This is a genomic window from Nocardia sp. 852002-20019_SCH5090214 (assembly GCF_001665865.1).
Classification (GTDB): Bacteria; Actinomycetota; Actinomycetes; order Mycobacteriales; family Mycobacteriaceae; genus Nocardia; species Nocardia nova.
Genome location: NZ_LZMK01000324.1, coordinates 1 through 43730 on the forward strand (window position 1 = coordinate 1; position 43730 = coordinate 43730).

Sequence of the window (43730 nt, forward strand, 5' to 3'; positions counted from 1 at the left end):
CGCTGTCGCGTTCTGGCAACGAGCACGAAAACACTTCGCCGCCAACGGGATCACTGTCAAACGAGTCCTCACCGACATTCAAACTCGGTGATGGCCTCGAAGCTCTCACCGGATACGGCCGGTTGGGTGAGAATTCGAGGCTCCGGCGCCTGCTTGCTACCGCTCAATGACCGAGTGGGGTTGTGCTCCTTGCCTGTTGATCGCGGAGTGAGCAGGGCCATCGCCGGGTGAGATGCGTCCTGTTAGGAACCCGGCGACTTCGGCATCCGCCGCCACGCGGCGCGTTGCGGAGATCCCTGTTGGTGAATGTCTGGTACTGCATCGACTCCCGCGACGGCAACGCTCACGCCGGATCTGGGTGAAGCATTGTCGAGCAGACGGGAGTTGGATCGTTGGAGTTGCGGCTGGGTATCGATGTCGCTTGCCGGGCAGCGCACCAGGCCAGCTGGCCGATGAGCAAGGCAAATTTCTATGGTCAGGTCGCAAGTTCCGCACCACGACCAGTGATCTGCAGCGGCTGTGGTCGATGCTGCCGGCCGGGACCGCCCCCTCGTCGGTCACCGTCATCATGGAGCCCACGCGCAACGCCTGGGTGCCGTTAGCGGCCTGGTTCCGTCGGCAGGGCGCCACCGTGATTCTGGTGCCACCCGAACAATCTGCCGACCTGCGTGATTACTACTGCAAGCACACCAAGTCCGACCGCTTGGACTCGAAAGTCCTTGCCCGGATCCCACTTCTGCATCCCGAGGGCATGCACCCCGCGACCGGGCTCGGCCCCGGTGACACGATGCGCAGGGCGGTCAAGCTGCGCTCCAATCTGGTCAAACGCCGCACCGGCATCCTCGCGCGATTGGATGCACTGCTCGAACTCCTCGGGCCCGGCTGGCATGCCGCGCTCGGCGCGGACCTGGCCAACAAGACGCCCTTGCGGTTCCTGGCGCATTACGCCGACCCACACATCGTGATCCGGTTGGGCCGGGCCCGGCTGACACGATTCCTCGCCCGGCATTCTCGCGGCAGCTGGCGCGAGGAGAAGGCCGACCAACTCCTCGCCGCGGCCCGTGAAACGCTCGATCTCTGGTCTGATGAATTGGACTTCCCGGAGTTGGCCGATGACATCGCGATCGAGGCCCGGCTGGCCTTGCAGCTCACCGAGGAGATCAAGGAACTCGAAACCCGCATCGCGGCACTGCTGGACAAGGCCGACCCGGATGGCATCGTCAGCTCGACGCCCGGGGTAGGCCCGATTCTCGCAGCCCAGATCCTGGGCCGCTTGGGCGATCCCAACCGCTTCGACTCCCTGGCCGCGATCCGTTCCTTCAGCGGCCTGGTGCCCAAACTCGAATCTTCTGGATTGAGCGGAAGGCACGGTGGACCAACGAAATCCGGAGACGCGTGCCTGCGCGAAGCGCTGTTCATGGCCGCTGAGCAGGCACGGCGCAGCGATCCCTCGCTGGCCGCGAAATACCACCGACTCATGACCGACAGCGGCAAACACCACAACTCCGCGGTCTGCCACCTCTCCACGACCCTGCTCACACGCATCGCCGCCTGCTGGCGCCGCGGCGAGCACTACGTGATCCGCGATGTCGACGGCAGCCCGCTCACCTCGGAACAGGGCCGCAGGATCGTCGCCGACCGATACACAGTCCCCGCCGACATCCGCGCCGCGCGACGCACCACCGGTGCGAGGACGGGCCGACGACACCAGGAGTCGCACAGCGCTCCACCGATCGGCCCGTCAACAACCAAGGCTACGAGCCTTCCAGCGAGTTGACATCCGTTAGGAACTCAACGGCGCCTGCTACATCTCCCAGCTGTGGCGATCCGAGCTGGCCGGCAACGGGATCACGCATAAACGAACCCGGCCCTACCGGCCACAGACCAACGGCAAGGTCGAACGGTTCAACCGCACCCTGCTCGAGGAATGGGCCTACGCCCGCCCCTACCGGTCCGAAACCGAACGCCGCGCCGCGTTCACCACCTGGCTCCACACCTACAATCACCACCGCGGCCACACAGCACTCGGTGGACACCCACCAGCCAGCCGCGTTCCTAACCTCTCAGGTCAGTACACCTAGTGGCCCACAACAATGCAACGGCGACCCGAGGGTTGCCTGTGACCTGCGGTCTGACGGCTTTAGCCCACGTTGAATTCGTAGACCGCGCGGCTACGACCCGGCCCCTTGTAATCGGTGGTGACCGAAACACCGTCGATCTCGTGGTCGCCGGGGACGTTGACATAGCCGAGGGTGATCCAAGTAGCGTGCGCCGCTCGATTTCCCGGTTCAGATGTCAGGTAAATCCGTTCGCAACCCCATTTTTCGGCTTGAGCGTGCACGCTTTTCAGCAACGCGCGAGCGATGCCTTGCTGCCGATGGTCCGGATGGATCATGACGTCTTGGATATACACCTCTGCTGGGTTGTCCTGGCTGCGGAACGCGATCACCACGCCGGTGAGGGTGTTGGTTTCGTCGATCATGATGGGGCAGGTTGAGGAGAACAGTTCGGCGTACAGCCAGTAGTCGGACATCCCGCGGGCGCGAATGAAGGGTTCGCCGAGTTCCATGAGGTCGTGAACTTCGTTGATGTACTCGACGCTGAGGGAAGTGACGTTCATGGACGCTCCTGCGTGTGAATCTTTCGTACGATGCTGGTCAGTTGATATGTGAGGTCGGCCGGGGCGACTGCATCGGCGATACTTCGGCCGATGATCGCGATATCCCAGTCGGGGCTGCTGGTGAGTTCGTCGTCGGTGGCGCTGAATCCGCCGGAGACGGCGACGGGAAGTTGGCTGCGGCTGCGAATTGTTCGGGCTGTGTCGAGGGGGTGGTTGCTTCCAACACCGAGATCGATGTTGGTGGTGACGACGAAGCCATCGATCCCGGTGCGTTCCATATCACGGAGCCATGTGGCATCGACATGCGAACGCTGGGTATCAAGGACGAGCGCTACTCCGAGCCGACGTCCAGCGGCTACGGCGGCGGAAACGCTTGCGATGGACGCCGGCCCGATGAGGGCCACGATGTCCGCGCCAGCTTCTGCGGCGAGTTCGACTTGGTCGCGCCCCCAGTCGGCGGACATCATTTCGGCGACGACTGCTGCCTGTGGTGCTGTGCGCTTGATCGTGGCGATGGCTTCCACGCCCGAGCGTTTGATCAACGGGTCGCCGACTTCGATGAAGTCGGCTCCGGCGTCGACCGCCGCTGTAGCGATGTCGACGGCACGATCAAGCGAATGAACATCGAGGGCAATTTGGAGCGATCGCTGGCCGCGAGTCCGCCGATAGCGTTCGCGGATGCTGACTACAGCAGGTGAGCGTTCGTTCCGTCCGCGAGTTGCTCGCGCTTCTCTGGCGGTGAGCCAGCGTTGCGACGATTCGGCCAGTGCGACAATAGATTTTTCGAGTTCGGCTGGTAGTTGGACCCAGCCGGTTTGCACTTCACGAAGCAATCCGAACAAAGCTTCGTCCATCGCCGGGGACGGTTCGAGGCAGCTGTCCGAACTCAGCAGACGGATTCTCGTCAGGAGTTTCGCTGTCGAGGCCGGTGGCGCAGCCCAGGTGGTGTCTGCTGCGACGGTGGCGATCACTGAGTCAGCGACCATGAGGTCTGGAAGTGGTGCAGGCCCGCCGGGGAGAACTCCCTGAAGCGCGAGTTCACGGACGTGCCAGTTGCGGTCACTGAGCAGTGTTTCGAGACAACTGAGCCCTGCTGCGTGATCGAGTGTTCCGACGACGCGAGCTATTGCTGCGCGGACCTTGTAGTCGTCGTCGCGGACGAGGTGGTGGACGATCCTGTCGGTATGCTGCCGCGCAATTGTGCGACGTTCGAGCAATGCGTCGGCGAGTCCGGCGCGCACTCGCCAATCGAGATGCAGCAGCAGCTGCGCGAGCAAGTCTCCCCCATTGTGGTCGTATGCGGTGAAAAGGTCGAAGTAGCGGGCGACAAAGACGGCTTCGGCCGTGTTGTCGAGATCTATGCCGTCGAGGACGCGTGTGCTAACTCGGACGTCAAAAGCGTGTTCGATGTGGCCCGCGATATCGGCCCAAATCTGTGAACCATGGATCCGCAGTTGCTTGACCACCCAGGGTGCGTAATGCTCAGCCAGGCTGTCCGGCAGAGCCGGAGTCGCGAGTAGCGCGCGGGCGAGTTGGCGACCAGAAGTCTGGGTACAGCGGTTCGCGCACGATCGTAGGACCTCGACGGACAGGGTTATGCCTTGAACCGCGGCTGTTTCGATCAGCATGGGCAGTGCGGTATCCGTGCTGGTCGACGGCGCCAGAGCGATCATGTCGATCAGGCTCGGCGCGGAGGTACTGAGGGCGCACACGGCAAAATCGAAAACCCCGTGCACCGTTGCAGCACGGGAAGCGAAGGCGGCGAGTTCATTGAACGCGCTGACCGTTGCCATGGACCGGCCCCGGATCGTCATCTCCTCGACAATCCGGATAGCCAGGAAGTACTCACGAAAGACGTCGTGACTGAACCGAATTCCGTCTCCGGATGTCTGCTCGATGATCAGCCCTGCGGCCAGCGCGGCATTGCTGACGGAATCGGCCCATGATTCTGACTCTGCCTTGGTCAGGAATGAGGGAATGACATCGGGCATCAACGTAGAGGCGAGCTGTGCCATCTGCCCTATCACCATGTCGGTCGACGGGCCACCGCGCGCTAGAAGTGTTCGTACACAACGGTCGACGAGATGGAAAGCGCCATTCTCTTGAAGACTTCGGGCGTCGGAACCGTCTGCGCTACAGAGCATCTGCATGTACAGAGGAAGTGTGGCAAGCGATTGCAGGGATTCCGGTAGAGCAGTGAACGGAGCGCGGCTACTGTTGCGATGCGCCTCCCAGATCTCGCGAGCTTCGGTGCGCGTCCACGCCGACAACGAGCACGACTCAGTATGTGTGGTGCCGGGCGGTGCGTAGGCGGTGGCAGCGAGGACGGGGTAAGCCGAAAGGTCGAGTTCCGGTGGGGTGCGCACAGCGAGGATGAAGCGGAGATCCTTCGAGTTCGCTTGCCGCAGGATGCTGTCGACCTGTCGACCGACGAGGGCAAGCCGATCGTCCGTGTCGACGTCGTCGATGATGACGACCAGCGGTCGATTCAGCAGATTCGAGGCTTGCTCCACACTGAGTAATGCGTCGTTGCCGCTGGGCAGAGATGCGTACCTGAGTATCTCGGTCGCTACGTCGGTGCTGGTTGAGATCCAGTTCGCGCAGGAGTGGAGTTGGAAGTCCACTCGGGTCGCCCATTGTTGGGCCAGGTGCCGTGTGAGCCGGGTCTTTCCCGTGCCAGCGCGCCCAGCGAGGACGAAGGTTCTGGCCGGCGAGTCGAGGAACTGTTGGAAACGGTGGACCGCCGTCTGATCTGGCCGGTAATCCACATCTGCGAGGCTTGGGCCGACGGTGTCGAGTAGGACCATGGTCCGCGATCCAGACGCGCTGGCAAGGTTCGCTTGTGGTCCGTCGGTTCGGGCCTTCGCATGCGATGGGTCAGACCGCAGGATGAGTTCGAATCGGTCGCTGACCTCGGCGCCGGACCGCGTGAGGTCGCTATCGAGGATTTGCTGCGTCTCGTAGCGCAGTCGCGCCGCGATGCCTCGCTGTTCCCAATTCGAGACGGCTGCGTCGTTGACTCCGAGGTGGGCAGCGAACTCTCGAACGCTCATACGCTTCGCCTCACGGAGAGCCCGTGCCTCTCGCCCGGTCCACCGGGCCACGACCGAACCCATGAGCGGATCAACCCCCATCCCGTGTTCGCTGCGCTGGCCCAACACTAGCCAATCGGCCGTGAGCCTAGGGCAAGACTAGGGCAGCACCGGGTGTCCGTGGTTGGCGCAGCGTGACAGCGTAAATCTGGTCGCTTCGAACGGCCGGTGTGTTCGACCGTTCGGAGCTAGATGCCCAAGGTGGCGCGAATGACGGTGGGACACAGGTCGTCCTGAAGGAAGGTGGGTTGGGTTGTTAGCGCGCGATGCTGCGATGGAATTTTTACCGAATCAGCTGACGGATAACGAAACTGGTTGGAACACAGAGCGTTTGATGGAATGACGATGTACCTACGGCTGCAACTTCCGCGTTCGGCTGGAGGTTAGACTGCCTCGCCGGCACCCGCTCTATCCATCGTTTGTGGGTTCCCCAGTACCGGCAACTCATTCGCTTCACGCGGTTTGGATTCGATAAATCCCAGGAAGGGTCGCGCCTAATGCCTCAGAAGGTCGTCAAGGAGAAGGTGCTGGTCTACGTCGTACGCGACGACAAACTGCTGGTATTCCGCCACACCGATTATTCGTATGAGCAGGTCGGTATCCAGGTCCCGGCCGGAAGTATCCGTCCCGGAGAGTCCCCGCAGGACGCAGCGCTGAGGGAGGCGCGCGAGGAGACGGGGCTGAACGAGTTCAAGGTCGTCCGTAAGTTGGGCGAATTCAGTTACGACATCTCGCCGTATCGGTGGGAGGTGCAACAGCGTCACGTGTTCGAACTGGAGCTGTGCGAACCTGCGCCGGAGCGGTGGGCCAGTCAGGAAGACCACGACGGCCAGGGGGAGCCGACCCGCTTCGAGTGCTTCTGGATTCCGTTGGAGGCCGCCCACATCCTTCAATCCGGCCAAGGTGCGCTGCTGGGCCGACTTTACGACTGAGCTGGTGAGACCGGTTCGATAGGAGGGGTTCTCCATGGAGGCCGCAACACCTGCTGCTGATCTGTCACGTCGGGTGTACCTGACGTTGCCTGATACCGAGGATACGGCCGCGGTGTCGGTGATCTTGAAACTTCGTGGGGAGACCTGCGATATCGACTGCGTCTTCTGTTATGAGAAACGCAAGGAAGCTCCCGGCGGGGCGAGGATCGGCGCGGATGACATCGGTCGCCTCGCCGAGCTGTTCGGCGACCGGCCGGTGGCGATCGAGTTGCATGGCGGTGAACCGCTCACAGTAGGGAAACGCCAGATGCGCGAGATCCTCGCTGCGCTGGCCGCGCAGGAGTCGGTGACGCGGGTGACGATGCAAACCAACGGGATCCGCTTGGACGGTGAGTGGTTGGACCTCTTCGACGAGGTCTACCCGGATCTGCATATCGGCATCTCGCTCGATGGCGATCCAGAAGGCAACTCGTGGCGTGTTGGCTATGACGGTCGCGAAACCTACACCAAGGTCGCGCAGTCCCTGAGACTGCTCGAACGTCGGGGCCGCAGGACTGGAATCATCACGGTGGTTACCCCGCGGGTACTTGGGCGGGCCGCAGAGGTGCTCGATCACCTTGCCGGATTCGCCGCCGTCAACGCGATCAGCCTCGTCCCCTGCTTCGACTCGAGCGTGATAGCGCCGACTGCGGCAAGCACCTCGCGAGTCTCAGCTTCGCGCCTGTTACAACGCGACGCATTGAGCGGAGGCAGTCCAGCCTGGTCTATCACCGGCGACGAGTACGCACAGTTCGTTCTGGCCGCGGCCGTTCATTGGGTTACGGCTGGCTTGTTCTCCCGGATCAAGCTGGAGCCGGTCGTATCCACGATCCGGGCCCTTAAGGGTTTGGAGGTCGGGTTCTGTCACTTCTCCAACCTCAAATGCGACCACGTGTTCACCCTCTACCCGGACAGCAGGTTCGGCAGCTGCGACGAACTGCCCTGGCCCGCAGCGCAACTCGGCCACCTAAGTGAACTGAGCGACGCGAATGGGATCGCTGAGGCACAATACCGGCTACCGCTGCTGGCCGAGGGCCGGTCCTTGGCGGCAAAATGTGCGGCGTGCCGCTACCGCGACACCTGCGGCGGGGGCTGTATCGCCACCCGGCTGCGCGCGGCACAGGCTGCCGGATCCGACGACGACTACTGCCGCTATCGGTCCCGGTTGATCGATGGGCTCGCCGCGCTCACCATCCAACCAGAGATTCCCTCTGCAGTCTGGTGCCATCGCGTCAAAGCCCGCCCGCACCAGCCGAATTTGATGGCAGATGTGCCAGGGTTCATGCGTCGCTGGCGAGACCCGGAAGCTGCTAGGGGTTCGGTCCGGCTCGAGGTCAGCGACCACGGCAATATAAACACCCTCGGCCGGCCAGGCATTCACGAGGCCGACGACCTCGACCCGCTACACCCGTTGTGGCGGGATGCGATCGAACCGGGCGTCTGGCCTCTGGTCGACCCGATCACGCGCGAGTGGGGATTGGTGACATATGACAGCTGCCAAGGCCACCACTACGGCGGCTTGGAATTGGCACCGGTCGAACGACGCGTGGGAATTTTGCCCCGCGACCGCCGCGAGTACGCCTCCACTGCCGCCGCGCTGTGCCGGCTTGTCGCCGCAGTGGAAGCCGAATTACCTCCGTCGATCCGGATCGTCGTCGGCCGTGCGGAGCTGACCTGCTCTACTACGGGTAGCCGATTCCCCGTCCTTGACCTGCGATTTGAATGTCCCGAAAAACAGGCCTGGGAAGCCTATTTCGCCGACCTCGACACCGCCACGGCCATCCTCGCGGGGCAGTTCGATGCGCCGAGTCCCGCCGGGAGAACTACGTGCGGGTGTTCTGAGCCTTATACATCGGGTAGGCACGATGAACAACACGTCTGACACCCTCGCGGTCAACCAGCTACTGGGAAGACTGGTCTACTTTCACGTCCTGTTCATCGAGCCATCTTGGCAGCCGCGACACACGATGCAGGCGCAGCGGAGCCTCTGCTGTCGCCACATCGACCTGGGTGCTACCCACGTCTCGAGGCTCTACACGAACACGACACCTTGGACGGCGCTGATACAGATAGCCGCAGATCTCGGCGCCTGGACGACTTGGTGCGAAGACAGCCAAAGGTGTTGTCCGGCATGCCGTATTCGATCTTGCGCCGTGGTCATCGTCGACTGCTGGGCCACCACTGAACAACGCGCCTTTGGGGGCGACCTGCCTGTGCCCGACGATACGCGGCGGCGGTGGTCGACCGCCATCGCCGAGCTGATGGTCAGGGCGTTCGCGCATCAGCACGGCCTCCAATGCGCCGTTCGGTCGAACGTCGACACCACGAGCACACCACCGCCCGACAGGTTTCCACTGACGTTTGAGCTGGCCCGATTGTGGCGAGATCCGACCTGCCCGGACCCAGTGGTCAGCTGGCTCAACCACTGCACTCGACTCGATGACATAGCCGAGCGTCTTTGCCAAGGGAGAAAAACATGACCGGGCGCCGTCCGATCGGGTTCAACGAGACATTGACGGTGGGCAGCATCGAGGAGTTCCTCAGTGCCTCCGAGATCGCCATTCTAGAAGGCTGTATGGACCAGTTCCTGCGTGACATCGATGGCGAAGATATCCGCAGCACCTACGACCAGCGTCGCACCACCTCCATCCACGAAATCCCCGGCCACGACACCGCCGTTGCGATGGCAACCTACGAGCCCGCCGGTCGAGTTGAGATCACCAACATCCCCGGCGCCGCGGAAGACATTCTCCAACAAGCGTTTACCCGCTCCCGACGCGCTCTGCAGCGGTCGCTGCCCTCGGTGAGTTCGTGTCGCCCGTGGACCTACGTGGAATACGGTCCTGGCCAGCACATCACCCCGCACTTGGACGGCATAGCTCCGGACCCGCATGACTGGCCTCGCCAGATCGCAGGGATCAGCGTCGTCATCGGGACACGTTGTCAGGGAGGGGATTTCTTTGTCGAGACCACCTCGGCCGAACAACTGTGGAAGTCCGGTGGTGTCGGCCAAGTACCCGGCTACGACCCTGGGATGGCCTTCGCACGCGACGGTGCTGACAACTCCTCGCCCTGGTTCGCCGCCACGGCGCGCACACGCTGGAGTGCCGCCCCCGCACCGGGCACAGCGCTGCTGTACGGATCACAACTCGCACACGGCACCACCCCGGTCCAGGTGGGTCGCGCGCGCAAATTCATCTCCTGGCTCTTCGCCGACAAACATTGACCGGCCGAGGGACTACGCGCACATGTTGATCGCTCTTGAAGGCATCGCAGGATCGGGCAAGACCACCCTGCGCGACCGGATTCTCCACCTGGCCGAACACTCCGGCATCCCGGTCCGCCATATCGGCCAGTTCTCCTGGCTTTCGCCAGCTGCGACCCGCACCTTGGTCGCGATGCGCACCGGCAGGGCGATTGTCGACGAGCTGGATGCAGTGGCTGCCGTGCTCGACGACCTCACCCTGCACGCGCACCACAACATCGCAGCGGCAGCTCGCGATGGACACGTCCTCGCCGATCGGCTAATCCTGTCATCGGCATGCCTGCTCGGACTTAACTACCCCGGCACAGTCGCACGTCACCTCGAACCGTTGGTTCGCGTCACCAACGCACTTCCCGACTTGACCGTGCTGGTGACCACCCCTGTGGAGGTTTGCGCAGCCCGTCTCGCGGCCCGCCCAACTGCGCAGCGCGTCGGCGACGACTCCGGCACAGCGACCCGATTGCATGAGCTCTACCAGCGATGCGCTGACCTCTGGCCACACGGCACTGGAAGACCGCTCCTCCGACAACCCCTCAACACCTTCGAAGACACGGAGCAGCTGGCGCGGCAGCTTCTCGATGAACTCGAAAAGGTAGGCACCCAGTGAATCTGCATCCGCTGCACCCGGCCACCTCAGTGACGGACGGACTCGCTGACTCCGGCTGGAGAATCATCGAACTTCTGGCATTCACCCGTTCCAGCACTTTGATTCTCGCGTCCCAGGATGACAACGAGCCGGTCGTGATCAAGGCCGGGTTCGGCAGTAACCATGTGCTGGCCGAAATGGACGAGCAGGACCGACCGGCGGCATACGGATTCTATTGGTACCAGCAAATGACGCCAGCCGAGCGAGTTCTTTCACGCGAGGACTTCCGCCACGAACGCGAGTTGGCCCGCGACTGTCGCGGAGCCACCCGAGTTGTTTACCTCATCGACGAAGGCGAGTGCGGCGGATTCGACTGGTACACCATGCCGCACTACCCAGACGGCAACCTACGCGCCTTCACCACCCAAAACGCCTCACCCGCCGGACTCGGAGCGAGCATGACGATCCTTGCCGATGTCGCCGCCGGCCTGGACGAGCTGCACCGACGGGGCATCGTGCACCGTGACCTCTACCAGGAGAACGTACTCCTGAAAAACGGGCGCGGAGTGATCACCGACCTTGGAGCCGCCTGCCGGATCGGCGAGGCCCGCGGTCCACGCCGCCGCGGACCAGAAGTCCACTGGCCACCCGAATACGCCCACTCCTATGCCGAGGCGACCCCAGGAGCGGACGTATACAGCCTCGCCGTGCTCGCCTATCGGATCCTCTTCGCTGACCTACCACGACTCGACGGGCCACGACATCTCGACGGCCTACCCACCACGGTGACTGATCACATCACCGCTGCACTGGCCAACAATCCCGATGCTCGCCCCACTATGACGGAGTTGCACACGAGTTTCCTCGAGGGTGCGACCGCCACTCCATGAATCACTCGACAGGAGGGAACGCAACCACACCACGCACACATCAGATTCGAGATGAATAGCGAACGTAATTACACGAGAAGGGTTTCCATGATGATCGGCACAACCGAAGAGATCACCGACTTCCTTGCCGCGGTCGAGAAGTTGCGCGACGACGAGGGTGCTGTCCGCACGACAGCACACACGTCGAGCATCATCGCTGCGGGCTGGCCGAGCTCCGACCTGTAGTCGCCAGCGTGGGCTGTGCCGATGCCGTCGCAGCCCACCTCAGCCCTACCGTCAAACGCACGAAAGGCGCCGTTGTGGACCCACTCACCGGATTATTTCGATTCCACCGGACGACCGACCTCTACCGGCATCGGACACGCTCGATCTACACGGTCCTGTCCGGCGATGAGTTGCCTAATGGGTGTGAAACGAGTCCTAGTGCAATGGACTACGCGCTGGCCCACCATTACCTCGAAGGGGCGGAACTAGCCGCTCGCAGCGGTGATCGAGACACCTTGAGCTGGTACCGCACCCATTCGAGAACCTTTCCCCCTCACTGGTTCACCACGACTCCTATCGGCCCCACGATCGTGCAATGTCCCGATCCTCGGACACTGCGTCAGTCCCCCATTGCCGATACGCCCTACCACTTGCTCGGCCCTAACACTGAGCCCGCGCCGCCCTTGGCAACCGAGCTGGTTGCCGCAGCCTTCGACATCGGGGCCGAATACGGGTTCGGCGATCTGATCGCCGATCACGCGCCGATCGTCTGCCTGCTCATCGAGCGAAAACTCGGTGAGCCCCTCAACAGCTGGGCCATCACACGGCTACCCGGCACGGTGTTCCTCGACCACGTCGGCGATCCGACGATCCTCGCGCGTGACCTGATCCACGAAGCAGCCCACAATTGGCTCAACACCGCCCTCGCTGCGGCCGACGTCGAGCTCGATGACGGAAAAACGTGGAATTCTCCCTGGAAGAACACGCGCAGGCCCACTTTTGGATTCCTCCACTCCTGCTGGGCATTTCCTCTCACCATGTTGTTCGCCGCCCGCGCGGTCCGTCGAGTCCCCCAGGTCCTGGCGACTTACCTCGCCCAGCACCGTCGAAAGCTGGCATCGACCGCTGCGGACCATCAGCACGCGCTCGCCGCAGTCACCGACACAGATCTTCGCGAGCGACTCCGTACAGTTCACGCACTGGCTCTCCGTGCATGCCCCGATCAACCGCCTCTGGTCACATAAGTGATGGGAAGTAATGAATGACCACGGCACCGAACGCCGTAGCCGGCCATGGTTGGGCGGGCGCCCTCCGTGCTTTTCGTCGTGGGCTTGGGTTGAACCAACAGCAGTTTGCCGAGACGCTTAACGAAGCAGGCGCTGCCTTGGGCCTAAAACTATCCTGCGATCAGCAGCATGTGTCCCGTTGGGAACGCGAGGTCATCCGACGGCCGGACGCCGAGTACGTTCTGGCCCTGCAACGGATCGGTGGCCCCGTTCCGAATGCCCCGGCTGCCGACGACCGAGCCCTGCCTCCCAGCGACGTCTCGCCGTATTCCTCGCAGGTCGCAGGTGCTACGACCGGAGTCGTGGAGCGTCGCAGATTTCTCGCCGCCGTAGCTGCTGCGGCGACCGCCGGATCTGTCGCCGAACTCGCGCCTTGGCTTCCATCGTTTTATCCTCAGCCCGGCCCGACCCCCGGGCGGGCAGGTCCGGCCGATGTGCAATGCGTCCGTGAGGTGACGGCTGGATTGCGCGGGCTCGACCAACGGCATGGCGGATTCGCTGTGCTTGATTCAGCAACAGGTCTGTTGCGGTGGAGCAGCGAGCTATTGCACCGGTGTGGTGATCATGAAACGACGACGGCGATGTCGGTTGCGCTGGCCGATCTCTCCCGGTTGACCGGCTGGGCGTACTACGACACCGGCGACCAGGCTCGTGCACGAAGCTATCTGACGTTGGCGTTGACCTACGCACGTAGCGCGGGTGCTGACAGTCTGGCCGCATCCATCCTGTACGTACTCGGCCGCATCAGTCTGATCGAATGCCAGCCACGTGAGGCACTTCGAATGTTCCAACTCGGACAAATGAGCGCCCAAGACGCCTCCAACATCGGCGAGTCGGCCCGCTTATATTCGAACGAGGCGTGGGCCCACGCAATGATGGGCAATCGTCGGCAAATGCACGACGCTCTCGGTCGTGCCGAACACGAGATCTCCCGCGTGAACGCCGATCCAGATCCGTGGACCGAGGTCTTCTTCGCGGCCGGCGAACATGCCGGGCTGACGTCTGTGATCTACAACGAGTTCGCCTTGACAGCCGACCGGAACTTGCGCGAGCAGTACACTGCGCTGGCCTTGGATCGGGCAGTGGAATCGCTGTCTAGGTCTACGAGCGCTCGTCCTACCCGAAGCGTGCTCTTCGACCAGACAACTATCGCGGCTTGCCGGTTCCGACTGGGAGACACTGATTCAGCGGTTGCCGCCGCAGGCGCCGCGCTGGACCTCACCCAGGAGGTGATCAGCGCTCGAGCCCTCTCTCGTCTTAGCTCTATGGCCGGTGCGGCTGATCCGTTCCGGAAGAAGTCCCACGTCAGCGAAATTGTGCACCAGATAAGGCAACTCGCCCCGCCTGCGCCGAAAACGTTGTTCTAGCCCGTGCTGTCACGCTCCGGGTTCGGAACTTAAGATGACGGGGTGGCGACGAGCATATCGCCGGACCGTGCTGCGGAACTGCACGCTGCGGTAGTCGAGGCATGTAATCACATAGACGTCGATCCCTCCGGGGCCGAGCTGATCAAATACACCGTTAATGCCGTCTACGCCCTTGGCGCGCCGATCGTCGTCAGAGTCGGCTCCGGTGATGTCGGTCATTACCGTGGGACGCGGCTGATCGAGACCGCCAACTGGTTGACACGACATGACGCACCGACGATCCGCCTGGTCGACGCGCAGCAGCCAGTGTTCATCGGCGACTTCACAATAACGTTCTGGCACAAAGCCCATCATCGTGAGCGGTGGACCGCCTCCGACCTCGCCCACCCGCTGCGCGCCCTCCATCTCCTCCCCACCGACGACGCCGACCTACCTCACTGGGATCCGTTCGAGACTGCGCGACATCGCCTGGCCGCAGCCGACGATGGACTTTCGGCGGACGACCTCCAGTGGCTTCAAGATGCATGGCTGGAAGTCGAGCAGAATTATCGGACCGCTGAGTTCTCGATGCCCTTCGTCCTCCTCCATGGTGACCCACACGTCGGCAATCTACTGATAGACCACCGCGACCGGATAGTGCTTTGTGACCTCGATGAGTCGGCGGTCGGGCCAATGGCATGGGATCTGGTGCCGCAGGCAGTCGGAGCCACGCGCTTCAATCGTGCCAACTTCTACCGGGATTTTGCAGCGGAATACGGCGTCGATGTTCGCGACCTCCCGGAATGGCCTGTCCTGGCCAGAATTCGCGAGCTGATCATGGTCACCAGCGTCCTGCCGGACCTCGGGCAGCGCCCCGGTATCGCAGCCGAACAAGCGCACCGGCTGGCCTCGCTCCGCTCCGGTGACGCCGCAGCCGTTTGGCATCCGTACCAGTAGAGAGTTTCTGCTCCCAGGGATTCCGCACCGGTGGCGCCCTGGTACTTACGCGCCGTATTCGAGGCCGCATTAGCGCGCTGTATCCGACGTATTTCCGCGCCGTTGAGTATCAGTGGTTCCCGGGCTTGACTCGAAGTATGGCAACGCGCAACGCAACAGGGCTTAGCGGCATGGAACTTCGCCCACCAAACCCCTCGGCCGCGCGCTGTGGATTCGAATGTTGGCTGATAGCCGCCCAGAGGAGATGAAATGTACGGGGTGATGAATCACGAGCGCGTTCCGGTGATGACTGTGGATTTCGCGCACGCGATTATGCAGGTGCATATCGACTGTGCGTTGTCGATCTGTCCGGTCAAGCAACAGGCGAAACAGCGGCTGATCGAGGCTAATCGCCTTGTCCCGGACAGTAATCGGATGTGATCCGGTTGATCGAACAGGTTCGAAGTCCTGCCCTCCTCCGGCCGTCTAGAAATTCGTGCCCTCGTCTATGCGCGCGGAACCCCGCGACGCGTCTCTCATTCGCCATACTTCCGGATCGAGGACCTCATCATGTCTACCGTTCTCACCGACCCGAGCACTCTGCCGGTGCAGCCTTCTCCCAGTGGTTTTCGAACGACGCGGGAGTACGAGAGATGCCTGTATGAGGGGTTGTTCGGTGGTTGCTTCTACGAGCCGCGTACTCGCGCCCTGACGATCCGTACCCACAGGGTGCGGGCGATCATGGCCCCAGAAGATCTCGCGGAGGTCGCGGCGGGGCGGATGCACGGGTATCTGCCGATCGTCACCCTGGTCCACCGCTCCGGCCCCGGGGTGTGGGTGCTGCTCACGCGCCCGCCGGCCTCCGGAGACGACCTGCTCGCGTTGGCCAGGCGTGCCAAGACCAGGTCGATCGTCATGGTCGGGCCAGGAGCCGAGCTTGCGTTGCCGACCGCTGGAGTATCGCGGCGCCGGTGGCGCGGGCCCGTGCCGACCGCCGCCACCATTGTCGGTGACTTCCCGGCCTACGCCGAGGTGATCGAAGCGCTCACCCATGACGTGTAACCCCACCTGGCCGCCACTACCTGCGTCCCTGGACACGCCGAGTGTGGTGTTCACCGATATCGGTGGTGACGTCGACGACGCCGCAGCGCTGGTGTTGATGGCGATCACCGACCCGCAGCTGGCTCTGGTGGACACCGTCGACGAGTACCCGGATCACCGGCGTGCACGGTCGGCTCGTCATCTGCTGGACGTACTGGCCCGCAGTGATGTTCGCGTGGTCGCGGGGCTCTCGCTCGGCGCGTCGGGATATTGGGCCGCTGATGGCCTGGTCCCTGCTGATATCGAGGTCCCGCCCGGCGACCTTTACGACGTCATGAGCGAACTGTGCGAGGCCGGTTCGAAATCGGTGCGCTGCCTCAGTCTGGGGCCGCTGACCGATATCGCGCGATTGCTGGTCACCGACGCCCATCGGTCCGCGCCGCTGGACTCCGAACGCCTGCTGCGCGTCACGGCGATGGGCGGCGCACTCAACTACCGGAATCCTGAACGGGCCGGACATAACTGGCGGATGAACCCGGCTTCGGTGCAGACGGTTCTGGCAGAGACCGAGCATGTCGCATTGGTGCTGTCGGACCATACACCGTCGACGAGATCGCGGTATCTGCGTCCTCGCCGCTGTATCGGCTGCTGGACTCGTTGCCGGGAGCGTCGGCGCAGCTGCTGCGGCAGCATTACGACCAGTTCTTCGGTCGCTTCTACGATTCGAGCAAGCTCCACGACGCCGTCGCCGCGAGCCTCGTGCTGGGGCAGGGGTTCGTGCCGAGGCGTGGGTGAGTTCGAACTGCGGCGTGACGGCCGTATGCGCGAAGGCCCCGGCACACGGGCGTGGCTGTCCGACGGGGTCGACTACACACTCTTCATGGCGTGGATGGAGCAGATCTTCCGGGACGTGCCCCAATGACCGAGGGCGGCGCAGGTCATCGGACATCCTTCACCCGAATATGCCGAAAGCCTGTTGTGATAGCGCCCCTGCCGATCACCAGCTCGCAAGCAACCGAATAGCCAGCCGCGACGAGCAGTCCTCGCTCAGCGCGAGCAGGTCGGCCGGGCGAGCGGTACAAGGTGCATCTCATCGGGTCGCGGAAGGCGCAAGCTCCATACGTTGCACGGCACTGCGTGCAGAAGGAACCCGGTCGAGGGCGTGGATTTCACCGAGCCGGACGGCAACGAAATCAACTCTGTCACAAGTCAACTCATCACCATCATGACGGTCGGCGGCGGATCTTGATCAGCACCATCGTCCAGTCATGATGAACAGGGAGCAGGAACTGCCGATGTCAGCTTGGGATCATTTGGTCATCGCGCAGCGCGAGCTGCGAAGGTCCGGTGCGCCGATATTGGTCTCGATCGGCCTGCCATACAAGGAGGGCCCGCGCACGTGGGCCGTGTCCTTCCGGATCGAGGGCATCGAAGAGGAGCCGCTCGAGGAGACTGTGAGGGGTGCCGACTCCGCCGAGGCATTGATTTCCGCCCTGAGGACGATCGCGGCGGTGATCGACTCGTGGAACGCCGACCACTCGATCACGTGGAACGGCCGGACCGACCTGGGGTTCTCGCCATAGCGATAGTCACCGTTGCCGATTCCGGGCTGCCGCCGAGCCTCGAGCCACGGCTTCATTCCAAGCGCCGAGGTCGATCGCCTCCGTCACGTTTACCTGCGGTCTTGAAACTGTTCATTCGCAACGCTATTGGAGGAAATCATGCCAGTCGGTGCAGCGCCCTCTCGCTCTGAGTGCGTCACGCGGCGGGGCCACCACGACACCAGCATCAGCGATTGGGGGGCGAGGTTCGACGCCCTCACCAGGCAGGCAACGCCTGGTGTGGACGCCGCAATGTTTGCCCGGCAAGCCCTCGCGGCATCCCGCTAGAAGTTACCGGCGACCGTGATGGAACATTTCTCGACTTCCAAGGGCCCCGCCGTTGATTCACAGTCCGGCGAGGTGCGGTCCAGCCGCGAATGCCGGCACACCAGTGTCGATGGGATCGAAGTGTCGTGGCGAGTGGTCGATCATGGCGTGCGCGTTCGGTCCATCCGTGAGGTGGCCGGCCGGATATTGATGTCCTATCGAGGCCCGGACTACCCGGATTTGGGGCAGGCCGAAGAACTGTGGCCGCGGTTGTCAGCGCTGTGGAATGCGGTGCGTGAGGAACTGCGGCTGACGAATCCGGAAGAAACGTCACAAGAGCCTCCCGCGCCCGGCCATGCTGGTCCGGTCGAAGCCCGCCCGGGAGAGGGCATCTCCAACACGACAATCCGACGACCCACCGGAGGTAGCGTCACATGAAACGTGCCGACAAACCCGCACGGAGGTCGGCGCGAGTGAGCTGGGTGTTGTGCACTCCGATCCTGGCGCGGCTGGCGGGCCGGGAGCTGGCGGGGCGGTGGCCGACTACATCGTTCACCGTGAGTCGGCTTCGGCCTCGATCGGTGACACGACGCTCGTCTGTGCTGGTGCAATGGTCCGACGGCCCGAGCGAGGAGGCGGTCAGCAGTTGGCTGGCCTGCGATGCCACCGAACGACGCGCCAGCAGAGCCGCGGATCGATCGCAGCCCGCTGCGTGGATGCGACCGCTGCTGGCCATGTGTGTAGTCACCACCGAGCGCACGATCACTCCCGCTGGCATGGACATGATCGCGGCGGCGCTCGAACGCGACTGCGGGGTGAGCGTGCCACGGACCGACGAGGGTATCGACTGGGAGCGGGCTGCTGATGTATGGGTCATGGCGCCGATTCAACTGAGCGGCAGCGCTTTCGAGTCACTGGCTGGCACGGCGGCAACGACGATGCAGGGCCCGGTCCCCGTCGCTCTCGCGCTGCGCCTGGTGTCGGAGTTCGTCGACCTGACCGGCGGTACAGCGCAGTAGGAGGCGCGGTAGGGACTCGCGGGTGCGGACGCGCTCGGTGTTGTCGAGATAGAGGCCGCTGATCCCGTGTGTACCGGTCGGAGCAAGAGCACGCGCGGGGGCCGTACGGGTCATCCGGCGGATTGCCGCTGTCGTTGCGCGGCATCACGTGCTCGGGACCAGGGAGATGTTCAGGTGTCGTGCTGGTGCTCGCCACGGGGTAGAAACGGTGAGGGCAATCGGTGTGGCCTGGGACGAGTGGGTCGGGTCGGCGATGGTGGTGTGCAGCGGGAACAGCTGACCGTCGATCCGCGCGGTCCACATCCGCGGGAACTCCGGCTGTGTCGACAATTCCGCGATCAGTGCCGCACGGGCCTGCTCGGGCACAGTGCCGCGCGACAGGTAGTGCAGAGCGTAGGTGAACACCGTCGTCACCTCGTGCCAAGCACTGCCCGCGAACACCAGTCGTGCCATCGGATCATAGACCAGCCACCGGAGGAAGTTTCCGGCCTCGAGTAGCCGCGGAAGTTTTTGCACGGCAGCATCATTGGCGGCTGCGATGTCGAAGAGCCCGGCAGTGAGCAGTATCGCGGGGAACCGCGTGGCGGTGAGCTGTTGTTTCATGTCGGCCGGGGCGGGGCCCGGCTCGGGCGCGGCCCGTGCGGAGGTTTCGTTGCGCAGGATCAGTTCGGCCAGGTGGTCGCGGACCTCGTGGGGAAGCCCGAGTGGGGCGGCGAAAGTCTGTAGCGTGCGCACATTCACGCGCCGTTGCCCGCGCAGTATTTTGCCGATGTGCTCCTTGGACAGCGATGTCTGCTCCGCCAGCTCCGAGTGCGTGATCTGACGTCCCACGGTCGCGAAACCCTCGAACACCCTGTGCTCCTCGAGTTCGGCGGCGATGATTCGATCCAGTTCGGCCTCCTCGGGCCGGCTGCTCGTGCCCTCGTCTCTGCTCTCCGGCGTCGGCGGGCCGCCGGATACGGGAGGCTGGTGCGGTGAGATCTGCAAGCCACTGCTGGGGAGATAGGGGTTGATGCCGTCCCGTGTCGGTGGTTGCCCTCTGCCCCGCCACGGCCCATCGTCCGCCCACGGCGACCGGGCTCGTGCCGTGGGGCCGCCCTCGTCGCTGTCGTCGTCGGCGGTGACGAGGCTCTGGTAGACCGCCATGCCCCGGTCGGGACCCGTCTGTGGGCGGTGTGGATGGATGCGTGGATCGGCCGAGTGTGCCCTTGTTCTGGCCATCGCCAGACTCCTCGTGTTTTCGTTCGGCTCCATGTGCGGAGTCACGCCGGGATCTCCCTCCTTGGCAGCGGTGGGAGTTGTTGTGCTGCTGGCGATGTCGAACGGTTCGGCGAACTGGGTGGCTCGCAACAGCTCCAGTTGTCCGTACCGGATTCTCACCAGCATGCGTACGAGCGCGGCCCGGCCCGCGCCCGCACGGACACAGACGACACCAGGAGCAAGGACCGGCTCGATCCCGGCGACCCGAACGCCACCCTGCCGACCACCGCTGCGTGTTGAGCAGTGGCCGACAGGGGCCGGATGTGGTTCTCACAGCACCGCACCTGCCGATAGCGGTGCACCTTCGGCAGTGCGGGGCCACAGCCGTGTCGGGGATAGCGTGACGACGGCACAGACCGTGCGCACGATTTCGAGGCAGTCGCGTCCCCACCGGTCGGTGAGGTAGGTGCGGGCGGGGACCATGACCGCGTCGGCGCGCCACTTGCGCACCCGGTGCAGGAGGTAGTCGACGGGATCGGTGGTTGTGTCGTCGCCCTCCGGTGGGAAGTGCGCGATGTCGGCGACTCGCCACCGGTGGCGGGCAGCGGTCGTGCGGATCGCGTGGTCTTCGGCTGGCGTGATCGCGCTGGCGATCGCTTGAGTCCGGCAGGAGTGCAGATCGGGACGGATCAGCCCGACGACGACGGCTTGTGGACCGCGTCCGACGAGAGCGTCTGGCGGCAGCGGGTGCTCTGCCGCGCAGGGGATCGGGTCGGCCGCTCGCGGGTAGGGTGCGCTCGCGCTCAGAACCGGGGTGAATGTGGTCATGTCAGGACGGTTTCTTTGAGTGCGGTGTGGAGTGTGCCGGGGTCGGCGGGAATCCGCAGCGCGATGTGCCCGTCGGGGCGGACCAGGCACGCGGTGTCGTCGGTGGGCTGACCGTAGAGGTCGTGCACGCGGGCGTCGTGGGCGACGAGTGCCCCGGTGGGCGCGTCGGCCGGGATGTCGGGTGAGGTGATCACGACGGTTCGCACGAGGTCGTGGTAGGGCGCGGTGATTTCGGCGAGGCCGCCGGCCACGGGTGAGTGCGCTTGCCGATGCAGCATCAGCAGCGTGTAGTACGGATGAGACAACAGATCATGCACGCCGGTTGTCGAGGTGACGGGGATGTCAGGGGCGCGGTCGCCGACGGTGAGGCCGTCGAGTCGCGGCAGCCCCGGTGGCTGGGTGAGGACGTCGCGGTAGTGGTGCGTCAGGCCCGCGATCCTGGCAGCTGCCTGATAGGGGAAGTCGGGCTGCTGACGGATGATGTCGAGCCGGTCCTGGATCGAGGAGCCGTGCGCCATCATGATCTGATGCAGCATGCTGCTCGCGTCGCCGACTTGGACCGCGATCGGCAACCGCTCGGCCTGGTAGGTGTCGAGGAGTCCCTCGGGTGCGCGGCCGGTAGCGGCCGCGGCGAGTTTCCATCCGAGGTTGTGCGCGTCCTGGATGCAGTTGTTCATGCCGAGTCCAGCGGCGGGGCTGCCCACATGGACCGCGTCGCCAGCCAGCAGCAGACGCCCGCGCCGGTACTGGGTGGCCTGGCGGCGCCAGATCGGGAACTCGGTGGTCCACTGCGGAACGCTGAGCCGCGCACCGGGTAGCCAGTCGTCGACGACGGGCTGGAACGCGTTTCGCGCCGCGTGAGGGTCGGGGGCCGGGTTGGCCACGGGAGTGGCGCGCATATCGCTGATCAGCACACGGTGACCGGTGGCCAGGGTCGTGGTGAGCAGCATGTGGTCGGCGTCGATGAAGTAGTGGATCTCGTCGGTGCTGACCGGATACCGAGCGATGCGCGCGTCCATCATCCGGAATTGCAGGCCGGCGTACTCGTCGCCGGGAAAGTCGATTCCCATGTGGGCGCGCACTGTGCTGTGGAGTCCGTCGCAACCCACCAGCCAGTCCGGATGCATCCGGGTCCGGCCACGACCACCCCGGCTGGTGTGGTCGAGAACGGCGGTGATCCGGCCGTCGCTGTCGGTGGTGACCGAATCCAGCCGGGTATTCCACTCGATCGAGCCGCCCAGGGACGCCAGGTGCTCGCGCAGCGCGGCCTCGGTGTCCTGCTGCTCGATGACGAGGATGTAGGGGTACGGGGTGTCGAGCACCGTGAAGTCCAAGCGCTCGACAGCGCCGCCACGGAAGTGGAAGGCCATCCCTCGATGGCGCAGACCGCGCTCGAGGAACCGGTCGACACACCCTGCCCTGGCGAACCCCTCCAGCGTGCGCGCATGCAGCGTGAACGCCCGCGACGTGACCAGCGGACCGGGCCGCTTGTCGATGACACGGCAGTCCACCCCACGAGCCAACAATTCAGCGGCGATCGTCAGGCCCGTGGGACCGGCCCCCACGACGAGAACCGGATCACGCGAATGATGTGCAGACATGGGAATCCCTTCGTCCGATGCCGGGATCTCGGCAATGGTGCGAGTAGGCGGGAGAGCGAATGTGGTTTTGGTGAGGCGTTTACTGGGGCGCAGGGCAGTGGAGGTCGATAAGGCGAGCGTCACATGTCCGCGAGGAATTCGAATCGGTAAATACCCATGCTGCGCCTGGAAAGCTATCTACTCACGAACCTGGGGGGTGCCATAAAAATGTGTGTTCATCAGGCGTTATGTCTCGCCGACGGTACGGTGCTTCGCCCGAGGAGTAATCCGTCTGACCGGCTCGCCGGGTCGTCATGTGGCCAGTGGCGTACGGGGCCTGAAGACGGCGCGTAGGTGCGCCGGATACTCCTGAATGGGTTTTCCGGCGGGAGCTTCGCCTGTTAGTGGTGGTTCTCGGGGACGTGTTTCGCGATGTGGTGGCGGTTCGGAATGCCGAGTTTTGCCAGGGTGGCGGCAATCTGTCCGTCGACGGTTTTGGTGGAGGTGCCGCGACGGCGGGCTATCGCTGAATTCGAGAGTCCCGCTGCGGCCAGGCGAGCGACCGCTTTCTCCGATTCACTGAGTCTGTCCCATGGTGTTGCCGCGAACTTGAGGGGTGTGTTTTGAGTCGTGCGCCCGCCTCGCTGGGCGAATTCCTCCGGCGTGGGGGCGACGGAGAGGGTGAGTTCTCCGAGCGCGAGGCGATGGACGTCGTTGTTGTGTGGATTCAGTTGCTTGCCGCGGGCCGTTTCGGCTGCGAAGTGTTCGTCGCCGAGGATGCCTCGCGCTGTTACCTGGGCCTTGCGGCACATCTTGGCGAACGATCCCATGACGGTGATGTCGACGCCGAGGTGGGCTTGCAGGGTTTCGGCCCCGCCCAGGGTTTGGGCGATCTCGTGGGCGAGTTGCCAGTCGCGGTCGCGATCGTTGCCGGTGATCATGCGTTCGAGTGCCCAGGTGCGTAGCACGACGCTCCACATCGCCCCCCACTGGTCATCGAAAGCCATTTGGTAGGACAGTGTTTCGCGCAGGACGCGGGTGGCTTCGTGTGGGTCGCCGTGCATGGTCAAGGTGACGGCCCAGCTCAGTTTCACCCAGCTGGTGGCCCAGCTCGCTCCGGAGGCTTCGGCGATGCCCACGGCGCGGCGGGCGATGGTGTGGGCCTGCGGGGCCGACCCGAGCAATGCGGCGGCCAGCGCTCCGAACATGTGGGCGAACACCTCGGCCGGGTTGTCGGCGGCGTGGTACTTCTCGCGCGCTCGCTCGATGATCGCAATGGCGCGGGCGTCCTCGGCGCCCAGGAACAGGGCGGTACCCACCGTGATCTCGATGACGGCGGGCAGGCCGAAATCCCGGTCAGGGTGCTCGGCCCATTCGGCGCGGTCGGGCTCCGACAGATAGCACGGGATCACTTCGTCGAGGAAACGCCGGGCCTCGTGGCTTTGACCCGATCGGATCGCCAGCCACGCCAGCGCTGCTCGCAGCTCGAGCTGAAGGTCGACCGGTTGCGGCGACACGGTTTCGCTAGCGTCGAGGCACCTTTCGGCCAAGCCGCGGATTTCGCGTATCGACCCGCGTACGAAGGGCACGCGCAAGGTGATCAGTCCACCGCAGATCTGCAGGCCGGCCTCGGCTTCACCGCGCATGGTGATGCTGGTCTCGATCGCGGCGACGATATTGCTCCACGACGACCGTGCCCACATGACCAGCGCCCGCTCGCGCGGACTGAACCAATTGCGCGCGTCGTCGACCACCCGGTCGCGGTAGTAGGCGAGGTGACGTTTGGCCAACCGTGCGGGTTCGCCAGGGTCGTTGTCGCGCAACCGGTCCCATGCATACACCCGCAGGGACTCGAGCATCGAGTACCGCGACCCGCAAGGGGTGATGTGGATCGAGACCAGCGACTTGTCGGCAAGGCTTTCCAGCAGCCCTGCGATCTCGTGTGGAGACACACTCACCTGATCCGGGTCAGTGCTGGCGTGTTCGTCGCTGCATACGGCGATGATCGCGTCGAGGTCCGCGCCCACATCTGCCGTGTCACCGGTGTCGTCGGGATTTCTGCCGCCGGGTGCGAAGGCAGACAGCCTGGTGAACAGCAGTTTTTCCTTGTCGCTGCACAGTTGGTAGCTCCACGCGATGACGTTGGTGATCGCGAGGTGTCGCGGATCGGCGCCCGAGCGGGCTCCGGTCGACCATCCGAGCCGTTTGTCGTCCGCGCGGCCGGTCAGCTCGGCACACAGGTCCGCCAGACCTTGGTAGCGCAACCGGCCGACCGCGAGCCGGATGTGGAGGGGGTGGTGGGTGATGTGCTCGCAGATTTCGGTCGCGGCAGCGATGTCGTCGGCGTTCCATTCCAGCGAGCGTCCGATCAGGGTGCAGCGCTGCCGGAACAAGGTCAGCGATTCGGCGGGCGAAAGCACGGGAACCGGGATCAGGCGTTCGTCGACCCACGCGATCGGGCTGCGGCTGGTGGCCAGGATGGTCAGATTCGGCAGTGTGTTGAGCAGCTGGGCGATCAGATGCCGCAGAGCGGGCAGAACATGCTCCCCGTTATCGAGAACCAGGACCGCACGGCGACTCGGGCCCGCCGAGTCGGTGCCGCGCAGGGCGGCTTCCAAGGCTTCGCCCGCGCGCCTGTTGGAGAAGTCCGCGGAGATCACTGCCGAGGCGGTGGCCTGCTCCACCTGTTTGAACTCCGCATCCACCGGTAGCCGTGCCAGCGGCACCCAATACACCCGCACCCCTTGAGCCTTCGCGCTGCGGGCGGCTTCGTCGGCAAGCCGGGTCTTGCCGATACCCCCCGGCCCGATCAAGGTGATCAGTCGATCCGGCCCCGATATCAGCAGGGCGCTGATGAGCGACAGTTCGTCCTTGCGGCCCACGAAGCCATGAGTCGGTGCCGGAACCGCACCGCGAGCATTCCCCCCAGGGTTGGTCATGCCGACGACTATATCCCGGAAAAGGGCCGCACGGTCTCCATGAGCGAGCCGCGCGCACTATGGGTAGGTAGGTTTTTAGGTATATACCCATACCGACGAAAACGCTGAGAGCGCAACGGAATACGGGCCACGCCGCACAGCATCGTTTCGCTGCACTGCGATTCGGAGGCTGAAGCTCGAAAAGCCTCGCCATGCTGCATCTTTCGCGGTAGCCAACGATTCGATACCGGGTCCGGTCCGTCTCTGTCAGTGCCGCCGAATAGGTGTATTCCGGACGTGTTGTCGTTATGGGTAGGTGGGTTTTTGGGTATGCGTATCCATTTCGATGACGCTGATAAGGGTGGCACCGTATTGATTGGCTGCCGGGTAATTCGAGCAATTCCTCGCAGGCGATGAGATTGATTCCAGACCACTTTTCCAATGGAGTGACGTTGACCTGTCCTGTTGTCCATGGCTCTCCCATCGATACCGGCGAGGCCCGCGTGGCGATCCACGGGGAGAGCTTCCGCCGCGATCCGCACGCGGTGTATCGGGCGCTGCGGCGGCGGTATGGGACGTTGGCGCCGGTGGAGCTGGCGCCGGGCGTCCCGGCTACGCTGGTGCTCGGCTATTACACGGCCGTGCGGATCCTGCACGATCCGGAGCACTTTCCCGCCGATCCGAGGCCGTGGCAGCAGAGCATTGCCGGTGACTGCTCGCTGCGGCCGATGATGGAATGGCGTCCGGCCGCGCGGTACTCCAGCGGAGCCGAGCACGCTCGCTACCGGGCACCGTCGGTCGCCGCCATCGAGGGTGTCGACCTGCACGCGATGCACGCGCGCGTCGAACGGATCGCGACCGCGCTGGTCGACGCTATCCTCCCCGCGGGCCGAGCCGACCTGGCATCCCAGTACGCCTTCCCTCTGGTGCTGGCCGTGCTCACAGAGGTATACGGTGGCTCCGAGGACATCGTGGGCCAGGTCGCGGCCGGCACGAAGGAGCGCTTCGACAGCGACGGCACCGCGGCACCCGGCATGGACACCCTCACCGCCGCGTTGACCGACCTCGTCCCGTTCAAGCGCGCTCACCCAGGCGACGACATCACCACACGGCTGATCCAGCATCCCGCCCGGCTCGATGACCGGGAAGTGGCCGCCCAGCTGATGAGCTTCGCCGGAGCGGGCTTGCAAGCGGTGCCCGACCTCGTCTGCAACGCGCTGCGTTTGATGCTCAGCGACGATCGATTCGGCGGCAGCCTGCTCAGCGGCAGCCTGCACACCCGCGACGCCCTCGACGCGGTGCTGTTCAACGACCCGCCCATGGCCAACTTCTGCACCACCTACCCACGCCAGCCGATCCTGGTCGGCAACATGTGGCTGCCCGCGGTCCAGCCGGTCGTCATCAGCATCGCCGCCTGCAACAACGACCCCGAAATAGCCAGCAATGACACAGCCCGGTCGGGCAATCGATCGCATTTGGCGTTCAGCACCGGCCCGCATGCCTGCCCCGCTCGGACCGTGGCGTATCAGATCGCGCAGGACGCGATCGACTACCTCCTCGACCTCATCCCCGACATCGTCCTGGCCGTGCCCGCCGACCGGCTCGAGTACCGGCCGGGCCCGTTCCACCGCGCACTCACCGCGCTTCCCGTCGTGTTCCCCCGCGCCCAGCGATCAGGCGCACCCACCCCACACCGGACCGACCCCCGACATCTCCCACCGAAGAAAGGGTGAACACACATGCACACCGGACGCCCCAGCGACACCGCCGCCGCCATCGCGCACATCAGAGCCAAGTACTCCAAACTCCATCCAGAGATACTCGCCGATCCGCTCGCCGACCGAATCCTCTGCGAGCCGGTCCTCGACCACACAGTGCTCGATCGAGGGCTGGCACCGGACGTGGCGCACCGCCGGGGCCAATACATCCTCGCGCGCTCCCGATTCGCCGACGACCGCCTCGCCGCGGCTGTCGCCAGAGGAGTCGACCAAATCGTCATCCTCGGCGCCGGACTCGACACCACCGCCTACCGCAGCAGCCACCACGTGCGATTTTTCGAAGTCGACCACCCCGACACCCAGACCTGGAAACAGCGCCTGCTCGCCGAGGCCACCATCCCCGTCCCCGACACCGTGACCTTCGTACCGATCGACTTCGAACACACCACGCTGGCAGCAGAACTGGCGACAGCAGGTCTGGACCGCAGCCGCCCGGCGGTCTACATCGCGCTCGGTGTCACCGTGTACCTCACCCGGCCAGCGCTCGAGGACATGCTCGGCTACATCCTCGACCACCACGGCGGCGAAGGCGTCCTCGACTACTTCTACCCACCCCACCACGCCAGCGCCGACCACCTCCACACGCGCGCCGAAAGCACCGCACGACTGGGAGAGCCATGGCGCTCCTGCTTCACCGCCGACGAATTCCACCACCTCATCCAGTCTTTCGGGGGCCAGCTCCTCGAAGACCACTGCGCGTCCGAGCTTGTGGCCGCCTATGCCGGCCGGACAGAGATACCCTCCACGGCGGCGGGAACGCATGTCGTCCACTGCTCGGGCCGCTGACACCGGTCCAGGGCCAGGGCGCGCCCGCGACCTCTGGTTCTATCGGCGATCTGTGACGTCGCCGATCTGTGAACTCTGACGTCGCCTTCCGAACCGGTGATGTTCATATCGGGAATTTTGACGTCGTGATCTTGATGGTGGTGGAAAGGGGGCGTGTGCTTCGCCCTCGACGCACCCGTTGCAGGGATACCGTGCGCACCACCGTGCCTCGGACGAGGCTGCGGAGGTGCACCGCGGACCCGGCCTGCTCTACGAGAGAAGTGGCTCGAGCGCCGAGATAAGGGTAGTCGTAGCATTCGCCGAAAATCGGGCGGTTATGGCGTAGCTCGTGTCGATGTGCGAATCGACTTCTCACCTGAACTCGAAGTCGGCTTCCGCGCACTGCGGGTTCGCACTGGGGATCCGGGTGTGCCATGGAGGTTGTCGCTCGGGAGTTGGTGGCAGATCGGTGGCTGCTGCCTCTTGCTTCGCCGCTTCTGAAAGTGCAGACTTACGAAAGTGAGCGCTTTCAGAGATGTGGATCTGGCGATTCTGGGCGACCCGATGCGCAAGGCGATCTTCGAGCGGCTGGCGCGCCGGCCGTGTTCGGTGGGTGAGCTGGCGCAGGAGTTGCCGATCACTCGTCAGGCGGTCTCGCAGCATTTGCAGGTCCTCAAGCAGGGCGGTCTGGTGGTGGTCTCTCCGCAGGGCACGCGGCGGATCTATCGGATCAATCCGGAAGGGCTGGAGGCGATTCAGGCGTATTTCCAGCAGATCTGGGACAACGCGCTCGCTGCTTTTCAGAAGGCCGCCGAGGCGGCGGCCGACGATTTCGGACAGGAGAAACCGTTATGAGCACGACCCCGGATGTTGCTGCGTTGCAAGGGAAAGCGTCGGTGGCGCTGCCGATGGAGCGGGCGTTCGCGTTCTTCACCGAGTCCTTCGGTAGTTGGTGGCCGTCGGCCTACCACATCGGTGCGTCGGAGATGGCCGATGCGATCCTGGAGCCTCAGGTGGGCGGGCGCTGGTACGAGCGCGGGGTCGATGGCAGCGAATGCGATTGGGGGCGGGTGCTGGTGTGGGAGCCCCCGCACCGGCTGGTGGTGACCTGGCAGATCACCGGGCACTGGCAGTACGACCCGGATCCCGAGCGTGCGAGTGAGATCGAGGTGCGTTTCACCGCCGAGGGCCCGGCGCAGACCACGGTCACTCTCGAACATCGCCATATCGACCGGCTGGTCGAGGGCGCGGCGATGGCCAAGACCATCGTCGAGGGCGGCGGGGGCTGGAATTCGGTGCTGGAAGCCTTCGCCAAGACCGCCGAAGCCCAAGCCTGACTATGCCGGTCGCCGGTTGCCGCTGAACGCGGCGACCGGCACCACCGCCAAGGCGAGGACGCCACCGGCCAGTGCCAGGGCGGGGTAGCTGGTGGCGGCGACCATCAGTCCCGATCCCATGCCGCCGGTGGCTCCCGCGATGGCGATCGAGACATCGACCGTGCCTTGGGTTTTGGCGCGGGTCGCCAGCGGCACCGTGTCGGTGATGATGGCGGTCCCCGCGACCAGGCCCAGGTTCCAACCCAATCCGAGCAGCGCCAGGGCCAGAGCGAGCAGCACGATCGAATCTCCGGGGGCGAGGGCGGCCAGCAGTCCGGCACCCAGCAGGGTGATGCCGGAGGCGGCGGCGACGGGCAGGCGGCCGTAGCGGTCGACCAGCCAGCCGGTTACCGGTGAGGGTAGGTACATCGCGCCGACGTGGACGGCGATCACCACTCCGGCTGCGGCGGTTCCGTGGCCGTGGGCGAGCATGTGGACCGGGGTCATGGTCATGATCGCGACCATCACCAACTGGGTCACCGCCATCACGAAACCGCCTGTCGCGATGCCTCTCTCGATACCGCGGGCCGACACCGTATTCGCGGCTTGCGCGGTGTCGACGGGGTGCGCGGCACCGAGTTCACGTGCCAGCAGCAGCGGGTCCGGACGCAGCCACAGCCCCAGCACGAGCGCGGCCAGGCTGTACGCGAGGGCGGCGAGCAGGAACGGCCCGGCCAGATAGGGAATGCCGAGGGTGTCGGCCAGATCCCCGGTCGGGGCGGCGAGATTCGGGCCGACCACACCACCGAGGGTGGTCGCCACCAGCACCGTCGATACCGCGCGTCCGCGGTGGGCGGGCTCGGCGAGATCGGCTCCGGCGTAGCGGGCTTGCAGGTTGGTGGCGGTGCCCGCGCCGTAGACGAACAACGCCACGAACAGCACGACCGGGTTGTCGAGCACGGCTGCGGCGATGACGCCGAGGCTGCCGAGCGCGCCGGTGAGGTATCCGGCGGCCAGTCCGGGACGTCGGCCGCAGGCTTGGGAGAGTCGTCCGACGGCGATCGCCGCGAGGGCCGAGCCCGCGGTGAACAGGGCGCTGGGCAGTCCGGCCAGTCCGGTGGAGCCGAGCATGTCCTGAGCTAGGAGGGCGCCGACGGTGATGCCGGCGGCCAGCCCGGCACCGCTGAGGATCTGCGCGGCGACCAGAACGTTCAGCACGCGACGTTGCGCTCGCGCGGTCTCGGGGACAGGAGTACCGGCGGTGGTGGCGGGGAGGGACACGAGAGGTTCTTTCGCCGAAGGTGCAGGCAGGCCCGGGCCACCGCTGTTCGCCGGCGGTGGCCCGGTTCGAGGTCAGGCGCGAATGTTCCAGCGCGCCAGCCAGTCTCGCTCCTGCTGCTCCTTCTCGTGATGGTAGGCCGCTGACGGTTCACGCAGACTCACCTGCGGAGCGGGCGAGGCCAGGAACTCGCCTTCGCCCTTGGCCGCCAGGCCGTCTCCGAGCTCGACGTAGCAGGCTCCTTTCCCGGTGAACCGGGTATCGGGGGCGTCATAACCCAGATGCCGGGCGACCTGGTGGGCGGCGACCAGGGCTTGGGCCTCGGCGAAGATCGCGGCTTTGGGCAGGGGCTTGCCGTTGGGCAGTAGCAGCGCGGTGCTGTCACCGACCGCGTACACCCCCGCCGTGGCGGTGGCCAGGGTGCCCGCATCGACCGGGATCCAGCCGTTGGGGCCCAGTCCGGTGGAGGCGACCGCCGCGCCGGGCGCGTGCGGGGGAACGACAGCGAGCAGGTCGAAGGTTTCGGTGCTGCCGTCGGCGAACTCGACACTGCGCGTGGACGGGTCGACGCGGGTGGCCGAGGTGCCGCCGTGGAAGCCGATGCCCTTGGCGGCCATCATGTCCACCAGCGCGTTGCCGACCGCGGGCCCGGCGACCGGCATCGGCAGCGGATCCGGGGTGAACACGTCCACCCGAACCTGGGTGCTGGTGAATTTCTCGCCGAGCTGATCAGCGAGCAGGAACGCGGCCTCGAACGGGGCCGCGGGGCATTTGAACGGCGTCGAGGCAACGAGCACCATCACCCGGCCCGTCTCCAGCGCTTCGACCTTGTTGTGCAGGTCCGCGGCGCCGTCGGCGGTGTAGAACTGGCCCGCGACCCCGGCCTCGAGCGCAGCCGACAATCCGGTCAGGCGATCGAGGTCCAGGCTCGCGCCCAGCGCGATGACCAGCGCGTCGTAGCCGATCGTCCCGGCCGGGCCGCAGTCGATGGTCCGCGAGTCCAGGTCGATGCGCTCGATCTGTCCGGTCACCCGGTCGACCCCCGGCAGCGCGGCGGCGCTCGGGCGCACCGCGACCTGCTCGGTGCTGCGCCAGCCGCGCAGCACCCACAGCAGCGACAGGCCCAGGGTGCCGTCGAAGCCGCGGTCGATCAGCACGATTCGGTCCTGGGCGGGCAGGGTTTTGCGGAGTTCGGTCGCGGCGGTCAGTCCGCCCACGCCCGCACCGAGCACGACAACGGTTTTGCTCATGGCTTCGGGTTCCTTTGCAGCGGAAGGGATGTCAGACGTTGATGACCTGGTCGGCCCAGGCCGTCCAGTCGGCCAGCTCGGCCATCGAGGAACGGTGCGCGCCGTCGACGAGCTGGTCCTCGCCCATGCCGCGCGCGTCCATGCAGGCACCGCAGTTGCCGATCTGTCCGCCCTTGCCGGTGAAGGCGCTGGTCATCTTGGCCAGGTTGTAGAACCCGTTGGGAACCTTCTGCCCGGCAGTGACCGAGATGACCGCGTCAGCGAAGTTGAACACCCGCACCTGGTGTCCGGCGTCGAGCATCTGCCGGGCCCAGCGGATGCCGTTGTAGGTGCGTTCGGTGCCGTAGGGCGGGTCGTGCAGCACGAAGAGGTAGTTCACGTGTTCTCCCAGGTCAGGTGGCTCCCACCCGAAAGGGTGGCGGGGGTGCGAATACAATCGCCATGTCTGATGTTGTTCCAAAGAACTATGGAATAAGCTATTCCAAAGAGTATTGGAGAAGCAAGCGTGAGTGAGCCCACCGGCCGCAAAGCCGCCCTGTTCGACGAGATCGCCCGCGTCGGCAAAGCCCTGGGCAACGGCCGCCGCCTGCAGATCCTGGACCTGCTCGCCCAAGGCGAGCGCACCGTCGAGGCCATCGCGCACGCCACCGGCCAGAACGTGACCACCGCCTCGGCGAACCTGCAATCGCTCAAGTCCGGCGGCCTGGTCGAAGCCCGCCGCGAGGGCACCCGCCAGATCTACCGCCTCGCCGGCACCGATGTCGCCCGCCTGTTCGCCCTGGTGCAGACCGTGGCCGAGGCACACCTGGCCGATGTCGCCGTTGCCGCCGCCGCGGTGCTCGGCTCTCCTGAGGACGCGATCACCCGCGAGGAACTCCTCCGCCGCCACGACGCCGGTGAGATCACCCTGATCGACGTGCGTCCCCACGAGGAATACGACGCCGGTCATATCCCCGGGGCGATCAGCGTCCCCCTCGCCGAGCTGGCGGCGCGCCTGGCCGAACTGCCCACCGATCGCGACATAGTCGCCTACTGCCGCGGGACCTACTGCGTCATGGCACCGGACGCGGTCCGCATCGCGCAGTCCTCGGGGCGGCAGGTCAAACGCCTCGACGAAGGCATGCTCGAATGGGCCCTGGCCGGGCTGCCGGTGGACCGCCGATGGAGCCGGGCCCGATCTGTCACTGAGTGACGGTCGAATTCGCCGATACCGACGACAACATTCACCAGAACAACCACTACCTCCCGGTGTGGGCCGTGGTGGTCTTGCTCGATGAGGTGGCGGCAGAAGCTGCTGAGGTTCCGGGGACCGGGTAGAAGGCCCGTGCGGCGTCGGTGCGGGTCATCTGGCGGAAGGCGCGCGCGGTGGTGGGCCATGCGTTGGTGACCTCGCCGGACGGGCGTTTGAACCAGGCCCGCACGCCCGTGGGCCATACGGTGCGCGCCAGCTGCGCGTCGAGCCAGACCCGGTATTGCGACATCGCTGCCGTGGTGACCTCGATCGGGGCATCCCATCGGTCGGAGAGCGCGATACAGCGGGCGATGTAGCGTGCTTGATCGGCTTTGAGGGATGGATTGCTGTTGGCCGCGGTGAAGCTGTTGGGTCCGGCGATGAGGTACATGTTGGGGAAGCCCGGTACCGCGAGCCCGAGGAACGCCTCGGGTCGTGCGGAGTTCCATCGGTCGTGCAAGTCCACGCCACCGCGGCCTCGAATTCTGATCCCGCCCAGCAGTTCTGTTGCCCGGTACCCGGTGGCGTAGACGATCACGTCGGCGCGCCGGTGAGTGCTGTCCGCCGAGTAGATGCCGTCGGCGACGATGCGGTCGATCCGATCGGTCACCAGCTCGACGTTTGGCCGCATCAGCGTGGGATAAAACATGTTGTCGAGCAGAATTCTCTTCTCGCCGATCCGGTATCGCGGTGTGAGTGCCTGCCGCAGTGCAGGATCGGGGACCTGGCGCCGCAGGTGCGCGTGAGCGATCCAGGTCGCGGGCCGCGCCGACCAGCCGCCGCGCATGATCGGGGCCAGAACCGCGTCGGCCCCGTGATACAGACCCGCACGGTAGAGCTGGTGTGCTCCCGGGACACGCCCCAGAACCCAGCGAGACACCGGCCCGAATCGTTTTCCGGGTTTGGGCAAGATCCATGCCGACGAGCGTTGGTACACCGTCACGGATGCGGCGGTGCGTGCCAGCTCCGGGATCATCTGCGCCGCAGATGATCCGGTGCCGATGACTGCGATGTGCCCGGTCAGGTCGGCCTCGTGGTCCCAGCGCGCGGAGTGGAAGGCGCGGCCTCGGAAGCTGTGCGCGCCGGGAAGGGTCGGGTAGGCGGGGCGGTGCAGTTGCCCGACCGCCCATACCACTGACCTCGCTCGGATCTTCTGGCCGGCGGTGGTGGTCAGCGTCCATGTGCTTGTCGCAGAGTCGAAGTCCGCGCCGAGGACGGTTGTGCCGCACTGTAGATGCGTGCGCAAGCCGTGACGGTCGGCCACCTGCCGCATGTAGTCGAGGATGTCTGCCTGCCCCGGAAACCGGATGTCGGTGCCTCGGTACGGGTCGAAAGCGAATGAATACAGATGCGAGGGCACATCGCAGGCACAACCCGGGTAGGTGTTCTCGCGCCAGACCCCGCCGACATCCTCGCCGCCCTCCAGCACGACGAAGTTGTCGATACCCGACGAACGCAGTTCCGCAGCCATGGTGAGCCCACCGAACCCTGCGCCGACAATGACGACCTCGACGGTCCGCCCGGGACCTGAAACAGCCGACCGCATCCTTGCGGGTGGCTTTGTGCTTGTCATCAGAAACCTCGAATCAAATAACGGCAGCACAAGGAGCCTGCGCATAGTGCCGTGACGATCGGTCAGATTCAGCCGGGGCGGACTATTCGGTCACTCCGCCTATGCGGGCTTCCCGGGAACCGCTCTGCGTGATGCCCAGAATTCAGGCTCGTGTCAGCCGAGTCAACAACCGTAAATTGCCCAATTTGTGCGCGATGGACTGGTAATTGCCCAGACTGGGCAATTAATTCCGCAAAAGGTGCCTGAACTGGGCACCCGCAACCCTTTGACACCGACCTGACCTTCGAGTGAAGTAATAGAAGGCAAACAGCGATGCCGAATCCGAACTCTCTCACCATTTTTCGGCATCGCGTGCGCCTTCATTCCGGGGAGCTGTGATCGTGACGCAACTCCTCATCCTGCTCGAGAAAGGAATAAATATGGATCCGAACGATGTCCTCAACCTGCTCAATTCCGGTGCGATTCTCGCATCGAACCTGCTGTCTGTCGCCGCCCAGGCATTGAGCTTCGTCCTGTTTTTCCTCTGACCCTCGACATGCGGTGATGGGCGCTCCCGGTCGCATCGACGCCACCGGGAGCGCCCACACCGCGCATGCGCTGTCGAGCGCAATTGTCGAATCGGTTCTCCTCGTTCTTCCTTCCTCATAAGGGGTTATTCGTCATGCCCAGAAACAGAAGCAATCCCGCCGACATCACGGCCTGCTCCGAGCGCAATGCTCGACTCGGCGGGTTCGTGCATCGAGCCGTCCGCCGACGAGGTGTCGCGCTGGGTAGTCAGGCGTTGGTCGTCGGCGCGGTGCACGCGCTGGTCCTGCTGACCACGCCGGACGCCGCCGCCGCGACGATCGCGCCGATCGTCGACCAGCCCGGCGTGACCACTCCGGTACAGCCCGGAACGGCCACACCACCGCCGCCGCCACCGCCTCCTGCGCCACCGGTCGCGCCGTCGTATACCGAGCAACCGGCTGCGGTACGCAACGGACCCGTGCCCCGGCCCGCGCCATCCCCGGATCCGGTCGAGCCGGTGAAAGTGGAGGAGTTGCATCCCCCCGTCCCAGTCGCACCGGTCGCGCCTATCGCGCCGCCGGTGGACGAGATCAGGGTGGGCCAATTCGCGGTGCCGTCGCCGCCGTGGGTTCCCGGCGAGGTCCGCGACGCGATCAACGACACCGCGGCGACAGCAGAGGCTCAGGTCGCCACGGCTTTGGACTCGATCGGGATCCCGCCGGGCCGCTCGGACCGGGTCAGCGGGGCCACCCTCGCCGGTGCGGGGATCGGCGGCGCGATCGGTGCCACGATCACCGCCGCCCCGGCCGCAGCGGCCGGAGCGGTGGTCGGTGGCCTGGTGGGCGGGACGATCGGCGGGATCGCCGGGGCTGCGGTGGGCACGCTGGTCACGGTGCCGGTCATCGGGACCGTCACCTCCGGCGTCGCCGGTACCGCCATCGGAGCGGCCGCCGGAGCGGCGGCCGGAGCCATCATCGCCGGAGCGCCCGCTGCTGTGGCCGGTGCGCTGGTTGGTGGCACCGTCGGCGCGGGATTCGGTGCCGCGGTCGGGGTGGACCAACGATGAGAACCGTGCAGACGCGAACTCGTATCGCCGCTCTGCTGGCCCCGGTGGCAGCCACCGTCCTCGCGGTACCGGGACCGGCCGGGGCCGCACCCGACCCGGCCGGCCCCGGATGTCCGGTCTTGTGGGTGCTCGGAGTCCAAGGCACCGGCCAGTCGTCGCCGGACGCGAGCCGCACCGACGACACCGGGATGCTCGGCGCACTGCTCGGGCCGGTCACTGCGGCGGCCGGTACATCGGTGCAACACACCTACATCCCGTACGCGGCGGGATTCGGCGGCGTCGTCGGTGCCGGAGGAGGCGAGGAACCCTACGCCGACTCGGTCACCGACGTGATTACAGATCTCGGTGTCGAGGCTCAGCGCATCGTGGACCAATGCCCCGACACCGAGCTGGCGCTGGTCGGGTTTTCTCAAGGGGCGCAAGCTGTCTCGCAGGTCGCGCGCGCGATCGGCGCCGGGAACGGGCCGGTGGCGCCGGACAAGGTCGCGGCGGTCGCGCTCTACGCCAACCCCGAACGCAGGGCGGGCGGGCCGGTATTGGCGGGGCGGCCCGGACAGAGCACACCGGATCCCGCTCCGGGGACCAGCGGCGCGGCCGTGTCCACCGTGCACCTGGCCGCGCCGTCGGCGTCCGGGGGCGGGATCGCTGACGACGGAGCCGAATACGGGTCGCTCACCGGCCGGGTTCTCGACGTCTGTGCCGACGGGGACCTGGCGTGTTCGGCGCCCCAGCACGCGGCGGCGTTGCGGTTCGGTGCGCTGCTCGCTGCGCAAGCCGATCTGTCCAACCCGATCGCCGCCACCGACAGCCTGCAAGCAGCGATGTCGCAGGCGTTGGGGTCGGCGTGGACGACCGTGGTGCTCGACGACGTCGTCGTCGATGCGGACACCGTGGATTATCGTCCGCAAAAGTCGTTGTCGCAGCGGCTCATCGATGCCGCTGATCCACGAGTCCCCGCCCCGGGCCGGGACCGGGTGCGTGCGGCGGCCGATCGCTGGAACCAGGTGACTGCCACCGTCGTCTCTCATCCGGGCGAATTGCCGAGGCTGGCCGGACAGTTGGCGGGTGCGGTCGGCCAGGTGGCCGCCGACAACGGCGATCTGGCGAATCCCGAGGTGTGGGTTCGCATCCTCGGCACAGCACCGATCCACGAGGGGTACGCGGTGGCCGGTCAGCTTGCGTCCGGGATCGCGTGGCTTGTCGCGGTGGCCCATGACCTCGCCGACAAGGGGTCGCGATGACCGACATGACAAGGCCCGACGTCGATTTCTACACCCCGCCCGCTCTGGACGGGCTGCACCGGCCCGGAGACATTCTGCGGCTGCGTCCGGCACCGGCGTTGTCCGGCGCGGATCAGGCGTGGCAGATCCTGTATGTGTCTCGCGATTCGTGTGATCAGCCGATCCCGGTGTCGGCAACCGTGATCACCCCCGATGCCTCCGCACCCGATCTCGGTGGCGCGGTGCTGGTCTACTACCCCAGCTTCCATGGCCTCGGTGGGCCTTCGGCCTCTCAGCTGTTGGCCATGGGGGCCGAGCCCGACGGCGCCCAGATCCGGGCGGCGCTGGCACGCGGATTCGTGGTCGCGGTGGCCGATGGGGAGGGGCTCGGGGTGATCGGTTATGGTCCGCACACTTTTCTCGCCGGTCGTGCGGGCGGGCAGGTGATGCTCGACCTGGCCCGCGCCGCGACCCGTGTTCCCGCTCTGAACGCTGCGGAGTCCCCGGTGGTGTTCTGGGGTTACGGCGATGGCGGCAGGTCGGCGGTGTGGGCAGGGGGCCTGCAGCTGGTCTGTGCGCCGGAGCTGGATGTGCGCGGGATCGCTGCCGGGGCGGTGGTCACCGATCCGGGACAGGCCCTGCGCAGCGTGAATCGGGGCGCGTGGGCGGGTCTCGGGCTCGCGGCGCTGATCGGGCTCTCCCACGCGCATCGGCGTCTGCCGCTGCGCCACATCTTCACCGAGGAATCGCGCCAGAGCGTGGTGGGCGAGGCGGAAGTGTCGAACCGGGGGCGGTTCTTCGAGCGGTATCGGCACCCGGTCGGGGTCTGGTGCGAGCGGACCGACGTCTGGAACGACCCGCTCTGGCAGCACGTATTCGCTCTCGAGCTGATCAACGCGAGCCTGCTCCCGGCGGCGCCGATATACCTGTATCACGGCTCGACCGATGGCATCGTGCCGGTCACTTTCGGCCGCCGCCTCGCGCACGAGTTCCGTACTCGCGGTGCGCCGGTCGGCTGGCGCGAATACGACGGCGATCACTGCCGCACCGCCCGCACCGCCATCGACGACGTGTTCGACCAGCTCACCGAGTACCTGACCCGCCCGACACGCTCGTGACCCGCACACCGGGCACACCTGCCTGAGATGCCCTGCCCTGTCGGGTGCCCTCTCGACGGGGCGAGGCAGGTGGCACCGGGTATTCCAACTCCCTTGCGCCACATGACAATCCACTGACCGATAGAGGTGTCCATGTCCGAGTTCTACGCTGCCCCGATCCTCCACGGCGACCATTCCCCCGGTGAATTCGTGCGAATGCGCCCCGCGTTCGTTCCCCAGCTGCCCGGCGCGGCGGCGGCCTGGCAGATCCTGTTCGTCTCGCGCGATTCCCACGGCGCGCTGACACCCGCCTCGGGAATCGTCATCCTCCCCGACACCGCCACCAGCCCGGAGGCAATGCTGGTGTACTACCCGGCATTTCGAGGGCTGGGTGGGCCGTGCGCGCCGTCGCGGTCGCTGGTTGTCGGGTCCGGCCCCGACACCCCCGACATCGCGGTGCTCGCCGAGGCGCTGGCGCGGGGATGGGTGGTCGCGGTGCCCGACGGCGAAGGGCTCGGTGTGACCGGCGCGGGCCCGCACAGCTTCCTCGCCGCTCGCGCCGGCGGGCAGATCGTGCTCGATCTGGCTCGCGCCGCGCGCCTGGTTCCCGACCTCGAAGCCGACGACGGCGAGGCAGCCCAGCTGCCGGTGCTGGCATGGGGATACGCCGATGGAGGCCGCGCAGTCGCCAAAGCAGGCGAACTACACGCCGACTACGCACCGGACCTGGACTTGCGAGGACTGTGCGCGGGCGCGGTGGTCTCCGATCTCGCCGCGGTGGCCCACACCATCGGCACCGGCGCCTACTCGGCGCTCGCGGTGGCCGGGCTGATCGGATTGGCACGCGCCTACCCGCATCTGCCGCTGCTGGACGTGCTCAACGCCGAGGGACAACAGCTCGCCGCACACGCGGACTCCCTGACCGTCGAGCACCTACTCGATTGGTATCGCCAGCCGCTGTCGCACTGGTGCCGCCGCCCCGACCCGTGGAACGACCCGGTGTGGCGGTGGGTGCTGGCCGGAGAAACCCTGGGCCACACCGCACCCGGCGTACCGATACGGCTCTACCACGGTGTCGAAGATCAAGTCGTTCCCGTAACTGCTGGGCGGGACGCGATGATCGCCTACCTCCAGCGCGGCGCGGACGTGAGCTGGCGCGAGTACGACACCGGCCACCTCGCCACCGCCAGCCAGGCTTGCGGCGACGCCTTCACCTACCTCGCCAACACCCTGACCGACCCCACCGGCGACCGCCAACAGCCCGCGCGTCGCACCGACGCGGCACGCGCCTGACCCCCACCGGGGACACCTGCCCGCACCCGGCCACCCCTGCCGCCGAGTGCGGGCAGGCCACCGAAGCCGAACCCGACCGAAAGGGGTGTGAAACACGGTGCCTCGCAACGACAACAGCCCCGGCGAGGAATGGAACCGACCGGCCACCGCGCCTGAGGCGGAACTCGACCTCGACGCCGCCGAGGCTGCGACCCCGTCAGCACAGTCGGCTCCCACAGCCCAACCCGCCTGGTTCACCCCACCGTCCCCCGATGTCGACCTCGAACAACCACCAGCCCGGCGGCGCGGACGTGCTCTGCGCGGGTGGGCCGCCCTCGCGGCCCTCGCCGCGGTCTCCGTCGGCGTGCCAGCCACCACCCACACCAGCCACGAGAACAGCCCGCGTACCAGCGGGATCTCGGCGACCGCGCACCCACCAGCCACCACCACCACGGCGGCGAGCAGCGACCCGTGCGCGGGATTGTCAGGAACAGTGGTGACCCGTCGTGCCGGTAGACCCGACACCATCGCGGGCGTGATCGCCACCTTCGAATTCGACTACTACGTCGCGCGGGATGCCGAGAAGGCCATGGCGCTCGTTTCGCCGGACGCCGGAATGACCCAGCAGGGACTGGCCGAAGGCATTGCCACGATCCCGCTGGGCGCCACGCACTGTGTCGCGATCACCCCTGTCACCACCAACACCGCCAACGCCCACATCGCCGAGCTACACCCCGACGGCCGCCGCGTCGACTACCTCCAGGTCATCAACACCGTCTCAGCTCCCGCCCCCGGTGGCGGCCTGCTGATCAGCCACGTTCAGGAGCAGGGATGAAGCCGCCCGCCCAGGTGCGCGACCCGGACGCTGCTCGCCCGCGGTTGTGATGGCTTCGGGCGCACCACTTTTCCGCCGTAGTGCGGGTCGTGGGCTGCTCATCGCGGTGGCCGGAGTAGGGCCGGGCTCAGGTGTCACGACCACCACGGTCGCGCTCGCACGGACCTGGCCCGGACCCGAGCAGGCGGTGATCGTCGAAGCCGACCCGACAGGCGGACAACTGGCCGCCCTAACCGGAGCAGACCCATACCGGGGTCTGGCAAGCATGGCCCGCGCCGCCTCTGCCGGCGCACCGGCCAAAGCCCTGGAGCTCACCGAGCACGCCCAGCTCCTCCCCGGCGGGGTCGCGTTCCTCGCTTCGCCGCCCGGACCCGACTCGGGCCCCCGCGCCGCATGGACCACCGCGCTACTCACCGCTGACGACAACAGCCACCCCCGGGACTGGAACCCCAGCGGTGTCACTGTGTTCGCCGACTGCGGAGCCCCCGAGCCGGGCTCGGTCACCGCCTCGATCCTCACCCACGCCGACGCTCGCCTGCTCGTCGTGCACGCCGACCGCGACGACCCGGTCCATGCCCGGCACCGGATCCTCGCGCTGACCGCCCACGGCCGCCGCCGGGCGGTCCTGCTCATCGACCCCCACCCCGGCAGCGACTACGCGACCGCTCTCGGGATCCCGGTCATGGCGCGCCTGCCCGCCGACTCAGCGTCCGCTGCCACGCTGCTTCGCCGACCCCGCCCCTGGGCTCGCCGCAACCATCTGCTGCCCGCCGCCCGCGTCATCGCCACCGCCATCGACACCCAACTCCGCCCGTCCCGACCGACACCCCGAACCACCAGAACCCCGCGCACCAGCCCAGCGACGGGGCGCCACCTCTTCGCCCGCCCGGCGGCACGGCCGACGGTCTACCGGATCGACCTGCCTGACCGCCCGCCACCGGCCGGGCGACCGGCACCGGATACCAGGACCAGCCCGGCCTCTCGCCGGTCACCACCCGAGGCACCCGCCAACACGGGCACCGGCCGCGCGGGTACCGGTCACCGCAACCGCCACGACGCGGACAACGCCAGAACCGAGGTGCCGCAGCGGCCCACCGCATCCCTGCCCCCCTCCGGCGCGGCCGGACGCGACGCCCGGTCCGAGCCGAGATCACCGAGCGCGGGTCCGGCCCCGACCCGCGACGGCCCCGGGGCCTCTGCCACGGTCTGCACTGGTATGCCCGAGGCAGACGCGGCGGTGCCGAGGGAACCAGCGCCGGTGTTGTCGGTCACGGTGTTCGGGCCGTTGCGGGTGCTGTGGCGGCCGAGCGGCCACGACGCCCCGGTCGAGATCACCCGGAACTTGCGGCCTCGCGAGCGCGAGCTATTGATCCTGCTCGCGGTCCACCCGGCCGGCGCGACCCGCGAGACGGTAATCGAAGCGCTGTGGCCAGAGCACAACTCGCCCCGCCCGACCAACACCCTCAACACCGTCGTGTCCCGCCTGCGCACCGCCCTGGCCACCGCCACCGGCGACACCGCCAGCACCTTCATCGACAACGACCACTCCCGCTACCGGCTGGACCCCGGCCTCTGGGACGTGGACTACCGCGTCTTCGACTCCGCCGTGACCGCGCTGCGCGCCGCCACCGACCCGGTCGAGCGTGAACGGGCGTGCCGGGCGGTGCTGTCCGCGGCCGACGGCGTGCTCGCCGAAGAGCTGACCGCCGACTGGATCGCGCCGATCCGCGAGCACGCCCGCCGCGACCGCCTCAAAGCCCTCGGGAAGCTCGCCGCCATGCTGGTCGACACCGACCCCGATCAAACCATGGCCATGCTGGAAACCGCACTCGCGCTCGACCCCACCAACGAACCGATTTACCAAGACATTCTCCGCCTGCACGCCCGCCTCGGCGAACGCACCGTCATCAACCCCACCCTTGCCCTGCTGAAACGCCGCCTCGAATCCATCGGCGACACCCCCACACAACGCACCCTCGATATCGCCGAACGACTCCGCGACCAACAACCCGGCCACCACGACACCGGACCCGGCCCCGGTCAATAAACACCTAAGAGTCCCGATATCGACAATTACTAACCCCGGAGAAATAATAGCGTCACCAACGGCCCGGTACTCGCGATGGAATAGCGGACCCGATATCTCATCGCCGAGAATTGATTATCGAACAGACTCCGGCGATGCATCGGGCTCGATGCGTGTCAGGCGCTGTCGAGTCGCCTGACGGTGCTCACCCTCTATCGAGGTGATCTTGCCGGCTCGGTGGGTGCCGATACGGGGGCCGATAGGTGGGCCGATAGACGGGCCTTTAGGTGGGCCGCTTGAGATCGGCCCACCCCATCGACCGCATACACACAGGTCACGGCCTATTTCGCGCCGAGCCACACGTCCAGGCTGTATGGAGATACAACAGGGTCAACACGTCGGGGGTGGCCCCTCACCCCACCGGAACGACAGTCCCGGCCCCCTCCCGGCTTCGGTTCCCGCTTCGTGTCGCTCCGGTCGGACGACCGGCGACCTCGCTGCCGGGCCGCGCTGCTGCCGGGCCGCGCGGCGGACCGAATTCATTTCCGGGAAATGAAACTCCGCGCCGCTTGCTGTGTCGACAATTGCCGCGAGTCCGGTGTCGCGGCCGGAATTTTCCAATATTTTTCCGGTGGTTGTCTTGAATTCGCACCATTTCGCGAGCTACTTTCGACCGGTACCGACCGGGCAGGAACAACAGAATTCCGATTCCCGGACCCCCGCGTCGAATTCGGCAATTCGCCGACAGGATGACGCAACCAATTTCCGACAGGAGTTACCGACATGACCACCTATACCCCCGCAACGGCGACCGGCGCGGCCCGGCTGGCGAACGGTGAATTGCGCGCGATGGTCGCGCGGGTGCTGGCTGACAACCCCGGCACCGAATTCGGGCCGCGCCAGATCTCGCTCGTGCTGGGCCGGTCGTCCGGTGCCATCGGCAACGCCCTGGACAGGCTGACCGGTGCCGGACAGGCCGAACAAACCAACACCCAGCCCCGCCGCTACCGCGCCACCCGCACCACAGCCACCGCCGCCATCGGCGCGGCCCCCGCCCGGCCCCCAGTCTCTTATACACAACTGA

The 43730-nt window shown here is 66.0% G+C and carries 38 protein-coding genes and 2 pseudogenes; 30 read left to right on the forward strand and 10 right to left on the reverse strand.

Annotated elements, in window-relative coordinates:
* Positions 1 to 421: 421 nt before the first annotated feature.
* Together A5780_RS25875 and A5780_RS39430 are read left to right on the forward strand one after the other, a co-directional pair.
* Complete coding sequence (locus tag A5780_RS25875) at positions 422 to 1777, forward strand: IS110 family transposase (RefSeq protein ID WP_223273934.1); 1356 nt, start codon at positions 422 to 424, stop codon at positions 1775 to 1777.
* Positions 1778 to 1793: 16 nt separating this feature from the next.
* Positions 1794 to 2081: pseudogene (locus A5780_RS39430) on the forward strand (integrase core domain-containing protein); the annotation flags it as partial.
* 59 nt (positions 2082 to 2140) lie between these two features.
* Here A5780_RS39430 and A5780_RS25880 read toward each other — a convergent pair.
* Entirely contained in the window at positions 2141 to 2620 is a 480-nt protein-coding gene (locus A5780_RS25880) for a GNAT family N-acetyltransferase (RefSeq protein ID WP_064909894.1), read from the reverse strand.
* Positions 2617 to 5673 (reverse strand): orotidine 5'-phosphate decarboxylase / HUMPS family protein, encoded by a 3057-nt coding sequence (locus tag A5780_RS25885; protein ID WP_064909926.1) that lies wholly within the window; start codon positions 5671 to 5673, stop codon positions 2617 to 2619. The genes A5780_RS25880 and A5780_RS25885 overlap by 4 nt, the downstream gene beginning before the upstream one ends.
* A 536-nt stretch (positions 5674 to 6209) precedes the next feature.
* Here A5780_RS25885 and A5780_RS25890 point away from each other — a divergent pair.
* The 16 genes from A5780_RS25890 to A5780_RS25945 all read left to right on the forward strand — a co-directional run bounded on the left by A5780_RS25890 (position 6210) and on the right by A5780_RS25945 (position 18905).
* Positions 6210 to 6644, forward strand: coding sequence for an NUDIX domain-containing protein (locus A5780_RS25890; RefSeq protein ID WP_064909895.1), 435 nt, complete (start codon positions 6210 to 6212; stop codon positions 6642 to 6644).
* Between the two features lie 34 nt (positions 6645 to 6678).
* The gene (locus tag A5780_RS25895; protein ID WP_064909896.1) at positions 6679 to 8565 is read left to right on the forward strand and encodes a radical SAM protein; all 1887 of its coding nucleotides are present in this window, start codon (positions 6679 to 6681) and stop codon (positions 8563 to 8565) included.
* Entirely contained in the window at positions 8549 to 9163 is a 615-nt protein-coding gene (locus tag A5780_RS40275) for a hypothetical protein (protein WP_143860477.1), read from the forward strand. The genes A5780_RS25895 and A5780_RS40275 overlap by 17 nt, the downstream gene beginning before the upstream one ends.
* Complete coding sequence (locus A5780_RS25900) at positions 9160 to 9909, forward strand: hypothetical protein (RefSeq protein ID WP_064909897.1); 750 nt, start codon at positions 9160 to 9162, stop codon at positions 9907 to 9909. The genes A5780_RS40275 and A5780_RS25900 overlap by 4 nt, the downstream gene beginning before the upstream one ends.
* 22 nt (positions 9910 to 9931) lie before the next feature.
* Positions 9932 to 10555, forward strand: a complete 624-nt coding sequence (locus tag A5780_RS25905) for a hypothetical protein (RefSeq protein WP_064909898.1) — start codon at positions 9932 to 9934, stop codon at positions 10553 to 10555.
* Positions 10552 to 11424, forward strand: coding sequence for a protein kinase (locus A5780_RS25910; RefSeq protein ID WP_064909899.1), 873 nt, complete (start codon positions 10552 to 10554; stop codon positions 11422 to 11424). Before A5780_RS25905 ends, A5780_RS25910 begins: the two co-directional genes overlap by 4 nt.
* Positions 11425 to 11511: 87 nt before the next feature.
* Positions 11512 to 11649: a hypothetical protein gene (locus A5780_RS40280; protein WP_156769660.1), complete on the forward strand. Its 138-nt coding sequence runs from the start codon at positions 11512 to 11514 to the stop codon at positions 11647 to 11649.
* A gap of 203 nt (positions 11650 to 11852) precedes the next feature.
* Positions 11853 to 12653 (forward strand): HEXXH motif-containing putative peptide modification protein, encoded by an 801-nt coding sequence (locus tag A5780_RS39435; RefSeq protein WP_143860475.1) that lies wholly within the window; start codon positions 11853 to 11855, stop codon positions 12651 to 12653.
* Between the two features lie 17 nt (positions 12654 to 12670).
* Positions 12671 to 14062 carry a helix-turn-helix transcriptional regulator gene (locus A5780_RS40285; RefSeq protein WP_143860473.1) on the forward strand — a complete coding sequence of 464 codons (1392 nt, stop codon included), beginning with the start codon at positions 12671 to 12673 and terminating at the stop codon, positions 14060 to 14062.
* 42 nt (positions 14063 to 14104) lie between these two features.
* A complete protein-coding gene (locus A5780_RS25925; protein WP_082976728.1) occupies positions 14105 to 14998 on the forward strand; it encodes an aminoglycoside phosphotransferase family protein in 894 nt (297 codons plus the stop codon).
* Between the two features lie 249 nt (positions 14999 to 15247).
* Complete coding sequence (locus A5780_RS41325; protein ID WP_181064885.1) at positions 15248 to 15418, forward strand: hypothetical protein; 171 nt, start codon at positions 15248 to 15250, stop codon at positions 15416 to 15418.
* 300 nt (positions 15419 to 15718) lie between these two features.
* Entirely contained in the window at positions 15719 to 16039 is a 321-nt protein-coding gene (locus tag A5780_RS25930; RefSeq protein WP_143860470.1) for a hypothetical protein, read from the forward strand.
* Positions 16029 to 16940: a nucleoside hydrolase gene (locus A5780_RS25935; RefSeq protein ID WP_082976729.1), complete on the forward strand. Its 912-nt coding sequence runs from the start codon at positions 16029 to 16031 to the stop codon at positions 16938 to 16940. The genes A5780_RS25930 and A5780_RS25935 overlap by 11 nt, the downstream gene beginning before the upstream one ends.
* A 346-nt stretch (positions 16941 to 17286) precedes the next feature.
* Positions 17287 to 17601 (forward strand): hypothetical protein, encoded by a 315-nt coding sequence (locus A5780_RS25940; protein ID WP_064909904.1) that lies wholly within the window; start codon positions 17287 to 17289, stop codon positions 17599 to 17601.
* A gap of 324 nt (positions 17602 to 17925) precedes the next feature.
* Positions 17926 to 18324 (forward strand): hypothetical protein, encoded by a 399-nt coding sequence (locus A5780_RS40290; RefSeq protein WP_143860468.1) that lies wholly within the window; start codon positions 17926 to 17928, stop codon positions 18322 to 18324.
* 143 nt (positions 18325 to 18467) lie between these two features.
* Complete coding sequence (locus tag A5780_RS25945) at positions 18468 to 18905, forward strand: hypothetical protein (protein ID WP_146101069.1); 438 nt, start codon at positions 18468 to 18470, stop codon at positions 18903 to 18905.
* A 144-nt stretch (positions 18906 to 19049) separates the two neighbouring features.
* On the opposite strand, the gene A5780_RS25950 is transcribed toward A5780_RS25945, so the two are convergent.
* From A5780_RS25950 to A5780_RS25965, 4 genes are all read right to left on the reverse strand, one after another.
* Entirely contained in the window at positions 19050 to 20291 is a 1242-nt protein-coding gene (locus A5780_RS25950; protein WP_094028205.1) for a helix-turn-helix transcriptional regulator, read from the reverse strand.
* Between the two features lie 144 nt (positions 20292 to 20435).
* A complete protein-coding gene (locus tag A5780_RS25955; protein ID WP_064909907.1) occupies positions 20436 to 20933 on the reverse strand; it encodes a hypothetical protein in 498 nt (165 codons plus the stop codon).
* Entirely contained in the window at positions 20930 to 22534 is a 1605-nt protein-coding gene (locus A5780_RS25960) for an FAD-dependent monooxygenase (protein ID WP_064909908.1), read from the reverse strand. The genes A5780_RS25955 and A5780_RS25960 overlap by 4 nt, the downstream gene beginning before the upstream one ends.
* 380 nt (positions 22535 to 22914) lie before the next feature.
* Positions 22915 to 25452, reverse strand: a complete 2538-nt coding sequence (locus A5780_RS25965) for an AAA family ATPase (protein ID WP_082976730.1) — start codon at positions 25450 to 25452, stop codon at positions 22915 to 22917.
* Positions 25453 to 25877: 425 nt separating this feature from the next.
* Between A5780_RS25965 and A5780_RS25970 the strand changes: the two genes are divergently transcribed.
* The 4 genes from A5780_RS25970 to A5780_RS25985 all read left to right on the forward strand — a co-directional run bounded on the left by A5780_RS25970 (position 25878) and on the right by A5780_RS25985 (position 29311).
* A complete protein-coding gene (locus A5780_RS25970; protein WP_369829553.1) occupies positions 25878 to 27164 on the forward strand; it encodes a cytochrome P450 in 1287 nt (428 codons plus the stop codon).
* A 6-nt stretch (positions 27165 to 27170) separates the two neighbouring features.
* On the forward strand, positions 27171 to 27995 hold the full coding sequence (locus A5780_RS25975) for a class I SAM-dependent methyltransferase (protein WP_064909911.1): 825 nt from the start codon (positions 27171 to 27173) through the stop codon (positions 27993 to 27995).
* A gap of 498 nt (positions 27996 to 28493) precedes the next feature.
* Entirely contained in the window at positions 28494 to 28829 is a 336-nt protein-coding gene (locus tag A5780_RS25980; RefSeq protein WP_082976731.1) for a helix-turn-helix transcriptional regulator, read from the forward strand.
* Positions 28826 to 29311, forward strand: a complete 486-nt coding sequence (locus A5780_RS25985) for an SRPBCC family protein (protein ID WP_064909912.1) — start codon at positions 28826 to 28828, stop codon at positions 29309 to 29311. Before A5780_RS25980 ends, A5780_RS25985 begins: the two co-directional genes overlap by 4 nt.
* On the opposite strand, the gene A5780_RS25990 is transcribed toward A5780_RS25985, so the two are convergent.
* From A5780_RS25990 to A5780_RS26000, 3 genes are all read right to left on the reverse strand, one after another.
* Positions 29312 to 30571 (reverse strand): MFS transporter, encoded by a 1260-nt coding sequence (locus A5780_RS25990; protein ID WP_064909913.1) that lies wholly within the window; start codon positions 30569 to 30571, stop codon positions 29312 to 29314. It abuts the gene before it with no gap.
* Between the two features lie 72 nt (positions 30572 to 30643).
* Complete coding sequence (locus A5780_RS25995; protein ID WP_064909914.1) at positions 30644 to 31819, reverse strand: NAD(P)/FAD-dependent oxidoreductase; 1176 nt, start codon at positions 31817 to 31819, stop codon at positions 30644 to 30646.
* A gap of 31 nt (positions 31820 to 31850) precedes the next feature.
* Positions 31851 to 32198 carry a DsrE/DsrF/TusD sulfur relay family protein gene (locus A5780_RS26000; protein WP_064909915.1) on the reverse strand — a complete coding sequence of 116 codons (348 nt, stop codon included), beginning with the start codon at positions 32196 to 32198 and terminating at the stop codon, positions 31851 to 31853.
* Between the two features lie 126 nt (positions 32199 to 32324).
* On the opposite strand from A5780_RS26000, the gene A5780_RS26005 reads away from it, so the two are divergent.
* Positions 32325 to 33011, forward strand: coding sequence for a metalloregulator ArsR/SmtB family transcription factor (locus A5780_RS26005; RefSeq protein WP_064909916.1), 687 nt, complete (start codon positions 32325 to 32327; stop codon positions 33009 to 33011).
* 46 nt (positions 33012 to 33057) lie between these two features.
* On the opposite strand, the gene A5780_RS26010 is transcribed toward A5780_RS26005, so the two are convergent.
* Positions 33058 to 34623 (reverse strand): flavin-containing monooxygenase, encoded by a 1566-nt coding sequence (locus A5780_RS26010; protein ID WP_369829552.1) that lies wholly within the window; start codon positions 34621 to 34623, stop codon positions 33058 to 33060.
* A gap of 661 nt (positions 34624 to 35284) precedes the next feature.
* On the opposite strand from A5780_RS26010, the gene A5780_RS42865 reads away from it, so the two are divergent.
* The 7 genes and pseudogenes from A5780_RS42865 to A5780_RS26045 all read left to right on the forward strand — a co-directional run.
* Entirely contained in the window at positions 35285 to 36196 is a 912-nt protein-coding gene (locus tag A5780_RS42865; RefSeq protein WP_143860464.1) for a hypothetical protein, read from the forward strand.
* Positions 36193 to 37437 (forward strand): cutinase family protein, encoded by a 1245-nt coding sequence (locus A5780_RS26020; protein ID WP_082976732.1) that lies wholly within the window; start codon positions 36193 to 36195, stop codon positions 37435 to 37437. Before A5780_RS42865 ends, A5780_RS26020 begins: the two co-directional genes overlap by 4 nt.
* Positions 37434 to 38534 (forward strand): lipase family protein, encoded by a 1101-nt coding sequence (locus tag A5780_RS26025; RefSeq protein WP_064909919.1) that lies wholly within the window; start codon positions 37434 to 37436, stop codon positions 38532 to 38534. Before A5780_RS26020 ends, A5780_RS26025 begins: the two co-directional genes overlap by 4 nt.
* 132 nt (positions 38535 to 38666) lie before the next feature.
* Entirely contained in the window at positions 38667 to 39806 is a 1140-nt protein-coding gene (locus A5780_RS26030; RefSeq protein ID WP_064909920.1) for a lipase family protein, read from the forward strand.
* 97 nt (positions 39807 to 39903) lie between these two features.
* On the forward strand, positions 39904 to 40620 hold the full coding sequence (locus A5780_RS26035; RefSeq protein WP_064909921.1) for a hypothetical protein: 717 nt from the start codon (positions 39904 to 39906) through the stop codon (positions 40618 to 40620).
* 265 nt (positions 40621 to 40885) lie between these two features.
* Positions 40886 to 42667 (forward strand): winged helix-turn-helix domain-containing protein, encoded by a 1782-nt coding sequence (locus tag A5780_RS26040; protein ID WP_064909922.1) that lies wholly within the window; start codon positions 40886 to 40888, stop codon positions 42665 to 42667.
* A 762-nt stretch (positions 42668 to 43429) separates the two neighbouring features.
* Positions 43430 to 43730, forward strand: a pseudogene (locus A5780_RS26045) (AAA family ATPase); the annotation flags it as partial.

Coding starts and splice junctions, on each gene's coding strand:
- A5780_RS26025 (WP_064909919.1), top strand. CDS start 37,434: ATGACCGACATGACAAGGCCCGACGTCGATTTCTACACCCCGCCCGCT.
- A5780_RS40275 (WP_143860477.1), top strand. CDS start 8,549: ATGAACAACACGTCTGACACCCTCGCGGTCAACCAGCTACTGGGAAGA.
- A5780_RS41325 (WP_181064885.1), top strand. CDS start 15,248: ATGTACGGGGTGATGAATCACGAGCGCGTTCCGGTGATGACTGTGGAT.
- A5780_RS25955 (WP_064909907.1), bottom strand. CDS start 20,933: ATGACCACATTCACCCCGGTTCTGAGCGCGAGCGCACCCTACCCGCGA.
- A5780_RS25985 (WP_064909912.1), top strand. CDS start 28,826: ATGAGCACGACCCCGGATGTTGCTGCGTTGCAAGGGAAAGCGTCGGTG.
- A5780_RS25895 (WP_064909896.1), top strand. CDS start 6,679: ATGGAGGCCGCAACACCTGCTGCTGATCTGTCACGTCGGGTGTACCTG.
- A5780_RS26010 (WP_369829552.1), bottom strand. CDS start 34,623: ATGACAAGCACAAAGCCACCCGCAAGGATGCGGTCGGCTGTTTCAGGT.
- A5780_RS25885 (WP_064909926.1), bottom strand. CDS start 5,673: ATGAGCGTTCGAGAGTTCGCTGCCCACCTCGGAGTCAACGACGCAGCC.
- A5780_RS40290 (WP_143860468.1), top strand. CDS start 17,926: ATGGAACATTTCTCGACTTCCAAGGGCCCCGCCGTTGATTCACAGTCC.
- A5780_RS25975 (WP_064909911.1), top strand. CDS start 27,171: ATGCACACCGGACGCCCCAGCGACACCGCCGCCGCCATCGCGCACATC.
- A5780_RS25935 (WP_082976729.1), top strand. CDS start 16,029: ATGACGTGTAACCCCACCTGGCCGCCACTACCTGCGTCCCTGGACACG.
- A5780_RS40280 (WP_156769660.1), top strand. CDS start 11,512: ATGATGATCGGCACAACCGAAGAGATCACCGACTTCCTTGCCGCGGTC.
- A5780_RS25950 (WP_094028205.1), bottom strand. CDS start 20,291: ATGCTGGTGAGAATCCGGTACGGACAACTGGAGCTGTTGCGAGCCACC.
- A5780_RS26030 (WP_064909920.1), top strand. CDS start 38,667: ATGTCCGAGTTCTACGCTGCCCCGATCCTCCACGGCGACCATTCCCCC.
- A5780_RS25890 (WP_064909895.1), top strand. CDS start 6,210: ATGCCTCAGAAGGTCGTCAAGGAGAAGGTGCTGGTCTACGTCGTACGC.
- A5780_RS26040 (WP_064909922.1), top strand. CDS start 40,886: ATGGCCCGCGCCGCCTCTGCCGGCGCACCGGCCAAAGCCCTGGAGCTC.
- A5780_RS25905 (WP_064909898.1), top strand. CDS start 9,932: ATGTTGATCGCTCTTGAAGGCATCGCAGGATCGGGCAAGACCACCCTG.
- A5780_RS25995 (WP_064909914.1), bottom strand. CDS start 31,819: ATGAGCAAAACCGTTGTCGTGCTCGGTGCGGGCGTGGGCGGACTGACC.
- A5780_RS39435 (WP_143860475.1), top strand. CDS start 11,853: ATGGACTACGCGCTGGCCCACCATTACCTCGAAGGGGCGGAACTAGCC.
- A5780_RS25960 (WP_064909908.1), bottom strand. CDS start 22,534: ATGTCTGCACATCATTCGCGTGATCCGGTTCTCGTCGTGGGGGCCGGT.
- A5780_RS25900 (WP_064909897.1), top strand. CDS start 9,160: ATGACCGGGCGCCGTCCGATCGGGTTCAACGAGACATTGACGGTGGGC.
- A5780_RS25965 (WP_082976730.1), bottom strand. CDS start 25,452: ATGACCAACCCTGGGGGGAATGCTCGCGGTGCGGTTCCGGCACCGACT.
- A5780_RS25930 (WP_143860470.1), top strand. CDS start 15,719: ATGGCCCCAGAAGATCTCGCGGAGGTCGCGGCGGGGCGGATGCACGGG.
- A5780_RS25880 (WP_064909894.1), bottom strand. CDS start 2,620: ATGAACGTCACTTCCCTCAGCGTCGAGTACATCAACGAAGTTCACGAC.
- A5780_RS42865 (WP_143860464.1), top strand. CDS start 35,285: ATGCCCAGAAACAGAAGCAATCCCGCCGACATCACGGCCTGCTCCGAG.
- A5780_RS25940 (WP_064909904.1), top strand. CDS start 17,287: ATGATGAACAGGGAGCAGGAACTGCCGATGTCAGCTTGGGATCATTTG.
- A5780_RS40285 (WP_143860473.1), top strand. CDS start 12,671: ATGACCACGGCACCGAACGCCGTAGCCGGCCATGGTTGGGCGGGCGCC.
- A5780_RS26020 (WP_082976732.1), top strand. CDS start 36,193: ATGAGAACCGTGCAGACGCGAACTCGTATCGCCGCTCTGCTGGCCCCG.